This window comes from Paractinoplanes atraurantiacus (assembly GCF_900215205.1).
GTDB classification, from domain to species: Bacteria; Actinomycetota; Actinomycetes; order Mycobacteriales; family Micromonosporaceae; genus Actinoplanes; species Actinoplanes atraurantiacus.
Genome location: NZ_OBDY01000046.1, coordinates 1 through 51,314, shown reverse-complemented (window position 1 = coordinate 51,314; position 51,314 = coordinate 1). Strand labels below are relative to the sequence as shown.

Here is a 51,314-nt window from a genome sequence, read left to right as displayed (position 1 = left end):
CCCGCTCCTCCACCACCCTCTAAAAGCCTTCCCCCATAACGAAAAACGCCGGCCCGTGGGCCGGCGGTAGGCCCCTGCGCCCCTCGCACCGACGACGCCTGCCCCAGGCCGGCGCCGCGATGCCGCACGCCCTCCCCCGCCCGACCGCCCGCTTCAAACCCACCGCCCCAACCGCGCCACCGCCCCAACCGCGCCACCGCCCCAACCGCGCCACCGCTCCAAGCACCACCCGCCGCGCCGCCCCACCGCGCGCCGCCCCACCGCGCACCGCCCCACCGCGCACCGCCCCACCGCGCACCGCCCCACCGCGCACCGCCCCAAACGCCATCGCTTGATAACGGATAAAACGCGATTTATCGAGGAGATTCGTGATGCAGAGAAGGAAACTGTTCGCGGTCGCCCTGGCGAGCGCACTCGCCACGGGCGGGCTCGCCGCATGCGGCGACTCGCCGAACGCGAACAACGCCGACAGCGCGAACAAGTCGTCGGTCGACTTCCTCAAGATCGGCATGCCGAACGGCACGCAGACCGAGAACCACAACCCGTTCGCCGGCACCTCCTCGGCCAACGCCCTCGGCTACAAGTGGATGATCTACGAGCCGCTGACCCAGTGGAACCCGGTCAAGCCGGCCGACCCGGCCACTCCGTGGCTGGCCAGCTCCGTCAAGTGGGCCGACGACTACAAGTCGGTCGACATCACCGTCCGTGACGGCGCCACCTGGTCCGACGGGCAGAAGCTGACCGCCGACGACATCGTCTACACGTACACGCTGATCAAGGGCAACGACGCGCTCAACCAGTACGCCGTGCCGTACGACCAGATCACCGCGAACGGCAACGTCGTCAAGCTGACCTTCAAGTCGTCGCAGTTCGTCAACCAGAACAAGATCCTGGCCAACACCCCGATCGTGCCCAAGCACGTCTGGGAGAAGATCTCCGACCCGGCCACGGACGTCAACAAGAACCCGATCGGCTCCGGCCCGTACACCCTGAAGTCCTTCACCCAGGCCGGCGTCACGCTCAGCGTCCGCGACTCCGGTTACTGGCAGGACCTGCCCAAGGTCAAGGAGCTGCGGTACGTCTCGTACGCCGACAACAGCGCCCAGGCGACCGCGCTGGCCAACGGCGAGTCGGAGTGGAGCTTCGTCTTCATCCCCAACGCGCAGCAGACCTTCGTGGCCAAGGACCCGGCGCACCACAAGCTGTGGGCCCCGGGCGTGCTCGGCATCCACGGCCTGTACATCAACACCACGGTCAAGCCGTTCGACGACCCGAAGCTGCGCCAGGCCATGAACATGGTCATCAACCGGACGGACATCTTCAACCAGGCCGAGGCCGGCTACTTCCACCCGGAGATCAAGAGCGTGACCGGCCTGCCGCCGGGCGCCGGTGACGCGTACATCGCCCCGGAGTACAAGGGCAAGGAGTTCTCGGTCGACGTCGAGGGCGCCAAGACCCTGCTGCAGGGCGCGGGTTACAAGCTCAACGGCAAGACGCTGAGCGACCCGAGCGGCAAGCCCGTGAAGATCAAGCTCAGCGACCCGGCGCCGTGGTCGGACTACCAGACCACGTTGGAGATCATCAAGAGCAACTTCGCCGAGATCGGCATCGAGGCCACGGTCGAGAAGCCGAACCAGGACGTGTGGGACGCCAACGTGCAGAAGGGCGCCTTCGAGGCCTCGATGCGCTGGACCAACGGTGGCGCCACCCCGTACGACATCTACCAGACCGTCATGGACGGCGCGCTCAAGAAGCCGATCGGCACCGCCGCCCAGCAGGGCAACTTCGGCCGCTTCGAGAGCCCGGAGGCCACGGCCGCGCTGAAGGCGTACGCCAACGCGACCAGCGACGCCGAGCGCACCAAGCAGATGAACACGATTCAGAAGATCTTCGTGGAGCAGGCACCGATGCTGCCGGTCGGCGCCGACAACGTGGGCGCGGCCTACAGCGACAAGAACTGGACCGGCTGGCCGACCGACGCCGACCCGTACTCGGGCGCGCAGCCGACCCAGCCGTACGCCCTGCAGATCGTCCTCAAGCTCAAGCCCGCCAACTCCTGATGTGAACTTGCCGCTCCCCGCACCGTCCGCGGGGAGCGGCACCCACATGTCTACAAAGGAACTGCGATGACGTCGACCAAGGCGCCTTCCGGTGAGGTGGTGCTTGAGGCGGTAGGCCTGACCAAGCACTTTCCCGTCCGCCGGCGACTACGCCAGATCTTCCGCAAAGAGCACGAAGCGGTTCACGCCGTCGACGATGTGAACCTCACCCTCCGCCGCGGCCAGGTGGTCGCTCTCGTCGGCGAGTCCGGCTCGGGCAAATCCACGGTGGCCCGCCTGCTCGCCCAGCTCTACCCACGCACGGACGGCGACATCCGGCTCCACGGCGTGAGCACCCGGGTCAAGGGCGGCCGGCCCTTCCGCGAGTACGCGGCCCGCGTCCAGATGATCTTCCAGGACCCGTTCGCGTCACTGAACCCCGTACACACCATCAGGTATCACCTGACCCGGGCGCTGAAGATCCACGGAAACGCCGAGAACCTCGACGCCGCGCTGCACGATCTGTTGACCAGGGTCAGCCTGACCCCGCCCGAGCGCTATCTGGACAAGTTCCCGCACGAGCTCTCCGGCGGCCAGCGGCAGCGGGTGGCGATCGCCCGCGCGCTCGGCGCCCGCCCGGAGGCCCTGCTGGCCGACGAGCCGGTGTCCATGTTGGACGTCTCGATCCGCCTCGGTGTGCTGAACCTGTTGCGGGACCTCAAGGAACGCCTGAACCTGGCCATCCTTTACATCACGCATGACATCGCCTCGGCCCGCTACTTCGCCGACCAGACCCTCGTCATGTACGCGGGCCGGATGGTCGAGGGCGGGGACAGCGAGACCGTGACGCAGACGCCGGCCCACCCGTACACCAAGCTCCTGATCGACTCCGCTCCCGACCCGGACCGGCTGATCGCCGACATCGACCCGCTGGAGGAGGACCGGGGCAACGGCGAGCCGCCGAGCCTGATCCGGCCGCCGTCGGGGTGCCGCTTCCACCCACGCTGCCCGTCCGCGATGCCGCGCTGCTCGACCGACCTGCCGGTGCCTCTCCAGATCGGTGACACGCCCGGTCACTGGGCCGCGTGCTGGCTCTACGACTCGCCGGAGGTCGCGTCATGAGGTACTTCCTCCAGCGCATCGCGTTCTATCTGTTCACGGCCTGGGCCGCGATCACCCTGAACTTCTTCATCCCGCGCCTGGTGCCGGGTGACCCCGTACAGTCGCTGATCGCCAAATATCGCGGCCAGCTCAGCAGCGACGCCATCCAGTCGCTGTACGTGCTCTTCGGCCTCGACAAGCAGGAAAGCCTGTGGCAGCAGTACCTCGACTACTGGAAGCAGATCTTCCAGGGTGACCTGGGCCTGTCCTTCACCTTCTTCCCGGCGCCGGTCTCGCAGGTCATCTCGCAGGCCCTGCCGTGGACGGTGATGCTGGTCGGCATCACCACGATCATCAGCTTCATGCTCGGCACCGGCCTGGGCGTGCTGGCCGGCTGGCGGCGCGGCTCGTGGGCCGACGGCCTGCTGCCGGTCACCACCTTCTTCTCGTCGGTGCCGTACTTCTGGCTCGGCATCATCGCGATCTACCTGCTGGCCGGGCCGGACAGCTTCTTCCCGTCCTCCGGCGGCTTCGACTCGGGCCTGGTGCCGGCCTGGGACCAGTACTTCATCCCGAGCGCCATCCAGCACAGCCTGCTGCCCGCGCTGACCATCCTGATCTCGTCGGTCAGCGGCTGGATCCTGAGCATGCGCAACATGATGGTGACGGTGGCGTCGGAGGACTACATCACCGTCGCGCACGCCAAGGGCCTGTCCGAGCGCCGGGTCGCGGTCAGCTACGCCGCCCGCAACGCGTTGCTGCCCAACGTCTCCGGGTTCGCGCTGTCGCTCGGCTTCATCGTCGGCGGCACGCTCCTCGTGGAGATCGTGTTCTCGTACCCCGGCCTGGGTTTCACGCTCCTGCAGGCGCTGGGCGCCAAGGACTACCCGCTCATGCAGGGCATCTTCCTCGTCATCACCATCTCGGTGCTGGTCGCCAACCTGCTGGCCGACGTGGCCTATCTGCTCCTCGACCCGCGCACCCGCAAGGAGGGCTGAGCGATGACGATCCCCACCTCGAGCATCGAGCAGGTGATCCCTGGGCAGGGCTCGATGGCCCAGCCGGAGGAGGCGCACCCGAGCAAGCGCAAGCGGCAGCGGTTCACCTTCATCCGCAACAAGAAGGCGGCCGTCGGCCTGACCATCTTCGGCCTGTACGTCCTCTTCGCGATCATCGGGCCGTGGATCGCGCCGTACGACCCGAGCGCCCGCGGCAATGACCTGGTGCAGCCGCCCTCGGCCGACCACTGGCTCGGCACCACCCACCTGGGCCAGGACGTGTTCAGCCAGATCCTGGTCGGCACCCGCAGCGTCATGTACGTCGGCCTGCTGGCCGGCACGATCGCGACCGTCCTGTCGATCCTGATCGGAGTGACCGCCGGCTATCTGGGCGGCAAGACCGACGACGTGCTCTCCGCGTTCGCCAACGTGATCCTGGTGATCCCGGCCGTCCCGCTGATGATCATCATCACGTCGATCCTGAACAACGCCAGCGACACCCTGATCGCGCTGGTCATCGGCCTCACCTCGTGGTCGTGGAACGCCCGGGTGCTGCGCGCGCAGACCCTCTCGCTGGGCCGGCGCGACTACGTCGAGGCGTCGCGGGCCACCGGCGAGAAGACCTGGCGGATCATCGGCTTCGAGCTGCTGCCCAACCTGACCGCGGTGATCGCCTCCGGCTTCGTTGGCACCGTCATCTTCGCCGTGCTCTCGGAGATCACCCTGGCCTTCATCGGCATCGTGTCCAACAACGGCTGGAACTGGGGCACGATCCTGTTCTGGGCCCAGGGCCAGCAGGCGCTCGCGCAGAACGCCTGGTGGTGGTTCGTGCCGGCCGGTCTCGCGATCGCCTTCCTGGGCACCGCGCTCTCGCTGATCAACTTCGGTATCGACGAGTTCGTCAGCCCGCGCCTGCGCAGCGCGGGCAAGACCAAGGTCAAGACCGCTTCCGGCCGGACCGTACGGATGCGGATCGGTTTCACCCCTGTTCTTTCGTCGAAAGGCGGCGAGCCCTCGTGAGTCAGCCTGTGCTCGAGATTCGCAATCTGAACGTCGATTACGGCCTGGGTGACAAAGCAGTTCACGCCGTACGCGACGTCAGCCTCACCCTGCACCGCGGTGAGGTGCTCGGCCTGGCCGGCGAGAGCGGCTCCGGCAAGTCGACGCTGGCCTACGGCCTGACCCGGCTGCTGCCCCCGCCCGGCGTCATCACCGGTGGCCAGGTCATTTATCACCCCGAGGGCGGTCAGCCGTACGACGTCCTGGCGCTCACCGACCGCAAGCTGCGGCAGTTCCGGTGGGCCGAGACGGCGATCGTCTTCCAGGGCGCGATGAACTCGCTCAACCCCGTACACAAGATCTCGACCCAGCTCACCGACGTGCTCCGGGCCCACGAGCCCAAGATGAGCGAGCACACCCGCGGCGCCCGGGCCCGCGAGATGCTCAAGCTGGTCGGCATCTCGCCCGACCGGATGGACGCTTATCCGCATCAGCTCTCCGGCGGCATGCGCCAGCGCGTCATGATCGGCATGGCGCTGATCCTGCAACCGCAGGTGGTCATCATGGACGAGCCGACCACCGCGCTCGACGTGGTGATGCAGCGGCAGATCCTGGGCCAGCTGATCGAGCTGCGCGAGCGGCTCGGCTTCTCGGTCATCTTCATCACGCACGACCTGTCGCTGCTGGTGGAGTTCTCCAACCGGATCGCCATCATGTACGGCGGACGGATCGTCGAGGAGGCGCCGGCGGCGACCATCTACCGGGACGCTCTGCATCCGTACAGCGCCGGGCTTCTCGCCTCTTTCCCGGCCCTGCGCGGCCCGAAGCGTGAGCTGGCCGGCATCCCCGGCTCCCCACCGGATCTGGCCGGCATGCCGAGCGGATGTTCGTTCCACCCCCGCTGCCCCAAGGCGTTCGACCCGTGCCCGACGACCATCCCTGTGCTCGGGCCGCCCGCGGACCTGAACTCCGCCGGCCGTTCCGTCGCCTGCTGGCTCCACCCCGCTTTGGAGATCTCTTGAATCCCGTGACTCAACTGGCGCCTCTGATCACCGGCCTGCCGCCGTCCTTCACCTGGGGCGTGGCCACGGCCTCGTACCAGATCGAGGGCGCGGTGGCCGAGGACGGGCGCACGCCGTCCATCTGGGACACGTTCAGCCGGACGCCGGGCGCCGTGCACAACGGCGACACCGGCGACGTGGCCTGCGACCACTACCACCGGATGCCGCAGGACGTGGCGCTGATCAAGAGCCTGGGCATGGACAGCTACCGGTTCTCGGTGGCGTGGCCGCGGGTGCAGCCGGGCGGGCGCGGCCCGGTCAACCCGGCCGGTCTGGCCTTCTACGACCGGCTGGTCGACGAGCTGCTGGCCAACGGCATCGACCCGTGGGTGACGCTCTACCACTGGGACCTGCCGCAGGAGCTGGAGGACGCCGGCGGGTGGCCGAACCGGGACACCGCCTACCGGTTCGCCGACTACGCGGCGATCGTCTTCGACAAGCTGAAGGACCGGGTCGGCACGTTCACCACGCTGAACGAGCCGTGGTGCTCGGCCTGGCTCGGCTACAACGTGGGCGTGCACGCGCCGGGGCGCCGCGACTTCGACGCGTCCCTCGCCGCCACGCACCACCTGCTGCTCGGGCACGGGCTCGCGCTGAAGGCGATGCCGTCGGACTCTCACAAGTTCGGCATCACCCTCAACATGGGCACGGCCGATCCGCTGTCCTCCTCGGACCTCGACCACGAGGCGGCCCGGCGCGCCGACGGGATGGGACTGCGGCTCTACCTCGACCCGCTGCGGCACGGCACGTACCCGGCCGACGTCGTGGCCGATCTGGCCGCGCGCGGCTCGGCCCTGCCCGTCCAGGACGGCGACTTGGAGATCATCTCGCAGCCGTTCGACGTGCTCGGGGTCAATTTCTACTTCGGCCAGGACTTCGCCGGTACGGACGACAGCGGGAACGTGGTCGACGCGGCCGGCCAGCCGGTCGTCCGGGCGGTGTTCCCGGACACGCCCCGCACGGCCATGGGCTGGCCGATCACGCCCGAACGCTTCACCTCGCTGCTCACCCGGCTCGCCCGCGACTATCCTGGGCTGCCCATGGTGATCACCGAGAACGGCGCCGCCTTCGACGACGTCGCCGACAAGACCGGATTCGTCGCCGACGACGACCGTACGGCCTATCTGTCGTCACACATCGCGGCCGTGGCCGCAGCCCGCGACCAGGGCGCCGACATCCGCGGCTACTTCGCCTGGTCGCTGCTCGACAACTTCGAGTGGGCCGAGGGCTACGCGAAACGCTTCGGCATCGTCCGGGTCGACTACGAGACCCAGCAACGGATCCCGAAGCAGAGCGCCCTCTGGCTGCGCGACAGCATCAGCGCCTTGCGCGCTGCCTCGGCGTAAAGGCCAGGACCGGCTCGGCCGGTGGCTCGGGCAGGCCGCCGTCGGCGAGCAGCCGGGCCACCGGCAGGGTGGCCGCGCCCATCGCCACGGCATCGGGGCCCAGCTGGCACACGTCGATGCTGGTCGCCGCGTACGGGCGGCGCAGCGCGTGCCGGGCCGCGGCCCGCCGGATCTCGGGCAGGAAGCGGGCGGCGAACGCCGTGCCGGTCTCGCCGCCGACGACGATGCGCTCCGGGCTGAACAGGTTGATCAGGTCGGCGATGCCGGCTCCCAGATAGCCCGCGGTCTGCACGAACACCTCGATCGCGGCCGGGTCCTCCGCGGCCAGCATCCGGGGCAGCAGCTCCGGCGCCGGCTCGACTCCGAGGGCCGCGGCCAGCCGGGCGCCGATCCGGTCGGCTCCGATGTACGCCTCGAGGCAGCCCCGGGCGCCGCAGCGGCACTCGTCGCCGTCGTAGATCAGCGTGGTGTGCCCCCACTCGCCGGCGTTGCTGTTCGCGCCCCGGTAGGAGCGCCCGTCCATGACGACGGCCGCACCCACCCCCGTACCGATCATGATGATGACCGCGTGCCGCGCCCCCCGGCCGGCGCCGAACCACATCTCGGCCTGGCCGTGGGTCTTGGCGCCGTTCTCCACGAAGACCGGCACTCCGGTGCCGGCCCGCAGCATCGCGCCCAGCGGCACCGCGTCCCAGCCGGTCGACTGCGAGTCGACCACCCCGTCGTCCACCTCGACCACGCCGGGCACGCCCACCCCGAAGCCGAGCACGTCCTTCGCCTCGACACCGGCCTCCTCGACGACCCGGGCCAGGCCCTCGAGCAGCTTCGCGGCGACCTGCCCGGGGTCGTCGTCGTGCTCGAGGGTGGCCGCGGCCAGCCGCGACATCGACAGGTCGTAGAGCTCCACCAGCACCCGGGTCTCGGCCACGTCGGCGCCCACCACGTACCGGAAGCCGGGCCGCACCCGCAGCAGCACCCGGGGCCGGCCGCCGTCGGAGCCGACCAGGCCGGCCTCCTCGACCAGGCCTTCCTCGATCATCTCGCCGATCAGGTTGCTCACGCTGGCCTGGCTCAGCGCCGTGCTGGCGGCGAGCTGCTGGCGGCTCTGCATGCCGCCGCGGAACAGGTCGGTCAGCAGACTGGCCCGGTTCGCCCGGCGCACGTCCCGGACGGTCGTCCGCCTGGTCTCCATGAGATGACATTCAACGCCATCACCGCGCGAAAAGGTAAGGCGCGGGTCGCCGGTGACCGCATATCGTGCCCGAGTGACCGACTATCGCGACGTGAACCGGGCCAACTGGGACGATCGGGCCGCCGCCCACGCGGCCTCCCCCGGCTACTCCGTCTCCCACTTCGCCGGCGACCCGGCCTTCCTGAGCCACACCATCCGCTTCGACCGGCCGCTGCTCGGCGACGTGTCCGGGCTGCGCGGCGTCCATCTGCAATGCCACATCGGCACCGACACGGTCTCGCTCTCACGGCTGGGCGCCACGATGACCGGCGTCGACTTCTCGCCGAAGTCGCTGGCGGAGGCCCGGCGCATCGCGGAGCTCGCCGGCGCCGATGTTCGCTTTGTCGAGTCGGACGTGTACGAGGCGGTGTCCGCGGCCGGCGACGGTTACGACTTCGTCTACACCGGAGTGGGCGCGCTGTGCTGGCTGCCCGACATCCGCCGCTGGGCCCGCACGGTCGCCGCCCTGCTGCGCCCCGGCGGCCGCCTGTTCATCCGCGAGGGACATCCGGTGCTCTGGGCGCTCGACTACGAGCGCGACGACGACCTGCTCGTGCTGGCCGAGCCCTATTTCGAGACGGCCGAACCGCAGGTCTACGACGAGCCCGGGACGTACGTCGAGACGGACATCGCCTTCGCCAACAACGTCACCCACGAGTGGAACCACGGTCTGGGCGAGATCGTGACGGCCCTGCTCGAGGCCGGCATGACCATCACCGGCCTGGTCGAGCACACCAGCGTTCCGTGGCACGCCCTGGAGCGCACGATGGTGGACATCGGCGACGGTGAGTACCAGTTGCGTGACAAGCCGAACCGGCTGCCACACACGTACACCCTCCAAGCAGTCCGCACTGTCGTTTAGAGATCAAAGCCTTCGGGGTACGTCGCCGGTCATCCCCACGAACTCAGGAGGCTCCGATGCGCTTCGGAACGATAGGCGGGCTGATCGTCATCCTCTGGCTCGTTCTGGGCGGCGTCGCCGCCTACGAGCGCGGCTACTTCAAGGACACCGGCGACACGAGCTGCGCCGAGTTCGGCACGATCGTCGTCACCGTGGTGGCCGGGCCGCTCAACTGGATGGGCGTCAACCCGAAGATCAAGTGCGACGTCCCGGAACCTAGTAAGTAGGCCCCTTCGTCAATCCCCCGAGCCACGGATCGTCGAGCGCACCGGCGTCGAGCCCGACGCCGGTGATCGCTTCCAGGGCGAGCACCGCGCACTGGCTCGGCGTCCCCGACGTCTCGTCCAGCCCTTCGGTCCAGCGCTCGTCGAAGCTTCCCCACGAGCTCAGGCTGACCGCGCTCATCCCACCGATCACGTCGCCGTCCTCGGCCACCAGCAGCTCGATCTTGTTGGGGTCGCGGTAGATCGTGCAGGCCCGCCCGGCCTCGGACAGCTCGCCGAGCATCTCCGCGCCGGCCCCGATCCAGCCGATGGTGCCCTCGACCTCCAGAACCAGAGACCCCTCGCCCTTCTCCTTGGCCAGGAGCATCACCTCGGGCAGCCGTTGCGGGATGCGGCGGCTGGCCACGGTCAGGCCGTCCGGCACCTCGGACACCCGCGCCACGCCCATCATGTCGAGCGTCAGCGCCGGGGCCAGCACCGTCACCGTGACGCACCAGCCCTCACCGAGACGCTGGGTCAGGTCGAGGGGTACGGCCATGGAGGTCCTCCCACCGCTGTGCCGGCCGGGCTCGAAGGCCCGGCCGGCACACACCGGATCATTCGATGTTGACGTAGAACTCGTCGTTCGTGATGTCGGGCGCCGGCAGCTCCGCGTCCCACGCGAGGATACGGTCGTCGGTGTACCAGGCCCGCAGGATGCCACCGGCGACGCTGTTGTCCCGCTGGGGCACCGCCCGCACGGAGAAGTCCCAGTCCGGGTGGGCCGCGCCCTCCAGGGTAGAGCCGAACGGGTACTCGTCGCACTGCTCGACCGAGGTGTCCGGCGGTGTCGGCAGGCCGGTGTCGAGGTAGAGGTCCTTCTGCGTGCCGCGCTTGTAGCAGGCGCCTTCCTTGTGGTCCTCGTTGTCCTTGGTCTGTCCCGGGTGGAGCTCGGCGGTGATCCGGTGCAGGCCCGGCGCGTCGGCCACGCCCGGCTGGTACTTGCCCGGGATCCGCTTGTCACGCGGCGGTGGCACGTCCTCCGGCACCAGCTTGGGCCAGGTGTCGTTGGGCCGGTCCTGGGCCGTGGCGATGTGCAGCGCCACCGAGCCGTGATCGGTGCCGACCTGATAGTTCAGGTGCGGGATCACCTCGGCGAAGACGCACGCCTCGGGATATTGGGTGGTGCCGTGCGCCAGGTACGTCGCCGAGTCGCACCGCACGCGCCGGGACGCGCTGTGGCCGGGGTCGGAGACGCCGTACCCCAAGGCCTGGAATTCGAGATAGAACTGGTTGTACGAGATGACGTCGCGGCCCACACCGGAACGGGCGAAGTTGTAGACGTCCCAGTAGAACCAGTCGGTGTTGTTGTCCCAGGTGACGAACGGCAGGACGACCGGGCCGCGGGTGGCGTTGCAGACCTCGAAGTCCTCCACGCAGTTCATGATGAACGACAGCGGCAGGTACGGCGCGATGAAGACCTGCTCCCAGCCGATCCGCCAGTCGTAGTCGACCGAGTCCTCCTGGATCCGGGCGAACGTCCGGATCCGGCGGGCGTGGTCGTCGCCCTGCCCGACCAGCTCGTACGTGAACTCGGTCTCGCCCATCTTGATCCGGAAGCCCTGGACGACCCGGTAGAAGTTGACCTGCGTCTCGAACCGCTTGCAGTAGACGAAGCGGTTGAGGACGTGCCCGAACTCGTTCTCGGCGTCCGAGGTCATGCACTGGTCGAGCGCGCCCTGATCGGGCTGGTCCCCGATGGCCGGGGCGACATTGGTGACCGGCCCGGTGGCTCCGGTTCGGACGGGCGGCGCGGCTTTGACCGGGCTCGGGTGCTGAGCGCCCATCTGCCGCGACTGCCGGCTGGCGGTCTCCAGGCTGACCGGCTTGCGGTGTTCCGTCTCGGCCGCGATGCTCGCGGGCCGGACGGCCGCCTGCGCGGGCGCGCCGGGCGTCTTCAGCAGGCCGGCCTCGCGCTTCTTGCCCTCGGCGACGAGCGCCTGGTACTCCGCGTCGCTGATCGTGACGTCGATCGAGCCCGACTCCCCGTCCGCCGGCTGCTCGGCGGCTGGTACGGGCGTGGGCGCGGCGGCCGCCGGGCCACTCACGCCGACCGCCCCGGTGACGGCCAGCGCCCCGATCATCAGCCCCGCGGTCCAGCCGCGTGCTCTCCATCGTCTTGCCACTGTGCTCTCCCCCGCTCATCCGACATTGACGAATCGATCGCCGTGCGGGACAGGGGAAAGCCGACTCTGCACAACGCGGAGCAGGGCCGATGAACGAGATGCGCAGTCCCCCGTGACCGCACCATATCGATCGACGCCAATAGGCAACCATCGCGGGGAATCGAAGTCAATGAATGGGATGTGTCTATTCGTGAGGCAGCAGGTAACGCCAGGTCACGCTGACCACGCGGTCGTCGGGCAGCCGGTACGAGCGCCAGTCCCACACGTCCTTGCGGGGCAGCGCCCGCAGCACGGCCCGGGCCTGGCGCCCACGCACGTCCCGATTGCTCCACCAGGCGTCCTTGGGAAACAAGGGCGGCGTGACACCGGCCGGCCACGGCTTCGTCTCGGCCGCCGGACCGCCGCCGGCCAGCACCGCGACCAGCCGGACGGCATCCGGCTGATGGAGGGCACCGCGCCGGCGAACCCGGGCCCGGCAGGCCATGAGGTCGTCGTAGAGGCCGTAGGTCGCGGCGGCGTAGCCGTGGTGCTCGCGGTAGGCGGTGAACGCGTACGCGTCCAGCCGCAGCGTCCGCCCCCGCCACCGGGCCTCAAAGTGGCTGGTCGGCGCGTCCGCGATCTGCGGGTCGCCCGGCCCGAGAAGCAGCTTGCCGTTGGCCGGCTCACGCAGCACCCGCACCGAGTGCCGCAGCAGGGCATCGGTCTCACCGGACCGCAGCCGCAGCCGCCGCTCAGCGTCGACGATCGCCGTACCGCCGGAATAGACGACCAGCTGCGGCGGCCGGATCTGGTCGTAGCCGGCAGGCACGAAGCCGCCACCCTCGGAGTAGAGAACAACCGGTTCGTCGCCGTACGCGGCCTCGGCCACCCCACCCGGAACCAGCACACCAGCGGCGATCACGGCCGCCCCGGCCAGCAGTTGCCTGCGCTCCATTGCCTTCCCCCGTCAGCTAGCTACCTCCCCCGATAAACGCACATATCGGACAGCAGCAACGGCCCACTCCCCGGTTTCGAACCAAACGGCGCCCACCCCTGCCCATCCGGCCGACCGTTCAGAGCATGGTGAGGGACAGGCGGCGTATGGCCTCGTCCATCTGGTCGGCGGGGGCGGCGGCGTAGGTCAGGCGCAGATACGGGCCTGGGGGTTCCGCCGCGTACCACGGGCGGCCCGGGAAGACGGTCACTCCGGAGGCGGCAGCCGCTGTTGTCGTGGCGATGTCGTCGGCGCCGTCGGGGAGGGCCACCCACAAGTGCAGGCCGCCGCGCGGCACGGTCGACGGCACCATGCTGGGCAAGTGACGGTGGAGCGCGGTCAGCAACGCGGACCGTCGCGCGGCGAGAGCGGTTCGCAAGGCGCGCAGATGCCGGGCCCACGACGGCGCGGTGACGAGCTCCAAAGTGGCCTGTTGCAGCGGGCCGGCCACGAAGAAGTCGTCCAGCAGACGGGCCGCTCGTAGGCGAGCACCGGCCGGGCCGCGCGCGCCGATCGCGGCCACGCGCAGGCCGGGAGCGGCCGACTTGGTCAGCGAGCGCACGTAGACCACATGGCCGTCCGGGTCGTCGGCCGCCAGCGGACGCGGCGGCTCGCCGTCGATGGTCAGGTCGCGGGCGTAGTCGTCCTCGATCAGGAACGCTCCGGCGTCGCGGACGGCCGCGGTGACCGCCGCGCGGCGGTCGGCCGACAGGGTCGCGCCGGTCGGGTTCGCGTACAGCGGCTGGCAATAGAAAAGCCGCGCTCCGGTGCGGGCGAATGCGGCGGCGAGGTGCTCCGGTCGTACACCTGAAGGGTCGGCGGGAACCGGAACCACCCGCAGACCGCAAGCGCGGGCAGCGGCCAGAGCCCCGAGATAGGTCGGCGACTCGACCAGCACGGTGTCGCCGGGCGAGGCCAGCGCGCGGAAGGCGGTCGACAGCGCGGCCTGACCGCCCGGGCAGATCACCATGTCGGCCGCGCGCAGGCCGCCACCGGCCTGACGGGCGAACCAGTCGCGCAGGTCCTCGCGCCCCTCGGCCGGCCCACGCTGCCAGCTCGCGGGCTGCCGCGCCGCGCGGGCCAGCGCCGCACCGAGCGCCGCCGCCGGCTGCAGATCGGCGTCGAGATAACCACCGGTCAACGGAATCGCCCCCGTCGGCGGTAACGCCAGTAACGCCTGCATCTCGCTCTCGCCGGCCGGCCGTGGCCCGAGCGCCACGGTCTGCCAGGACAGATCGGGCGGTGTTTCCGTCGTGGGCCGCGGAGCCACGAACGTGCCCCGCCCCGATCGGGTCTCGACCAGGCCCTCCGCCACCAGGCGCCGAATCGCCTCGGCCACCGTTACCGGTGACGCCTGATGCCGGGCGGTCAGCTCACGCACCGACGGCAGCCGCGCACCCGCCTCCATGCTCCGCACCCGCCCACGCAGATCTTGGATAACACGATCGGCTGCGTTACCGTCATTCATGAAAGAGAAGAGTAGCGCTACTGCGCCCGGTTCGATAACGGCGGGCTTCGCGCTGGGCGCGCTGGGCGTGCTGGCCTTCAGCCTGTCACTGCCCATGACACGGGTCGCCGTGCAGCAGATCGATCCGTGGCTCGTCGCCTTCGGCCGCGCCGTGGGCGCCGCCGCCCTCGCCGGCGCCTACCTGCTCGCGACGCGGGCCCCGCGGCCGGCCCGCGACCAGTGGCGCCGGCTGTCGATCGTGGCGCTCGGCGTGGTCGTGGGCTTCCCGCTGTTCACCTCGCTGGCCCTGACGACACAGACCTCGGCTCACGGCGCCGTCGTCATCACCGTGCTGCCGGCGATGACGGCCGTCTTCGCCGTCCTGCGCGCCGGCGAGCGCCCGCCCTTGGCGTTCTGGGCCGCAAGCTCGGCCGGCCTGCTGGCCGTGGTCGCCTTCCTGGTCACCACGGGTGCCGTCAGCGGCGCCCTCAACCCCGCCGACCTGTTCCTGCTGGCCGCCGTCATCCTCTGCGGCCTGGGCTACGCCGAGGGCGGCGCGCTGGCCCGCAGCCTGGGCGGTGCCCGGACGATCTGCTGGGCGTTGCTGCTCTCCCTGCCGGTCACCGTCCCGGTCACGATCGTCGCCGCGGCCGCCGCTCCCCCACACGCCGACTTCGGCGCCTGGTCCGCGTTCGCCTATCTGACCGCCGTCTCGATGTTCCTGGGTTTCTTCGCCTGGTACGCGGGGCTGGCCCGAGGCGGCATAGCCCGGGTGGGCCAGATCCAGTTGGCCCAGCCGGTCCTCACCCTGGCCTGGTCCGCCCTGCTGCTGGGCGAATCGGTGAGCCCGGCTTCGATAGCCGCCGCCGCGATAGTCCTGGCCTGTGTCTTCTTGACCCAGCGAACCCGGACCCGCCCCACCACAACCCCGTCCCGGGAACCGGTCGGAGCCACCTCACACTCGTGACCCACCGGCTTTGACCACCGGGTGCGATCAGAACCGGCCCACGACCTCGTCCATCCGACACACCGGCCGCCCAGCGCACTGCTACATCCGCTCGGCCGCGGTAGTCAGGGCCGGCTCGCCACCGGGGCCACCGGCGAGCCGGCCAGTCGGAACGGTCAGCGCCGGATCCCTGCGGTGAGCCGGGGCGTCCGGCTCGGGCTCAGCGGATCGTTCAACAGCGCCGCGAAGCCGAGGTCGGCCGCGCCGATCAGGGTGGCGTCGCCGGCCAGCTCGGAGACTCGCAGCTTCGCGCGTTCCCGGGAGACCGGCATGGCGTGCCGCGCGATCCGGGCCGACACCTGGGGTGCCGCGGCCCCGTACACGTCACGCAGCATTCCCCCGAAGATGACCACGGCCGGGTTGAACAGGTTGATCAGGTTGGCGACCCCGATGCCCAGCCAGTCACCGATCTCGGCCACAGCGGCCGCCGCGTCCCGGTCACCGCCGGCCGCGTCCCGAACCACGGCCCGCACCGCCTCCCACCCGATCTCGGCGCCCGCCTGACCCACCGCGTCCCGGCCGAGGCCGGCGTTCCGCTCGGGGTCGGTGCCCGCGCGGCCGGCCGCGGCCAGTAACGCGTACTCACCGGTCTCGGCCTCCAAGCAACCTCGTGAACCGCACAGGCAAGGGCGGCCGTCGGTGGGGTTGACCAGCATGTGGCCCACTTCGCAGCCGTAACCGGCGTCGCCTCCCAGGAGCTTGCCGCCGACCAGGATGCCGCCGCCCACGCCGACGTCGCCGTGCAGGTAGACCAAGTCGGGTGAGCCCCGGCCGGCGCCGCGCTCGAACTCGGCCAGCGCGCCCAGATGCGCCTCGTTGCCGACGGCCACCGGCAGCCCGAGTCCCAGAGCCCGGGCCAGCTCGGCCCCGAACGCCTGGTCCACCCAGCCCATCTCCGGGCCGTAGCGGACCATGCCGTCGCCGGGCCGGATCATTCCGCAGTACGCCGCGCCCAGCCCCGCACACATCGAACCGGCCGGCACGGCGGCGATCAGCTCCCGGCCCATCCCGGCCAGCTGCCGGACCACCGTCTCCAGATCGGCGCCGGCCCGCGACCGGGCCGCCGAGCGCCGGTCCAGGATCTGCCCGCCCAGTCCGACCCGGGCCGCCGTCAGCCGGTCGACCGCGACGTCGAAGGCGATCACGAAGACTCGCTCCGACTCGGGCCGCACCACGAGCGACGGCCGCCCGGCCCGCGTCACGCCGGTCGGCGGCTCCTCACGAACCAGACCGGCCGCGACCAGCTCGGAGGTCAGCGCCAGCACCGTGCTGCGGTTGACGCCCATCCGCTCACCCAGCTCGGCACGCGACAGCGGCCCGCTCACATGCACGTGGTGCAGCAGGGTCCCGAGGCTCGACCGGTGACTATGCATTCCACCGGCCAACCTACCGCCCGGTCCGCATCGGTCGCCCGCCCATGCAGAGTCTGTGGTGGCATCGGTGGGAAGACCTCCGACCGGCAGATGTCTCACCCGCCCGCAGACCCGGAGCGCTGTCGATCGGAGGGCCGGCGTCGTGCGATTTCGATCTGGAAGTGGTGGGTGACGCGGCCGCCGTTCTGACGCTGGTGATCGACACGCTGGAGGCGGCCGGCGCTCCGAAGGGGTCGAAAGCGCGGCTCGACGATGCCGAGCCGGTGATCTTCGGGGTGACCGAGGGCCTCGGCGTCTATCTGAACGGCACCGATCTGCCCGCCGAGGTCTACGAGTCGAACGACATCAACGATCTCGTGGATGCCGTGATCGCGGTGACCGGCGGCGAGGGCGATCTCCAGTCCTATTGGGAGGGCCCGACGGAGACGGCCCTTTATCTGTACGGCGGTTCGGCCGCCCGCATGACCGACCTGCTGGCCGATCTGCCCGAGCGCTTCCCGCTGGCCCAGCGGTGGCGACTGGTCCCACTTCCACAACGTCTGCCGTGACAGCCACGCCGTCGAACGGGCCAGAGCGGCGCCGCGCGCACTGAGAAGCGGCGCGGCGGGCGCGGTGACGGAGCGGCCCGTGTCGATAAGACATGCTTGTCGCCATGGGCCTGTTCACCTTGGCCGAGGCGCGCGCGGAGCTTGACCGCCTGCGGCCCGTCCTCGACGAGATTGTCATTCTGCGCGCCGACGCCGCTGAGGTGGGCGCCGTCGTCAACGCCGGCGGGAAAGGCCTGCCGGAGTGGAAGGCGGCCACCGCCCGCCTCGACGACCTGATGACCGAGATTCAGCAGACCGGGGCCGTGCTCAAGAGCCTGGCCCCGCTGCTGGTCGATTTCCCGTCCGACCTCGACGGCGTGCCGGTCGACCTGTGCTGGCTGGAGGGCGAAACCGAGATCGCCTGGTACCACCGCGGTGATCTCGGTTTCGCCGCCCGGCGAAAAATCCCTTAGCCGCGCTCGATCAGGTGGCCGATGATCTGCGGCCCCATCAGGACCGCCTCGCCCGAGCCGTCGCGGCGCGCGTCGGGCTCCGGCAGCTCGATCGGGTCGCCGGTCTTGCTGGCGCCGACCGGCCGCGGGCCGACCCAGGCCACGGTCAGGCTCGTCTCGCCCTTGAGGAAACGCTGCACCCGCACGCCGCCGGTCGCGCGGCCCTTGCCCGGGTACGACGCGAACGGGCTGACCTTGACCTGTGTGCCGGTCGAGGTGACGACCATCGGCTCGCCGTGGGCGTCGTCGCTGGTCGACACCGCGTTGAAGCCGATCACCTCGGCCCCCGACGACAGCGAGATGCCGGCCATGCCGCCGCCCTTGAGGCCCTGCGGCCGTACGTTCTTGGCCTGGAATTTCAGCAGTGACGCGTCGGACGTGACGAACGTCAGCCACACGGCCGGGTCGGTGATCCAGGTGGCCTGGAGGATCTCGTCGCCCTCCTTGAGGGTCATCACCTCGAACTCGTCGGAGCGCACCGGCCACTCGGGGGCGGCCACCTTGACCACGCCCTGCCGGGTGCCCATCGCGATGCCGATGCCCTCGCCGAGCAGGGGCGCCATGCCGACGACCCGTTCGCCCTTCTCCAGCGGCACCAACTCGGACGCCGACACGCCGCCTCGCAGGGAGACCGTGCCGATCTGCTCGGGCAGCACCGGCAGCGGCAGCACGTCGGTCTTGAAGGCCCGGCCCTTACTGGTGATCAGCAGGATGCGCCCGCGTGCGGTCGAGTGCACCACCGCCCGTACGGCGTCGTGCTTGACCCGGCCCGAACGACGCCGCCCCTCGGTGGCCTCCTCGCTCTCGGCCGCGGTCCGCGCGATCAGCCCGGTGGCCGACAGGATCACCTGGCACGGGTCGTCGGCGACCTCGAGCGGACCGGCCGGCACCGACGCGGCCAGTACCTCTTTGAGGTCACCGCCGATCAGCGTGGTGCGCCGGGGCGCGCCGAACGCGCTCGTCACCTCGGCCAGCTCGTCGGAGACGACCTGCTTGAGCACGTCTTCGTTGTCGAGGATGCGGGACAGCTCGGCGATCTCGGCCCGCAGCTTCTCCTGCTCGGTCTCGAGCTCGATGCGGTCGAAGCGGGTGAGCCGCCGCAGCGGGGTGTCCAGGATGTACGTCGCCTGGATGTCGGAGAGCGAGAACTCGCTCATCAGCGACGCCTTGGCCGCGGCCGCGTCGTCGCTGCCCCGGATGATGGCGACCACCCGGTCGATGTCGATCAGGGCGATGAGCAGGCCGTCGACCAGGTGCAGCCGGTCCTGGCGCTTGGTGCGCCGATAGGTCGTGCGGCGGGTGACCACGTCGTAGCGGTGCTGCACGAAGACCTCGAGCAGCGCCTTGAGGCCCAGTGTCTGGGGCTGGCCGTCGACCAGCACCAGGTTGTTGATGCCGAACGACGTCTCCAGCGGCGTCAGCCGGTAGAGATCGGCCAGCAGGGCCTGCGGGTTGACGCCGACCTTGCACTCGATGACCAGCCGGGTGCCGTGCTCGCGGTCGGTGAGGTCCTTGACGTCGGCGATGCCCTGCAGCCTGGCCGCCTGGCGCTGGCCGCGCTTGGGACCGGAGGTGATCATCTTGCCCTTCACCTCGTCGGTGATGGCCTCGATGATCTTCTCGGTGCCGACGCCGTACGGCAGCTCGGTGACCGTGATGGCCTGCCGCCCCCGGCCGCCCTCGAGCAGGCCGGTCTGAGCCTTGGCCCGCATGCGCACCACGCCGCGGCCCGTCTCGTACGCCCGGCGCACCTCGTCGAGGCCGAGCAGCTGGCCGCCGGTGGGCAGGTCGGGCCCGGGCACGAAGCGCATCAGCTCGTCGAGGTCGGCGTCCGGATGGGTGATCAGGTGACGGGCGGCACCGACGACCTCGCCCAGGTTGTGCGGGATCATGTTGGTGGCCATGCCGACCGCGATGCCGGACGTGCCGTTGACCAGCAGGTTGGGGAACGCGGCGGGCAGCACCTTGGGCTCGACGTCGCTGCCGTCGTACGTCGGCTTGAAGTCGACAGTGCCCTCGCCGATCTCCCCGACCAGCAGCATGGCCTCGCGCGACATGCGGGCCTCGGTGTACCGCGAGGCCGCGGGGCCGTCGTCGGGCGAGCCGAAGTTGCCGTGCCCGTCGATCAGCGGCGCGTTGAGCGAGAAGTCCTGGGCCAGGCGGACCAGCGCGTCGTAGATCGCGACATCGCCGTGCGGGTGGTACTTACCCATGACGTCACCGACCACGCGGGCCGACTTGACGTACCCCCGGTCGGGCCGGTGGCCCTGCTCGGACATCGACCAGAGAATTCTGCGGTGTACGGGCTTGAGGCCGTCCCGCGCGTCCGGCAGCGCCCGCGAGTGGATGACCGAGTACGCGTACTCCAGGTAGGAGTCCTCGACCTCGGTCGTGAGCGGGTTGTCGATGACGCGGGCGCCGGCCTGGTCGAACGCGGACAGGTCGACGCGGTTATCGGTGTTCTTACGGCGTGCCATGAAACAGCGACCTCTCAGGCGTCAATCGTCTCTTGGTCGATGCGGCCCGCCGCCTCGATCAGCCAGTTCTTGCGGGGCTCGACCCGCTCACCCATCAGCAGCTCGAGGGTGGCCTCGGCCCGCTCGGCGTCGTCGAGCGTGATGCGCCGGACGGTGCGGGTGGCCGGGTTCATCGTGGTGTCCCACAGCTCGTCGGCGTCCATCTCGCCGAGGCCCTTGAACCGGCTGACCGGCTTGTGCACCGACCCGCCGCCGCGCTCGATGCGGGCCACCGTCGTGTCCATCTCCTGCTGCGTGTACGTGAAGATGGTCTCGGAGTTGCGCCCCTTGGTGACCACCTTGTGCAGCGGGGGCATCGCGGCGAAGAGCCGGCCCTGCTCGATCACCGGGCGCATGTATTTCGCGAACAGGGTGATCAGCAGCGTCCGGATGTGCGAGCCGTCGACGTCGGCGTCCGCCATGATCATGACCCGGCCGTACCGCATCGCGCTCATCTCGAAGGTGCGCCCCGAGCCGGCACCCAGCACCTGCACGATGGCCGAGCACTCGGCGTTGTCGAGCACCTGCTGCAGCGAGGCCTTCTGCACGTTCAGGATCTTGCCGCGGATGGGCAGCAGCGCCTGGTATTCCGAGCTGCGGGCCATCCGGGCCGTGCCGAGCGCGCTGTCACCCTCGACGATGTAGAGCTCGCTGCGGGCGATGCCGGTGGCCCGGCAGTCGACCAGCTTGGGCGGCATGGACGCGCCCTCGAGCGCGGTCTTGCGGCGGGCCGCGTCCTTCTGCTGCTTCTGCGTCAGCCGGACCCGGGCCGCGTCGACGATCTTCTGCAGGACCGTACGGGCCTCGGCCTTGGTCTTGCGGTCCTCGATCCAGCTCTTGAGGTGGGCCTCGACCAGGCCCTGGAGCACGCGGGTGACGCCGGCCGTGGACAGCTCGTCCTTGGTCTGCGAGGTGAACTGCGGCTCGGGCACTCGCACGTGGATGACCGCCGTCATGCCCTCGAGGATGTCGTCGAGGACCGGCACCTCCTCCTTGGGCTTGAGCAGCCCGCGGGTGTTGCGGATGGCCTCGCCCAGGGCCCGTACGAGAGCTCGCTCGAAGCCCTTGCGATGAGTGCCGCCGTGCACGTTGCGGATCGTGTTGGTGAAGCTCTCGACCGTACGGTCGTAGCCCGTGCCCCAGCGGAAGGCGATCTCCACCTCGGCCCGGCGGACGACGTTGGACTGCATGACGCCGTTGGCGTCGGCCGCGTTCTCCTTGTACGTGCCCTCGCCGTTGACCAGGAGCATGCCCGAGACCGGCTTGTCGCCCGCGTGGGTGAGGAACTCGACCATGTCGGTGAGCCCGCGCGGAAAGTGGAACGTCTCGGTCGTGGGCTCCTCGCCCGTCTCGTCGCGCAACGTGTACATCACGCCGGGAACGAGGAACGCCGTGTTGCGCAGCTTGGCCCGGACGACATCGGCGTCGAGCTTGGCCCCGGCCTCGAAGTAGCGGGCGTCGTACCAGTACCGGGTGGTCGTGCCGCTGGGCTCGCCGCGTTTCATCCGCCGGACGATGCGCAGGCCCGACTCGGGGTGGAACTTGGCCTGCGGGCCGGGGCCGTCGAACGAGCCGGGCACGCCGCGCTGGAACGAGATCTCGTGGACCTTGCCGTCGCGCTTGACCTGCACGTCGTAGCGCAGTGAGAGCGCGTTGACCGCGGACGCGCCGACGCCGTGCAGGCCGCCGGAGGTCTTGTAGCCGGCGCCGCCGAACTTGCCGCCGGCGTGCAGCCGGGTCAGCACCAGCTCGACGCCGTTGAGCCCGGACTTGGCGTTGACGTCGGTCGGGATGCCCCGGCCGTCGTCCTCGACCTGCACCGAGCCGTCGGCGTAGAGCGTGACGGCCACTTTGGTGGCATGGCCGGCCACGCCCTCGTCCGTGCAGTTGTCGATGATCTCGTTGGCGAGGTGGTTGACGCCCCGGCTGTCGGTGGAGCCGATGTACATGCCCGGTCGCTTCCGGACGGCGTCAAGCCCCTCCAGGTGCGTGAGGTCATCGGCCCCGTACAGGATCTCCGCGGTCACGAGGTGGCACTCCCGATCGGCCTTGGTGGGTGGTCAGGTCGCGGCGAGCCTACCGGGAGCCTCCGACACTTCCCGCCAACCGAGCCGGTACCGGCCCACCGAAGAACCGGACGATACCGACAAAGGTAACGCGGGGTGACCTACGCCACGCAGAGCACCCCCTGCGGCTCCAGCGCCCGGAACAGGTCCAGAGGGTACGGCTTGCCCGCCACCCGGACGGGCGGCAGCTCCTGATAGGCGATGAGTTCGTCGGACGCCTCCCGGGTCGACGAGCACACCACCACAGTGTCGTGCGGCGCGTACGCCTGCAACCGGGCGGCCGTGGCCACGACACTGCCGCTGATCATGCCGTGCCCGAACTCGCGGGTCGCCGCGACGTCCACGATCACGTCACCGGTGGCGATGCCCACCCGCGTCCGTACAGCGAACCTGCCGGCCAGGAGCTGCCCCCTCAACGCCTCCTGGACCGACAGGCCCACCCGTACCGCCGCGGCGGCCGCCTCCGGGCCGAACCCGGTCTCGTCGGTGCCGAACACCGCCATGACCGCGTCCCCCACGTATTTCTCCACCACTCCTCCGCCGGAGCGGACCACCTCGGAGACGATCCCGAAGTAGTCGCGCTGCAACGCACGGACCACCGCGCAGTCCAGGTCGTCGATCAACGAGGTGAAGCCCACGATGTCGATGAAGAGGACGGACACGGTCTGACGCCGCTCCTGCTCCGCCATAGCGATTGCGGTCATGTCTCACGCTCCCCCAGTTCCTTGCTGTGCCCCGGGAGAACGGTGCCAGCCGCCGTCCACTCGCGGATCTGCAGAACGACGTATCTCTGACACTTCAAGACCCCGTCACTTATGTGACGCAGAACAGACCGAACCGCCGACAACGTGCTAGGTCGATTCGCACTAGGCTGCCCTGCATGGCCAGCGAGGAGGACGGGCCGCTTGTCGGGCGTACCGGCACGCTGACCCAGATCCAGTCCGATCTGCGCAACGCGGGCCCGGGTGGCACCTCAGCGGTGTTCCTCACCGGGGAGAGCGGCGTCGGCAAGAGCCGGCTGCTGCGCGAGACCGCCGCGGCGATGCGCGACGCGGACTTCGCCGTGCTGTCCGGAACCTGTCTCGACATCGGTGACGCGTCCCCGTTGCACCCGGTTCTTCAGGCCTTGCGGCAGTTCGACCACAATGTGCAGCCCGCCGACGCCGGTGACCTGCTCGACCGGGTGTCCCAGGCGCTGCGCGAGGTGGCCGGCGGCCGCCGCCTGCTGCTGGTCCTCGACGATCTGCAGTGGGCCGACCGCAGCACCCGCCAGCTGCTGCTCTACCTGCTGGCGGGCCTCGGCGACGTGCCGCTGGCCGTGCTGGCCGCCGTGCGGGCCGAGGCGCTGCACGGCGCCCACCCGCTGCGCAAGGTCCTGGCCGAGCTGCGCCGCCTGCGGTCGGTGCGGGTGATCGACCTGGCCCCGCTCGACCGCGAGCAGACGGTCGAGCTGGTGGCCGCGATCGCCGGCGGCACGGTCGACCCCGAGGACGCCGAGCGCGTGTACAAGCGCTCCGGCGGCAACCCGTTCGTGGCCGAGGAACTGGCCCGTGACCTGCGCGACGGCCGGGTCGAGCTCTCCGACACGCTGCGCGAGATCTTCCTGTCCCGAGTCGACGAGCTGCCCACGGCGGCCTATGCGGTGGTCCGCGCCATCGCGGCCGGCGTCGAGCCGGTCGGGCACGAGGTGCTGGCCCGGATCGTCCCGCTTCCCGAGGACCAATTGATCGAGGCCGTACGGGCCGCGGTGGCTCACCGCTTCGTGATCAGCCAGCAGGACGGCTACCGGTTGCGCCACCGCCTGGTCTCCGAGATCCTGGCCGACGAGGTGCTGCCGGCCGAGGCGACGGCCCTGCACCGCCGGTACGCCGAGGCCCTGGAGTCCGGCGACACCGAGCCCGACCACGCCCGCCTGGCCCACCACTGGCAGCGCGCCGGCGAGCCGGCCCGGGCCCTGCCCTCGGTGGTGGCCGCGGCCCGCGACGCCGAGGCCCTCTACGGCTTCACCGAGGCCCACCGCTACTGGTCGACCGCGCTCGACCTGACCACCGGCGACGCCCCCGAGCGCACCGAGCTGCTGGCCCACGCGGCCGAGTCGGCCCACCGCTGCGGCGAGCACCAGCGGGCCCTGGCCCGGCTCGACGACCTGGCCTCCCGGTCCGACGCGCCCAGCGCCTGCGACCTGCATCTTCGCCGCGCCCGCTACCTGACCGCGGCCGGCCGCACGGCGCTGGCCGAGGCCGAGTACGTGCACGCGCTCGACGCGCCCGACTGCAGCCCGGCCCAGCGCGCGTCCGCCGCGGCCCAGCTGGCCGAGCTCCTGGTCCACCTGGGCCGCTACGCCGACGCCAACGAACGCGCCCGCGAGGCCCTCGAGATGACCGGCGCCACCAGCGCCGACCTGGTCCGGGCCAGCGCCGCCCTCGGCTACAGCGCCGCCTTCCGGGAGGACCCGGCGGCCGGCCTGGACGTGCTGCGGCAGGCCGTCGAGATCGCCGAGCGCAGCGGCCACCCCGACGAGATCGGCGTGGCCTACCTGCACCTGGCCGAGCTGCTGGCCGGCCCGCTCAACAGCATCGAGGAAGGCGTGCTGGTCGCCCGCCGCGGCGCCGAGAAGGCCAGCCGGACGTACGCGTCGCGGCTGCTCGCGATCGCGGCCAACGGCCTGTTCCGGGTCGGTCAGTGGGCCGAGGCCGACGCCGTGCTCGACACCGCGATGCGCCACCGCCCGTCCGGGGCCGAGGCGGTCGAGCTGCTGCTGTCCCGCTGCCGCCTCTGGGTCGGTTTCGGCGACGCCGAGCAGGCCCACCGCGACCTCGACGCGGTCGCCACCCTGCTCGCCGGCGGCGGCGCCCGGCACGTGCTGCCCATGCTGACCCTGCGCGCCGGCAACGCGATGTGGCTGGCCCGCTGGCCCGAGGCGCGCGCCGCCGTGCAGCGCGGACTGCTCGAGACCCGCTCCGACGACCTGGTGCTGATCGGCATCCTGGCCTGGCACGGCCTGCGGGCCGAGGCCGAGGCGCACGCGGCCGGCGACCAGGTCGACCCGCTGGCGCTGCGCCGGCTCAAGGCCTCCGTCGACCGCATGGCGGCCGGTGCCCACAACGCGGCCGTGCAGGTCAGGGCCGTCGTCGACGCGTACATCGACCTGTGCAACGCCGAGATCAGCCGGGTCGAGGGCCGCCCCGATCCCACCCCGTGGGCGCGCGCGGCCGGCGCCTGGGACAAGCGCCAGCAGCCGTACCCGGCCGCGTACGCCCGGCTGCGCCAAGCCGAGGCCATCCTCCAGCGCAAGGTCAAGCGGGCCACGGCGGTCACGCCGCTGCGCGAGGCGTACGCGACGGCGATCGCGATGGGCGCCCGCCCGTTCGCGGCCGAGATCGTCTCGGTGGCCCAGCGCTACCGGGTGGCCCTGGCCGACGACCTCGACACCGTGCCGATGCCCCCGCCCGAGCCCGACCCGGGCGACGAGCTGGGCGCCCTCACCCAGCGCGAGCGTGAGGTGCTGGCCGCGCTGGCCGAGGGTCTGACCAACCGCGAGATCGGTGAGCGGCTGTTCATCAGCGAGCGCACGGTCGGCGTGCACGTCGGGCACATCTTCGACAAGCTTCAGGTGCGTACGCGCGTACAGGCAAGCCGGGTTTATCTGACCGCAGCGTGACCTTCTCGTTATAAAGCTCGCGCGAATAGGTAGTTCTACAGATCCCTACGTAGGTAGCCGGTGAAAGGCTGTCCGCACGGGGGAGCACCATCCCGGTGGCCACCGCCACCGGGATGGTGCTGGGGGCCCTCCGCCGATTTCGCCGTGGAGGAACCGATGACACAGTCGGTCTGGGGACCCGTGCAACGGGAGATGACCGATCTCCTGCAGGGATACCCCGACGACGTGCCCGCCGTTGTCGACCAGCTGACGAAGCTGCAGGACATCTTGACGCGGGTGCCCCCGTTGCTGCTGGAGAACCCGCTCTGTGACTTCAACAAGCTGTATCTGACGATCACCGAGGGCGTTCTCGAGAAGCTCTACGACGGCGAGTTCAAGGATCCCGCTTTCCTGTCCCGGCTGGACGTCGAGTTCGCCGCGCGCTACTTCGACGCGCTGCGCGCCTGGGCCGGCACGGACATGAGCCCGCGCTGTCCGCAGGTGTGGTCCAGCCTGTTCGCGCGCATCCCCGGCCCCGACTGCCGCCCGCTGCCGTCGGCCTGCGCCGGAGTGAACGCGCACATCAACTACGACCTGCCGTTCGCGCTGGTCACGACGTTCGACCACCTGGGAACCGAGCCGGTCGACGACAGCGACCAGCACCACGACTACCTTGTCATCAACGAGATCTTCGCCGACTCGATCCCCGGCCTGCGCCGCGGCTACCTCGAGAAATGGCAGCTGCTGATCGACATGATGAACGGCTGCCTGGACGACTGGTGGCAGGGCGAGGCGGTGGAATACACCCGGAATGTCGCTTGGCGCAACGCCCAGAAGCTCTGGTGCCTGCGCAACGACATGGGCGCCCTCGACAAGGAGCGGGCGGGCCTCGACCGCGTCGCCACCGACCTCAACCGGCTGCTGCTCTCACCCTTGGGCGCCTTTCTCCAATAGACCCATTTCGCCGTACGCCCGGAGCTCGCCCACCACCGCCCGAATCCGGCTCCGCCGGAGCTCGTCATCCCAGATGTCCCGGGTCGCGTCGTGCTCGCCGGCGAGTCTCTCGAGCAGCGGGATAGCGTCGGCTCGCCGCAGCTCGAGGACGACCGCGAGCCGGTCCGGGACCAGCGCCTCCTCGACGGGCTCGCCCATCCGGGCGAGGGCCCCGGCCGCTTCCGCCGCGCACCAGAGGTCGGTCAGCAGGGCGCGCAGCTCGTCGCGGAGATCCAGCCGGAAGTCACCGGCGACCAGGGCGGCATGCTTGCCGGGGGCCTCGCCGGCGCGCAGAACCGCCCGCAGCGTGTCCACGATGGCGGCCGGGTCACCGAGCACGGCGACGATCCGGGCGGCGAGCACCTGGGCGTTCCGCTCCGGGACGCTCGCCGCAGCCCGGCCGGTCAGATGCTCACGGGCGGTCGCCTCCAGCGGAACCAGCGCGATGCCGAGCCGGTCGATCACGTCGAGTCCAGATCGCGGCACCTCGCGGGCCCGGCGCAGGAAAGCGCGCAGCAGCTCGTGCGCGGGCTGCGCGTCGCCGGTCATCCGCCAGATCGCGACCGCCGCGCACAGGTCGTAGCGCCGCGCGACCCGCTCGATCAGAGAGGGCAGCCCGGCGGGATCGTCGTGCCCGATCGCCAGCAGCGCCGCGGCCACCGCTTCCGGATCGTGCCGCCGCGCCGCGATCAACTCCGGGACCGCCGAGGCGACGTCCGCACCCCATCGGCGTTCCAGCGCCCACTCCTCGCCGGCCCACCGCTCCAGCCGCCAGGCCAGCCGGCCCACCCGCTCGGGCTCGGCGCCGAGCCGCCCGCGCACCGCCGCCAGCACTTCCGGAGTCAGCCGCGCTTCGACGCCGATCCCCGGCGGTTCCCGCCCCGCCGCGGCGGCGTCACACAGGACGTGAACCCAGGCCGGATCCCCGAGCCGCTGCAGAGCGCCCATCGCCCGGTCCGCCATGCTCGGCCCACCGAAGCCCGCCGGCGCCACCCCCGCCGCCCCATCCTCGCCCGCCGACCCGACCCTCGCGCCCGGGTCACCGTCCTCCGGCTCAACCGCTGCGCCCTCGCCCACGCGGCGGACAACCGGCCCTGCCTCCGCGCCCTCGCCCACGCGGCGGAGGACCGCGCCAAGTTCCGCGCCCCCGGCCACGCGGCGGAAGACGGGTGTGAACTGCCGGGACGCCTCGCCGAGATTGGTCAGCGCCTCGAGCGCCGCCTCGCGCACACCTCGATCGCCGTCGTCGAGGGCGTCGCCGATCAGCGGCGCGAGCCATACCGCAGCCGATCGGTCCGAGTCGCAACGCTCGCCCGCCGCCCGCAGAGCGGCCGCCCGGGTCGCCGCTTTCGGGGAGTCCAGCCGCTTCAACAGCCGATTCCAGGAAGTCACGGCCGGCAGCATACTGGCCGACACGACCGGAAAGCGCTCTCCAAGACGGGCTACAGCGGGTCCGGAACCGACGCGAACTATTGACACGCGTGAAACCCCGGCGCAAGACTTCGGGCACTGTCGGAGAGCGCTTTCCCATCCCCAGGAGTCCCCTTGCGCACTCACAAAGCCATCCCCCTCGTCCTCTTATCCCTGGTCGCGGCGTTTCTGACCGTGGCTCAGGGTCCGGCCCGAGCGGCCGACACCCTCCTCTCCCAAGGCCGCCCCACCACCGCCTCCACCCAGGAGAGCGGCGGCACCGCGGCCGCCAACGCCACCGACGGCAACGCCGGCACGCGCTGGTCGAGCCAGTTCGCCGATCCGCAGTGGCTACGGGTCGATCTCGGATCCACCGCCACCATCACCTCGGTGACCCTTCAGTGGGAGGCGGCGTACGGCCGGGCGTACGAAATCCAGACCTCGGCCGACGGCACCACCTGGACCAAGATCTACGGAACCACCCAGGGCGCCGGCGGCACCGAGAACCTCACCGTCAGTGGCACCGGTCGCTACGTCCGCCTCTACGGCACCGCCCGTAGCGGCGGCTACGGCTACTCGCTGTGGGAGTTCAAGGTGTACGGCACCACCGCGCCGCCCACCGACGCCTTCACCACAGTCTGGTCCGACTCTTTCGACGGCACGACCCTCAACACCGGCAACTGGCTCGTCCGCACCGGCACCTCCTACCCCGGCGGCGCCGCCAACTGGGGCACCGGCTCGGTCGAGACCGCCGCCACCTCGAACGTCACGCTCGACGGCGCCGGCAAGCTCAACATCCGGGCGGTCCGCGACGGCGCCGGCACCTGGACGTCCGGGCGCATCGAGACCCAGCGCACCGACTTCGAGCCGCTCGCCGGGCAGCTGACCCGCTTCTCCGCGGTGATCAAGCAGCCGGACGTCGCCAACGCTCTCGGTTACTGGCCGGGTTTCCGGGCCACCGGCGCGGCGTACCGCGGCAACTACACCAACTGGCCGCAGGTCGGCGAGACCGACATCATGACCGACGTCAACGGCCGCAGCCAGCTCGCGCAGACGCTGCACTGCGGGACGGCCCCGGACGGGCCCTGCGGCGAGTACAACGGCCGCTCCTCCGGGCTTGCCTCCTGCACCGGCTGCCAGACCGGATTCCACGAGTATTCGCAGGTCGTCGACCGGACGAAGACCGACGAGGAGATCCGGTTCTATGTGGACGGCCGCCAGACCTGGGTGGTGCGCGAGTCGCAGGTCGGCGTCGCGGCGTGGCAGGCCGCCGTACACCATGGCTTCTTCCTGCGTCTCGATCTGGCGATCGGCGGCTCCCTGCCGAACGCGATCGCCGGCCGCACCACCCCGACCGCCGACACGACCTCCGGCGGCGTGCTCAGCGTCGATTCCGTCTCGGTCGCCCGCTCGACCGGCACCACGCCCACCCCGATGACCGACCCCGCGCTGCCCGCCGGCCCGTCCGTCGTCAAGGTCACCGGCACCCAGGGCAACTGGCGTCTCCAGGTCAACGGCGCGAACTTCCAGGTCAAGGGTCTGACGTACGGGCCACCGCAGGCGGCCGCTGACGGCTACATGCGCGACCTGAGGAACATGGGGGTCAACACGATCCGTACGTGGGGAGTCGATGACGCCAGCACGCCCACCTTGCTCGACCGGGCCGCGCGGCAGGGCATCAAGGTCATCGTCGGGCACTGGCTGAACCAGGGCGCCGACTACGTCAACGACACCGCGTACATGAACTCCGTCAAGACCGAGATCGTCAACCGCGTCAACACCTTGAAGAACCACCCGGGCGTCCTGATGTGGGACGTCGGCAACGAGGTCATCCTCACCATGCAGGACCACGGCCTGTCGGCGGCCGAGGTCGAGGCCCGCCGCGCCGGATACGCCAAGTTCGTCAACCAGGTCGCCCAGGCCATCCACGCCGCCGACCCGAACCACCCGGTCACCTCGACCGACGCGTACACCGGCGCCTGGCCGTACTACAAGCAGTACGCCCCCGACCTCGACCTGCTCGCGGTCAACTCGTACGGCGCGATCGGCAACGTCTACAACGACTGGCTCGCCGGCGGCTACACCAAGCCGTACGTCGTCACCGAGGCCGGCCCGGCCGGCGAGTGGGAGGTGCCGAACGACGTCAACGGCGTCCCGGCCGAGCCCACCGACCTGCAGAAACGTGACGGCTACACGAACAGCTGGAACGCGATCAACGCGCACCCGACGGTCGCGCTCGGCGCCACCGAGTTCCACTACGGTCTCGAGAACGACTTCGGCGGCGTCTGGCTCAACACGTTCACCGGCGGCTGGCGCCGGCACGGCTACTACTCGCTGCAGCGCGCCTACACCGGCCAGGCCCCGGCCAACACCCCGCCCGAGATCACCTCGATGACCGTACCCACCTCGGTCCCGGCCGGCGGCAACCTCGCGGTCTCCGTCAACACGACCGACCCGCAGGGCGACCTGATCCGCTACAACCTCATGTACTCCGAGAAGCACATCACCGGCGCCACCGGCCTGGCCAACGTCGTCTTCACCGAGACCGGGCCCGGCACCTTCACCGCCAAGGCCCCCGACAAGCTGGGCGTCTGGAAGATTTATGTGTACGCCTTCGACGGGCACGGCAACGTCGGCATCGAACAGAAGTCGGTCCGCGTGGTCCCCCCGGTGATCTCCGGCACCAATCTGGCCCGGGGCAAGCCGGCCACGGCTTCCAGCTATCAGCCCACCGGGACCAATGGACCGCAATTGCCCTCGTACGCCGTCGACGGTGACTACGCAACGCGGTGGGCCAGCGAGTGGGTCGGCTCCGCGTGGCTCCAGGTGGACCTGGGCTCGGTCCAGCCGATCCGCCACGTCCAGCTGGCCTGGGAGGCCGCCTACGCCACCGGCTATCGCCTGGAAACCTCCACTGACGGCAACACCTGGACCCAGATGTACGCCACGGCGAGTGGCGACGGCGGCTTCGACGACCTGGACGTGACCGGTTCGGGCCGTTACGTCCGGGTCACCGGAACCGCCCGGGCCACCGGCTACGGCTATTCACTGTGGGAGTTCGGCGTCTACTGAACCGTAACGTAAGCGACAGGCCCCACCCGTCTTCGTCTTTCGGCGGGTGGGGCCTCGATCGTTCCATTTCGTTAATATCGAATCATTGACATATGGCCCCATAAAACGACAGACTCGCGAACGTGAAAGCGATTCCCCGTCTCCTTCTGGCCACCACCCTCGCCCTGGCCGGCTGTTCCGCGACGGGAGACGCCGCTGAGACCCCCGCACCCAGCGCGCAGCCCCAGGCCTCGTTCGGCGGCACCGACCTGGCCTGGATCGAGATCAACATAGCGATGGACGAGCAGCTGCTCCCCCTGCTCGAGCTCCCGCCCCGGCGCACCACCGACCCCGACACGCTGGCGCTGACGACGCAGGTCAAGGCGTTCACGCAGGCCGAGCTGGGCACCCTGCGCCAGCTGCACACGCGGGCCGGGCTGCCGACCGAGAACCCCCACGAGGGCATGCCGATGCCGGGCATGGTCACCCCGGAACAGGTCACGGAGGCGTCCAAGCTCGCCGGGCCGGCCTTCGACGAGACCGTCACCAAGCACATCAAGGAACATCTGGTGCAAAGCCAGAACCTGGCCCGCAGCGAGAGCAAATCCGGGATCGAAGGTCAGACCCGGCAATTGGCCCTGCAGATTCTGCGTACCAGGGAAGTGTCGTTGTCCACAATCAACACCACAAACTGAGAAAGGGCGCCGATTTTTGTTATCGGCGCCCTTCCGGACGTACGTCAGGGAAGTACGTAGTTTTCGTTGAGGGCGGCGCCGCGGTCGGGCTTGTAGAGGTCGAAGCCGCGCGGGTCGCATTGCAGGCCGCCGTTGATGCAATGGGTGGTGAGGGCGGCGAGGGTCGGCGCGTCCCAGGCGTTGAAGACGTCATAGTGGAACGAATAGCCGCGGCCGCTGGAGAAGCGGACGTTGCGCATGTCGCCGCTGACCGGCCAGGCCATCTTGAACTCGATCATCGGGACGGCGACCGGGTGGTCGGCCGGGCAGACCCCGAGGACCGGGTACGCCATGTGGCTCTTGTGATCCGGTGTGTCCAGGTGCAGGCCGTCCCAGCAGCTCGGGGCCTGCATGCGGGCGTTGAGCTGGGTGCCGGCCGGGCAGGTGGCGGGGATGTCCCAGTTGAAGGAGCTGTCGCCGCACTCGAAGCCCTCGACGGCGCCCGGGCTGTTCCGGAAGTCCTCGAGGGTGGCCTGCGGGCTGCCGACGACATAGCGCAGACCGGCCGGGAACGGCCGCACGCTGCGGTAATCGATCACACCGGACTTGTAATAGATGACCTGACGACCGATTGGCTGTACGGCTGTGTCGCCGTTCAGCAGGGTCGGCATCCAATAACCGGTCTTGTCACCCGGGGTGATGCACGAAGTACCACCTGCCTTGAGGGTGGCGAGCGTCGTTCCCGCGTACGTGGTCGTGTTGCCCATGAAGGTGTGCGAGTGCGAGGCGCCCGGCAGGTTGGGGAAGACGATCGGGTCGTCGTTGAGGTTGGAGCGGCTGACCGAGCAGTTGGCCTGGAACTCGTGGTGCGTGGTGGGCGGGTTCGTGTTCGGCGGCACCGCGGTCGACGGGATCACGCCGGTGACCGGCGGGTCGGCCATGACGTAGCCCGGGCCGCCGGTCGGCGGCGGGGTGGTGTACTGGCCGTACACCTGGAACTCGTACAGCGAGTAGCCGTAGCCGGTGCCGCGTTGCGTTCCGTAGACGCGGACGTAGCGACCCTGCCCGCTCACCGGAAGGGTCTGGGTGCCACCGGCGGCGTTCGTGGTGCTGTAGATCGTGGTCCAGGCGGCGCCGTCGGCCGAGGTCTGCAGCTGGAAGGCCTTGGCGTACGCGGCCTCCCACGTGATCTTGACCGACGTGACGGTGGCCGTGGAGCCGAGGTCGACGCGCAGCCACTGCGGGTCGGACCAGGCACTGCCCCAGCGGGTGGCCGGGTTGCCGTCGACCGCGGCGGCGGCCGGGGCGCCGCCGTTCTCGGTGGACGAGGCCACGGTGGGGCGGTTCTGGGAGAGCAGGGGGTCGGCGGCTTCGGCTCGGGGAGCCGCGATGAACAGGAGGGCCGCGGCCAATAGGGCGGCGGGGATGGCTCTGTGCGGGGTCACAGACTTTCTCCTCTCTTGGAGAGCGCTTTCCGAGTCTGCGCTCCACGGGCATGGCCGTCAATGTCCTGCTGGTTCCGGAACCTCGCTTTTGACGGTCTCAGGAGAGCGCTCTCCATGTGCTATAAAGACGGTCATGCGTAGCGGACGGGCCCCGACCCTGGAGGACGTGGCCCGGGTCGCGGGGGTGTCACGGGCGACCGTGTCCCGCGTGATCAACGGGATTCGCAACGTCGACCCGCAGCTGCACGAGGTGGTGTGGGACGCGGTCGGCCAGACCGGCTACGTGCCGAACAGGCTGGCGCGGTCGCTGGTGACCCGGCGGACGGGGACGGTGGCGCTTGTCGTCTCCGACTCCGAGACCCACGACGACGATCCGTTCATGGGCCGTTTCTTCGCCGATCCGTTCTTCGGGCGGGTGGTCGGCGGGCTGATGAGTGTGTTGCGCCGTGAGGGCGTACAACTGGCCTTGCAGATCGTGGGAACCGACGAGGGGAAGAAGCGGCTGGTCGGCGACCTGCGCAGCGGCCAGGCGGACGGCGCGATCGTGCTGTCGCTGCCGGCGGTCGACCCGCTCCCCGACATGCTGGCGCAGGCCGACGTCCCCGCCGTCATGATCGGCCGCCCGGCCGAGCCGGTCCCGATCGACTACGTCGACCTGGCCAACGACACCGGCGCCGCAATGGCGGCCGAACACCTGCTGGCAAGGGGTTGCCGCCGCATCGGCATGATCTCCGGCCCGGCCGACGTCCCCGCGAGCAGCGACCGCATCTCCGGTTTCCGCCGCGCCATGGCCCGCCACGGCCACGGCTGGGTGCCGACGGTCTCGGGCAACTTCACCCAGGACAGCGGCGAGACAGCGATGCGTACGTTGCTGGCCGAGCAGCCGGCCCTGGACGGCGTCTTCGTGGCGAACGACCTGATGGCGCTGGGCGCGCTGCTAGCTCTCCGAGAGTCGGCCCGCGCGGTACCGGCCGACATAGCGGTGATCGGCTTCGACGACAGCAGCGCCGCCACAGCCGCCGCCCCACCCTTGACCACGATCCGCCACCCGCTGGAGGACATGGCCGCCGAGGCCGCCCGCCTGCTGCTGGCCCGCATAGAGGAGCCCACCCTCCGCGTAGCCTCAGTAATCTACGAGCCGTCCCTCATCCACCGCGCCTCCGCCTGACCCGCTGCGCCTTCCGCCCCGCTGCTCCCTTCCGCGCCGCGGCCCAATTCGCTGGACCGCGGAGGCGGCGTCGCGTATCTCCTCTGCATGGACCGCTACATCATGTCGGCCGACGACGCCGTCCGGCTGCTGGACAGCTTGACCGCCGCCGAGGTGGAGTTCTCCCTCTCCGGCGGCTGGGCAGTGGACGCCCTGCTGCACGAACAGACCCGAGAGCACACCGACCTGGACCTGTTCCTGCCCGCAGCAGACTTAGCCAAGCTGGTGACCGCCTTGGCCCGTCACGGAATCGACCGGATCGCACCCCGCCCCGACACGAGACCGTGGAACTTCGTCCTGCACGACGGCTCCCACCTACAGGTGGACCTGCACCTCTACGAGCCACTGCCGAACGGCGCACTGCATTACGGCCCCGCCACCGAGAACTTCTCCTTCCCGGCCGAGGCCCTGACAGGCCAGGGCGAGATCTCCGGCCGCCAGTTCCGCTGCGAGACCCCTACCTGGTCGGTCCGCTGGCACACCGGCTATCCACCACGCCCAGCCGACCACCACGACGTGCCCTTACTGTGCGACCGCTTCAACATCGCCCGGCCAGAGGCCTTCCGCTAACGCCTGACCCCGCCCCACCAGCGGCCTCACAGGCTCGCGGCCTCACGGGCTCGCGGCCAGGAAGAGGAAGGCGGCCAGCAAGGCCAGGTGGACGCCGCCCTGGAGGACGTTGGCCCGGCCGGGGACGATCGTCAGGGTGCCGACGACCACGGTGAGGGCCAGCAGGACCATCTGGGTGCCGCCGAGGCCGAGCAGGAGCGGGCCGGGCAGCCAGATCATCGCAAGGGCGATGGCCGGGATGGTCAGGCCGATGCTCGCCATGGCGGAGCCGATCGCCAGGTTGAGGCTGGTCTGTATGCGGTCGCGGGCCGCGGCCCGGACGGCCGCGATCGTCTCGGGAAGCAGGACCAGCAGGGCGATCACGACGCCGACGACGCCGTTGGGCAGGCCGACGTTCTGCACCGCCGACTCGATCGACGGGGACACGCCCTTGGCCAGGCCGACGACCGCGACCAGGGCGACCAGCAGCAGTCCGACGCTGATGAGCGCGTCCCGCTTGGTCGGCGGCTCGAGGTGATCCTCGGCGTCGATCACCTTGCCGGACGTGGTGATCGGGAGGAAGTAGTCACGGTGACGGCGCGTCTGCACGGTGACGAACAGTCCCCACAGGGCGATCGACGCGACCGCGGCGAACGCCAGCTGGGCGGGCGAGAACTGGGGGCCGGGCCGGCTGGTCGTGAAGCTCGGCAGGACGAGGCTGAGGGTGGCGATCGTGGCCACCGTGGCGAACGCACCGCCCGTGCCCTCGGCGTTGAACACGGCGACGTGCCGCCGGAGCGCGCCGACGAGCAGCGAGATGCCGAGCAGACCATTACAGGTGATCATCACCGCCGCGAACACGGTGTCCCGGGCGAGTGACTGCGTTTTCTCCCCACCACTGATCATCAGCGTGACGATGAGGGCGACCTCGATGATGGTGACCGCGACGGCGAGGACGAGCGACCCGAAGGGCTCGCCGACCTTGTGCGCCACCACCTCGGCGTGGTGAACGGCGGCCAGCACGGCGCCGCCGAGCAACAGGGCGACCACCACGACCACGGGCGACGGCAGGTCCCGCCCCCATGTGAGAACGAGGGCGGCGATCGCCACGATCGGGACGGCGACGGTCCAGTGAGCGAGATAGCTACGAATCTTGGCCTCCACCCGGCCACCTTGCCAGAACGGAACCGTCGGCGCCGCCCACGCCGGGTTTTCGGCCTTCTGCCCCCGCGCTGACCGCATTCGGCGGCTCGCCCTGCGCGCCGGGCGCCGTCGTCGCAGGATGGGGGCATGGCTTACGTGAACCCGTCCGGCGAGTTCAACCGGGACCAGCGGTACATCCCGACCCGGATCACCGAGGACGGCCGCGACGGATATCCGGTGGAGCCCGGCCGCTATCGCCTGATCGTCAGCCGCGCCTGCCCGTGGGCGAATCGGGCCATCATCGTGCGAAGGCTGCTCGGCCTCGAGGACGTGCTCTCGATGGGCATCGCCGGCCCGACCCACGACGAGCGCAGCTGGACCTTCGACCTGGACCCGGGCGGACGGGACCCGGTGCTCGGCATCGAGCGCCTGCAGGAGGCCTATTTCGCCCGTTTCCCGGATTACGACAAGGGCATCACCGTCCCGGCGATCGTCGACGTGCCGACCGGGCAGGTCGTCACCAACGACTTCGCGCAGATCACCATCGACCTCTCGCTGGAGTGGGCCCGTCACCACCGTACGGGCGCGCCCCAGCTCTACCCGCCGGACCTGCGGGAGCACATCGACAAGATCAACCGGTACGTCTTCGCGGACGTGAACAACGGCGTCTACCGGGCGGGCTTCGCCGGCACGCAGGAGGCCTACGAGAAGGCGTACGCCCGGCTGTTCGCCCGTCTCGACAAGCTGTCCGACCTGCTGGCCGGCCAGCGGTACCTGGTCGGCGACACGATCACCGAGGCGGACGTGCGGCTCTTCACGACACTGGCCCGCTTCGACGCGGCCTACCACGGCCACTTCAAGTGCAACCGGAGCAAGCTGACCGAGATGCCGGTGCTGTGGGCCTACGCCAGGGATCTCTTTCAGACGCCCGGCTTCGGCGACACGATCGACTTCATCGACATCAAGAAGCACTACTACGTGGTCCACAAGGACATCAACCCCACCAGAATCGTTCCGGCCGGACCGGACCTCACCAACTGGCTGACCGAACACGGCCGCGAAAAGCTAGGCGGCCGTCCCTTCGGCGACGGCACTCCCCCACCACCACCGAAGCCCGGCGAACGCGTCCCCGCAGGACACGGCCCCGACGCCGCCGGCCTGACCCCCGCTTCCACCACCGACTGAGCGACAGCCCGATCGCCCGCTCAGCCGGCAGCCAGACCGGCCCCCCCCACCCAGCCGGCAGCCACCCGGCGCCCGCTCAGCCGGCAGCCAACCCGGCGCCTGACCAGGCTGCTGCTGCTCCCGATGCCGACCGGGCGGCTGCCGACCGGGTAGCCACCGCACCGGCTGCTGCCCGGTGGCAGCCACCCGGTCGAACGTCGGGGGCGCGGCGGCCGTGACATACCGGGCCGCGCCGGCCGGTCAGGACCGGCCCCGCCCGCGGCCCCGGCCGTCGCGGTTGCCGGCCGACCCGGCGTCGCGGGCCGGGCCCAACCACCGCAGATCGCCGGTGACGCGGACGCCGCCTGACGCGCGCAACGCCTCTCGCAGCAGGTCGTCGAGCTGCCGGAGCTTCTCGGAGGGCAGGTCCTCGAGCAGGCGCTGCTGCTCGGCGAGACCGGCCCCGACGGCCCGCTCGACCACCTCGTATCCCGCCTCGGTCAGACGGACCAGGACGCTGCGCCGATCGCTCGGCGACGGCAGCCGCCGGACCAGCCCGCCTTTCTCCAGCCGGTCGAGCCGGGCCGTGGTGCCGCCGGTGCTCAGCATCATCGAGGCGGCGAGCTCGCCCGGCGAGAGCTGGAAGGGATCGCCGGCGCGCCGCAGGGTGGCGAGCACGTCGAACTCGGGCCGGCCTATCCCGAATTCGGCGTAGGCGCGCTCCACCCGGTCGCCGGCGATGCGGGAGAGGTTGGCGATTCGGTCGAAGACGGCCATGGCCGTCGTGTCGAGGTCGGGACGCTCATGTGCCCACTGGCCGACGATCTGGTCGACGCCGTCGTGGGCCGTCGCGTCGTCGGCGTCATGCAGCCCACGCTCGCGAGTGAGGTCGCGCTCCGCGGCCACGTCGTCAGCCAGGTGTTCATCTGTCTCCACCTCATCATTGTCTCGATGCCGAGCTTCTTGACAACGAGAGACTAGCGAGCTTTTATCTCGATGTCGAGATACTTTCCATCGAGGGAGTGGGCGATGACAGCGTCAGCGCAGGTCGGCGTTCTCCACGACGTGGTTCGGGAATCCGATGCGGGCCGCCCGCAGCATCGCCTGCCCGACCCGGTCGGTGGTCGTGACATAGCGTGGAGCGACGCGCTGCAGGAGTGGGATGAGCGGCCCCATGATCGTGTATGCGGTGTTGTACCAGCCGGTCTTCGACTTGACGCCCCGCGTCGGCTGGATGAGGCCGGGCCGGAAGGCATAGCCGTTGGGCAGCAGGTCGATGATCTCCCGCTCGGTGCGGCCCTTGACGCGCGCCCACATCTGCCGTCCGCTCGGGTTGGTGCCCGCCCCCGAGACGTAGACAAAGGTGGTCCGCGGGTCGAGTTCGCCGAAAGTCCGCGCCGCCGCCATCGGATAGTCGTAAGAGATCCGGGCGAAAGTCGCCTCGTCCAAGCCCACCGACGACACGCCGAGGCAGTAGAAACAGGCATCGGATCCGCGGAGCTCGTCGCGGATGGGGCTCAGATCGGCGAAATCGTCAAGCTGGACCTCGCGCAGGCGGGGATGCGAGACCCCCGTGGGCGTACGGATCACCGCGAGCACCTGCTCGACGTCCGGCGCGAGCAGGCTCTCCCGCAGGACACCCTGACCGACCATGCCGGTCGCCCCGAAGATCACGACCTTCATCACTTCTCCTTCTCGGTCCGCTCGATCATGGCACTCACCAGGGCGATCCGGTGCCGGGAAAACTGTCGTACCCGCGGCCTAGGGTCTTCTCGTGTCCGTTGAACGATGGTCCACCGCCCAGGTCGAGGCGCTCGCCCCCGACGCCGCGTCACTCAAGGCCGGCCGCGGCCTCTCCGCGCCGTTGTCCTGGTCGGCGACCGGGCGGCTCGACGACATCCTCTGGGGACAGTGCCGCGGCTATCAGGTGTGTGCCGACCTGACCGGCCCGGCGTACCGGTGCTCCTGTCCCAGCCGCAAGATTCCCTGCAAGCATGCCCTCGGCCTGCTCATGCTCTGGGCCGACACCGGCGTGGCGACCGCCCCGGCGCCCGATTTCGCCCGCGAGTGGCAGGCCGCCCGGGCCGCGAGGGCCACCGCCAAGCCCCGGGCCGCCGCGACTCCCGACCCGGCCGCCGCGGCCAAGCGGGCCGAGCAGCGCGCCGAGCGGGTGGCCGGCGGCATGACCGAGCTTCGCCGCTGGCTCGACGACCAGATCCGCCAGGGCCTGGCCGGGGCGCAGCGGGCGGGCCATCAGCCGTTCGAGGCCATGGCCGCCCGCCTGGTCGACGCGCAGGCGCCCACCGCCGCGAGCGCCGTGCGGCGCCTGGGCACCGTCGCCGGCATCGGCCCGCACTGGGCCGACCGCCTGCTCGGCGAGCTGGCCCTGCTCCGTCTGCTGGTCACCGGATACGACCGGCTGGCCGAGCTGCCGCCCGAGCTGGCCGCCACGGTGCGCACCCGCATCGGCTTCCCGATCGCCACCGAGGATGTTCTGGCCGGCCCCCGCGTCGCCGACCGCTGGCAGGTGCTCGGCCAGGTCGAGGTCGACGACGGCGCGCTGACCACCCGGCGCACGTGGCTGCGCGGGTCGCGGGGCCGATTCGCGCTGGTCCTCTCGTTCGCCGCGCCCGGTCAGCCGCTCACCTCCGACCTGGTGCCGGGCACGGAGTTCCGGGGCGAGCTGGCGTTCTACCCGGGGGCCGCCCCGCTGCGGGCGCTCGTCGCGAGCCGGGACAGCGCGGCCGAGCCGTTCGGCGTTGCCGAGGGTGCGACGACGATCGCCGACGCGCTCCTGGGCTACAGCACCACGGTCGCCGCCGAGCCCTGGCGGTTCGACGCTCCCGTCCTGCTCGACGGCGTCATACCCACTGACGACGGCTGGCTGGTCGACGCGACCGGCGCCGCGCTGCCGCTGGCCCCGGGCCACAGCGAGCCGTGGTGGCTGCTCGCGGCGGCCGGCGGCCGGCCCGCGACAGTGGCCGGCGAGTGGTCTCCCGCCGGTCTGCGCCCGCTCGCCGCCTGGGCCGAGGGCGCCTTCGTGGCCGCCGGCTCACCCCTGCCCACCGCCGGCGCTCCCCGGCGGCCCGAGCTGCCGCCCGAGTTGCTCGCGGCCGCGCTGGTGGGGACGAACAGGCGCCCATGGTCCGGTGACTCCTCGCTGCTCGACGCCGCCGCCGTCGCCCTCACCCGGCGGCGGGCCGGCGTCCAGCCCGCCACCGGCCACGCGGGCGTGCCCGCGGCGCCGGCCGAGACCACGGCCCCGTTGCCCGGCCCCGCCGGCACCAGGCTGATGCGCATCCTCGGCGAGGGGGTGCCCGGCGGCGCCCAGCTCGCGCAGGAGCTGCTGAGCCAATGGCTCGCGGCCGCGCGCGAGCTCGGCGCGCACGTCCCGCCGGTCGCGCTGCCGGCGCTGCTCGACGCCGGGCGCCGCAACTCGATCATCCGGCCCGCGCTGGCCCGGGTCGCCGGCGCGCGGGGCGTGTGGCTGGCCGGCATGCGCGACGAGTGGCGATGGCTGCGCGACGAGGCGCAGGCGCCGTCGTCCACCGCGGCCTTCGACTGGCAGACGGGCAGCTCCGGCGAGCGGCTCGGCCACCTGGCCACACTGCGGCGAACCGATCCCGCGCGCGCCCGCGAGCTCGTGGAGAGCACGTGGTCGCAGGATTCTTCCGACGACCGCGCGCGCTTCGTCGCCGCGCTCGTCACCAACCTGTCCGCGGCCGACGACCCGTTCCTCGAGCGGGCCCTCGACGATCGCCGCAAGGAGGTGCGCGAGGCCGCCCTCGAGCTGTTGCGCCGCCTTCCCGGCTCCGCCCTGCGCGACCGGATGGCCGAGCGGGCCCGGGCCGCCGTGCGGCGGGAACGCCGCGTGATCGGGGCCGACCGGCTGATCGTTAACCCGCCCGAGGAGCTCGACCCGGGCCTGCGGCGCGACGGTGTGGCGTCCACTCCGGCGCGTGGCATCGGCGTGAGCGCCTGGCTGCTCGAGGAGATCGTCGCCGGGGCGCCGCTCGACACGTGGTCCGATCCCGCCACGATGCTGAGGCTCGTGCGGGGCAACGACTGGGAGTCACCGCTGCTGCATGGCTGGGCCAAGGCCGCCGTGGCGCAGGAGGAGGTCGGCTGGGCGATCGTCCTGCTCAACGAGGTGGGCGGGACGCTGCGCGAGTCGGTGCGGTGGGATCTTCATCTGGTGCTGCCGGCCGTCGAGCTGGGCCGGCTCGCGGCCGACGCGCTGCGCCGCGAGGACCCGATGGCCAACCGGCTGCTCGCGATCCATCCGGGCCGGTGGCCCGACGAGCTGTCGGTCGCGGTCCTCGAGACGATCGCCCATCGCGCCCGCAACGACCGGCACAGCTGGCAGCTGGGCGAGCTGTGCCGGGCGGCCGCGCTGGCCATGCCACCGGCGTACGCCGATCTGGTGGGCCGTCTCGCCCTTCAGCTCGACCAGGAGCCGGCCGACGCGTCCCGTGTCCGGCCGGTCGCCGACCTGGCCCGCACGCTGACCTTCCGCCAGGAGATGTTCGACGAGTTGAAGTCCTGAAACCGAGATCCACAACGGAATTTTTGTCAGAGGCGAGCAGTAGCGTTCGGTTCTGGCCGTCAGACAGAGGAGTTCGAGTGACCGCACTGCGCCCCCATGCCGAGGACCAGTACGCCGAGGAGCTGGCCCTGCTCGCCTCCACCGACGACCGTCCGCGGCCGCCCGGCTGGCGTCTTTCGCCGCAGGCCGTGGTGACCTACCTGCTCGGCGACGGCGCGAAGATCACCCCCAAATACGTGGGCCCGCGCCGGCTCATGGAGGTGGCGGTGTCCACGCTGGTCACCGATCGGGCGCTGCTGCTGCTCGGCGTGCCCGGCACGGCCAAGACGTGGGTCTCCGAGCACCTGGCCGCCGCCATCTCGGGCGACTCGACGCTGCTGGTGCAGGGCACCGCCGGCACGGCCGAGGAGGCGATCCGCTACGGGTGGAACTACGCGCGGCTGCTGGCCGAGGGCCCGACCGACGCCGCGCTGGTGCCGAGCCCGGTGATGCGGGCGATGCGGACCGGCTCGATCGCCCGGCTCGAGGAGCTGACCCGCGTGCCGTCCGACGTGCAGGACGCGCTGATCACCATCCTCTCCGAGAAGACGCTGCCGGTGCCCGAGCTCAACACCGAGGTGCAGGCCGAGCGCGGCTTCAACCTGATCGCCACGGCCAACGACCGCGACCGCGGGGTCAACGAGCTCTCCAGCGCCCTGCGCCGCCGCTTCAACACCGTGGTGCTGCCGGTCCCCGCGTCGGCCGACGACGAGGTCGAGATCGTGGCCCGCCGGGTGGAGCAGCTCGGCCGCTCGCTCGACCTGCCCGAGGTCCCGGCCGCGATCGAGGAGATCCGCCGGGTCGTGACCGTCTTCCGCGAGCTGCGCGGCGGCCTCACCGAGGACGGCCGCACCAAGCTGAAATCACCCACCGGCACGCTCTCCACGGCCGAGGCCATCTCGGTCATCACGAACGGGATGGCGCTGGCCGCCCACTTCGGCGACGGGCGCCTGCACCCGGGTGACGTGGCCGCCGGCATCGTCGGCGCTGTCGTCAAAGACCCGGTCTCCGACGGCGTCGTCTGGCGTGAATACCTCGAGACGGTCGTGCGCGAGCGGGCCGACTGGCGCGACTTCTACCGGGCCGCCCGCGATGCCTGAGCGGCTCTACGGCATCCGTCACCACGGCCCCGGATCGGCGCGGGCCGTGGTGCTGGAGCTCGCCCGGCAGCGCCCCGACGTGCTGCTGGTCGAGGGCCCGCCGGAGGCCGACGGGCTGGTGCGATGGGTGGCCGGCAACGGACTCGAGCCGCCGGTCGCCCTGCTCGGCTACGCGGCCGACGATCCGCGCCGGGCGGCGTTCTGGCCGTTCGCTGTCTTCTCCCCGGAGTGGCAGGCGATCCGCTGGGCCGTCGAGCACGACGTGCCCGTCCGGTTCTTCGACCTCCCTTTCGCCTACCGGTTGACCGGTGACAGCCAGGCAGCGCCGCCGCCCGGATCCAACGGTGACGGGGAGCCGGCCTCCGACGAGCCCGAGGCGGATCCGGGCGGACATCCCGTCGAGGCCGGGCCGGGCGGGGACGCGGGTTCGCGGCGGCCCGTCGATCCGATCGGGGAGCTGGCCGCGGCGGCCGGATACGACGATCCGGAGCGCTGGTGGGAAGACGTCGTCGAGCATCGGGGCATGCCGGCGTTCGAGGCGATCGCCGAGGCGATGACCGCGATCCGCGACAGCTCTCCCGAGGATCCCGACGATCTGGTGCGCGAGGCGTACATGCGCACGGTCCTGCGGGAGACCCGTAAGAAGTACGACGAGATCGCCGTCGTGTGCGGGGCCTGGCACGTGCCGGCGCTGGCCCGCAAGGTCGCGCTCAAGGACGACGCCGCGCTGCTCAAGGGGCGCCGGAAGGCCAAGGTCGATTTCACCTGGGTGCCTTGGACGTACGGGCGGCTGGCCTCGTGGTCCGGTTACGGCGCCGGAGTGCGGTCGCCGGGGTGGTACCACCACTTGTTCACCTCGGCCGACGAGGTGGTGCCGCGGTGGCTGGTCGACGCGGCCGGTGTGCTGCGCGCCGAGGGCGTCCCGACGTCGTCCGCGCACGTCATCGAGGCGGCGCGGCTGGCCGAGGCGCTCGCGACCATGCGCGGGCGACCGCTGGCGGGGCTGGCCGAGGTCACTGAGGCGGCCGAGGCGGTGATGTGCGACGGCGAGCCGCTGCGGGTGGAGCTGATCAACCGCAAGCTCGTGGTCGGTGAGCGCCTCGGCGCGGTGCCCGACGACATGCCGTCCGTTCCGCTGGCCAAAGATCTCGCCGCGCAGCAGCGGGCGGCCCGGCTCAAGCCGGAGGCGCTCGAGCGCGCCCTCGACCTCGACCTGCGCAAGGAGACCGATCTGCGGCGCAGCCGCCTGCTGCACAGGCTACGCACCTTCGACGTGCCGTGGGGCGAGCCCACCGCCACCCGGCGGGGCACCGGCACGTTCCGCGAGGAGTGGCGGCTGCGGTGGCAGCCGGAGTTCGCCATCCGCCTGGTCGAGGGCAGCATGTACGGCACCACAGTGGCCGCCGCGGCCACGGCCAAGGTGGTGCGGGCGGCCGACCGGGCGGAGACTTTGGCCGACGTGACGGCGCTGGTCGAGACGTGCCTGCTGGCCGACCTCACCGAGGCGTACCCGCAGGTGCTGGCCGCTCTCGACGTGCGCGCCGCCCTCGACGCCGACATCAACCATCTGATGGCGGCGATCCCGGCGCTGGCCCGCACGCTCCGGTACGGCGACGTGCGCCGCACCGACGTGGCCGGGCTCGCGACCGTCACGGCGAGCCTGCTCGGCCGGGTCTGCGCCGGGCTGCCGTCGGCGGTCGGCTCGCTCTCCGACGAGGCGGCCAAGCTGCTGCGCGACCGGATCGACGGGGTGCACGCGGCGGTGGGCCTGCTCGAGGACGACGAGTTGCGGGAGCGCTGGGTGTCCACGCTCGAGTCCGTGGCCGGGCGGGCCGACCTGCACGGGCTGCTCGCCGGGCGGCTCACCCGGCTGCTGCTCGACGCCGGCCGGCTCGACGGGGCCGAGGTGCGCCGCCGCCTGCGTCTGCCGCTGACCGTCGGCACGCCGCCGGCGCACGGGGCGGCCTGGGTGGAGGGCTTCCTGTCCGGCGGTGGGCTGCTGCTCGTCCACGACGAGGCGCTGCTGCGCCTGCTCGACGACTGGCTCGCCGACATTCCGGCCGACGCCTTCGACGACGTGCTGCCGTTGCTGCGCCGCACCTTCGGCGCGTTCGACGCGGGCGAGCGGCGCGCCATCGGCGAACGGGTGGCCGGTCCCCGAGCCGCGCCGGAGACCGAGGCCGGCGGCCTCGGCTTCGATCCGGAGCGAGCCGATCTCGCCCTGCCCACGCTGGCGGCCCTGCTGGGCCATGAGATCAGCCCCCACGAAGGCCAGGCAGACCACGCCGTCACAGGCCACGCAGGCACGAGCAGCGCGAACGCGACCAGCGCAGCCGCGACCGGAGCAGCCGCGACTAGCGCAGACACGAGCAGCGCAGACACGAGCAGCGCAGACGCGACCAGAGCAGCCGGCGCACACGCAGGCGGGGAGGTGCGATGAGCGAGAGCGAGGACACGACCGACGCGGGGTCGGCGGATCCGGCGAAGCGGGAACGGCTGCGGCGCTGGCGGATGGTGCTCGGCGGGTCGTCCGAGGAGGCGCTGGGCAAGGCCGAAGGTCGTGACGGCGCGATGGACTCGGCGCTGGCCGCGCTCTACGACGCGGGCGGGGCCGACGGGGAGGGCGAGCGGAGCAGCAAGCGGTCGGCCGGGCTGGGCAGTTCGGCGCCGAAGGTGGCCCGGTGGCTCGGCGACATCCGGGAGTACTTCCCGAGCACGGTCGTGCAGGTCATGCAGTCCGACGCGATCGACCGGCTCGATCTCACCCGGCTACTGCTCGAGCCCGAGATGCTCGCCGCCGTCGAGCCGGACGTTCATCTGGTCGGCACGCTGCTCTCCCTCAACCGGGTCATGCCCGACAAGACCAAGGACGCTGCGCGCCAGGTCGTCCGTACGGTGGTCGAGCAGCTGGAGAAACGCATCGCACAGCAGACCCGGGCGGCGGTCAGCGGAGCCCTCAACCGGGCCGCCCGGATCAACCGGCCGAAGCACGCCGACATCGACTGGGACCGGACCATCCGGGCCAACCTCAAGCACTACCAGGCCGAGCACCGCACAGTGATTCCCGAGCGGCTGATCGGCTACGGCCGGCGGACCACGGCGGTACAGCGGGATGTGGTGCTCTGCGTCGACCAGTCGGGCTCGATGGCGGCGTCCGTGGTCTTCTCGGGCGTGTTCGCGGCGGTGCTCGCTTCGATGCAGTCCCTGCGCACCTCGCTCGTCGTCTTCGACACCGCGGTCGTCGATCTCACCGACCAGCTCGACGATCCGGTCGAGGTCCTCTTCGGCACCCAGCTCGGCGGCGGCACCGACATCAACCGGGCCATCGCCTACAGCCAGCAGCTGATCACGCGGCCGCGGGACAGCATCTTCGTGCTGATCAGCGACCTGTACGAGGGTGGCGTGCGCGAGCAGATGCTGCGCCGGGTCGCGGAGATGACCGCGGCCGGTGTGCAGGTGGTCGTTCTGCTCGCGCTCTCCGACGAGGGGGCGCCGGCCTACGACCACGAGAACGCGGCGGCTTTGGCCGCGCTGGGAGTGCCGGCCTTCGCCTGTACGCCGGACGCGTTCCCGGAGCTGATGGCCACCGCCATCGAGCGGCGCGACCTGAAGGCGTTCGCCGAGCGCCTCACCGACGAACGGAAGGCAGGTGGTCGATGACGCCGGAAGGGACCGGCGAAGGCCGGGAACGCGTCGATGACGGCGCAACGGGATGACCGCGGAACGGGACGACGGCGGAACGGGTTGTGTGTGCCGATCGCGGTAACTAGCGTAAGTGGCATGAGTGCTTACTTGAGCAACCCGCTGGTGTGGCAGGAAAGCTGGGACCGTCAGCAGGAAGCGTTCATGCCCGACCGGGAGGAGCGGTTCCGGGCGATGCTCGACGCGGTCGCGGCGGTCGCCGGCGGGAAGCCGCCGCGGGTGCTCGATCTGGCCGGCGGCACCGGCACGATCTCGTTGCGGGCGCTGGCGCGGTTCCCGGGTGCTGAGGTGACGGTGCTCGACCAGGATCCGGTGCTGCTGGCCATCGCCGGGGCGACGCTGCGGGAGCGGGCGACCATCGTCGACGCCGACCTCGGCGACGCGGGCTGGCGGGCGAAGCTGCCGGGCGGGGGCGAGGAAGGGTTCGACGCGGTGCTGACCGCTACGGCCCTGCACTGGTTGCCGGCCGAGCGGGTGGCCACGCTGTACGGCGAGGTCCGGGAGGTGCTGCGGCCGGGCGGGATCTTCGTGAACGCCGACCACATGCCGGAGGACTCGCTGCCGACGCTGTCGGAGCGGCTGCGCGATCACGCCCGGGAGCTGCGCGAGGCGCGCTACGCGACGGGGGCGGCCACGTCCTGGAGTGACTGGTGGGCGGCCGCGGCGGCCGACGAGTTCCTCGCGCCCAAGGCGGTCGAGCGCGAGCGGATCTACCCGGCGACGCGCCACAGCCAGGAGTGGACCCCGCCCGCACTGTGGCACGTCGACGCCCTGCGCGTGGCCGGCTACACCGAGGCCGGCGTCCTCTGGCGCGGCGGCACCGACGCGGCCGTCGTCGGCCTCCGCTGACCGCGGGCCGACAAGCTGCAGGCCCGGCCCACCCGACGCACGGGTGAAGGCCGGGCACGAGGAAGGCCGGGCACGAGGAAGCCCGCCGGCGCCGGGGTGCGGGTGGTTTACAGGTACATGCCCGTGGCCGGCTCTGTCTTGGGGACTGTTACGGGCTCGGTGCCGGTTTTGAGGGCGTACAGCTCGGCCAATGTGGCGCCGGAAGGGCCGATGCCTTGGGAAGTGCCCAGCCAGGCTGCGGCCTCGGTGTGCGGGAGGCGGCCCACCTCGATGCTGGCCAGGCAGCGGCCCGGGCGGACCACCGCGGGGTGCAGGGAGGCCAGGTCCTCGTTCGTGGTGATGGCGATCAAGGCGTTGCGGCCCTGGCCCAGCAGGCCGTCGGTCAGGTTCAGCAGGCGGGACAGGGACTGGCCGGCGCTGGCCTTGGCCTCGCCGCTGATCAGCTCGTCGCAGTCCTCCAGCATGAGCAGGCGCCAGCGCGGCTCGTCCTCGTCGTCGCTGCCCAAGGCCACGCTCATCAGGTAGGCCGGGTCGCTGAACAGGCGCTCGGGGTCGAGGACGCAATCGACCTGGCACCAGCTGCGCCACTGCTGGGCGAGGGCGCGCAGGGCCGTCGTCTTGCCGGTGCCCGGCTCGCCGTGCAGCAGCAGGAGGCGGCCGTTGACCGCCGTACCGTCCAAGGCCATCAGCTTCTCGAGAGTCCGCGTCACCGGGCCGGCGTAGTTCGCGGAGATCTTGGCCCAGGGGGCGGCGTCGATCTCGCGCTGGACGCGGCGGGGACCGTGCGGGCCGAAGTGCCAGAAACCGATCGGCACGCTGTCGCTCGCCGGGGCCGGCTCCTCGACCGCGTCCTTCGTCGCCGCCTCCAGGACCGACTCGGCCAGCTCGGCCGTGATCGCGGTGACCGTGACGCGGGCCCGGCGGCTCTGCTTCCAGCGGGTGACGTGCAGCGTCCAGCCCTCGCCGACCGACAGGCGGCCCTGGCCGTCCTCGTCGACCGCGTCGCGCACCACCCGGGCGTCCTCGGTGGTGAGCGCGGCGTCGGCCTTCACGTTCTCCAGGTAGCGGCTGCGCCCGAACGGCTCGCGGCCGGTGACGAAGCCGTCCAGCGCGAGCAGATCCACCACATCGACGAGGCGGTCGCCGTCGTCCACCGCCCCGGCCAGGGGCAGCGGCGCGGCGACGGCCGGCAGCGCGGCCGCCTCGTGCCGGGTGCCGAGCCGGTCAACGGCCTGGTGGGGAGTGCGCATCACTCCATGATCGAGCTTCGATGCCCGAATGGCACCCTGTTTTTCGCCAGTTGGCCCGATCGGGGCGCACCGAACGGCGTCCCTACGAAGCGCGCTCCAAGAGGAACACGGGGATGAGGCGTGACGTCTTGGTCTGGTAGACGGCGTAGTTGGGGAACGCCGCCACCGCCCGCTCCCACCACACGTCGCGCTCGGCGCCGGAGAGCTCGCGGGCCTCGTAGTCGTGCCGGGACGGGCCGTCCTGCAGCTGGACCCGAGGGTTCTTACGCAGGTTGTAGACCCACACCGGGTTCTTGGGGGCGCCGCCCAGCGAACCCACCGCCACGTACGCGCCCTCGTGCTCGACCCTCATCAGCGGTGTCTTGCGCAGCTTGCCGCTCTTCGCGCCGATCGATGTCACCAGGACGATCGGCTTTCCCTGGATCTCGTTGGCGAGGGCGCCGTCCGACGCCTCGTAGCTCTCGGCCTGCTTGCGGGCCCACCCGGACGTGCTCGGCTCGTACTCTCCCGTGAGTGGCATGCCGCCAGGCTATTCGGGACTGTTCCCCGCGTCACCGCCGACCCGGTAGGCGGTGCCCACCCCCACGTAGGCCAGGTGCGCCAGCAGCCCGTCGGCGGCGTGGTCCAGATTGTGGCAGTGGTCGGCCCAGATGCCCGGGTTGTCGGCGACGAAGGCGATCTCGTACGTCTCGCCGTCGCCCACGTTCAGCGAGTCGAACCACCACGGGCTGCCGCTGGCGGCCACCCCGTCGCGGCTGAGCACGACCGCGTGATGGCCGTGCAGGTGCATCGGATGCACGTCCCCGCTCGTGTTGGAGATCGTCATGCGGACGATGTCGCCACGGTGGACCATGTACATCGGCACGTCCGGGAACAGCTTGCCGTTCACCGACCACCAGAAGCCGGGCACGCCGTCGAGGAAGCCGATCCGCCGCCCGATCCGGTAGTCGAAGTGCCGCGCCGCCTTCAAAGGATCCAGTCCGAGCGACGCCGGAACCCCGCACGACAAAAGGTCTAGACGAGTAATTCCTAACGCCTTCTAGTCGCGTGTACATGCACAGGTGCACTGCACACATGTCGTGTGCAGGTGACATGCATACGTGCAGATGTAGTCAGGCGTAAAGGTGAAGGGTGTTGATGATCCGTTTGTGACGACAGACCTCAACACCCTTCTGACCGCACTGTACGTGAAGATCGACGACTGGCTCGGGCGGCCACCTCGGGTCGGGCGCCCACCCAGGCTTTCCGACGCTGAACTGCTGACCGTGGCGGTGGCTCAGGCCCTGCTCGGGATCCGCTCGGAGGCCCGGTGGCTACGGTTCCTGCCACGGCATCTACCCGGCGCGTTCCCCTATCTGCCCGGGCAATCGGGCTACAACAAGCGTTTGCGAGCGGCGCTGCCGTTGCTGAAACGAGCGATCCGGCTGATCGCCGCCGACACCGATCTGTGGCACGACGATGTGTGGGTCACCGACTCCACGCCGGTGGAATGCGGACGGTCCCGGCCGACCGTCAAACGCTCCGAGCTGGCCGGCTGGGCCGGCTACGGCTACTGCTCGTCACACTCGCGGTTCTTCTGGGGACTGCGCCTGCATCTGATCTGCACCCCGGCCGGGCTGCCGATCGCCTGGTCCCTGGCCACCGCCAAGACCGATGAGCGGCACGTCCTGGCCGCCGCTCTGGAGGAAGATCCACAGCTACTGACGTCGCGGGCCGGGCAGATCATCATCGCTGACAAGGGCTACGTGTCCGCCGAACTCGACCGGTGGCTGACCGAGCGTGGAATCCGGTTGCTGCGACCGTCTTACCGCAACCGCACCCCACACCCCGGTGAGCACCTGCTCAAACCCGTTCGTCAGCTGATCGAGTCAGTCAATGACACGCTCAAAGGCCAACTCGATCTGGAACTGCACGGCGGCCGCAGCATCGAAGGCGTCGGCGCCCGCGTCGCCCAACGCCTGCTCGCCATGACCGCCGCGATCTGGCACAACCGCACCACCGGACAACCCCTGACCAGGTCACTGATCGCCTACGACCACTAATCCGAATAAGGACTTACTCGTCTAG

At 70.9% G+C, this 51,314-nt stretch carries 41 protein-coding genes; 24 read left to right on the top strand and 17 right to left on the bottom strand.

What is annotated here, in order from left to right; translation table 11 throughout:
• Nucleotides 1–371 precede the first annotated feature (371 nt).
• The 6 genes from CRP55_RS48925 (at nt 372) to CRP55_RS48900 (ending at nt 7,544) form a co-directional block, all read left to right on the top strand.
• A complete protein-coding gene (locus tag CRP55_RS48925) occupies nt 372–2,060 on the top strand; it encodes an ABC transporter substrate-binding protein (protein WP_097328966.1) in 1,689 nt (562 codons plus the stop codon).
• Nucleotides 2,061–2,126: 66 nt separating this feature from the next.
• Nucleotides 2,127–3,161, top strand: coding sequence for an ABC transporter ATP-binding protein (locus CRP55_RS48920; protein ID WP_097328965.1), 1,035 nt, complete (start codon nt 2,127–2,129; stop codon nt 3,159–3,161).
• Complete coding sequence (locus tag CRP55_RS48915) at nt 3,158–4,138, top strand: ABC transporter permease (protein ID WP_097328964.1); 981 nt, start codon at nt 3,158–3,160, stop codon at nt 4,136–4,138. Before CRP55_RS48920 ends, CRP55_RS48915 begins: the two co-directional genes overlap by 4 nt.
• Before the next feature lie 3 nt (nt 4,139–4,141).
• On the top strand, nt 4,142–5,158 hold the full coding sequence (locus tag CRP55_RS48910; protein ID WP_097328963.1) for an ABC transporter permease: 1,017 nt from the start codon (nt 4,142–4,144) through the stop codon (nt 5,156–5,158).
• Nucleotides 5,155–6,159, top strand: coding sequence for an ABC transporter ATP-binding protein (locus CRP55_RS48905; RefSeq protein ID WP_097328962.1), 1,005 nt, complete (start codon nt 5,155–5,157; stop codon nt 6,157–6,159). Before CRP55_RS48910 ends, CRP55_RS48905 begins: the two co-directional genes overlap by 4 nt.
• Entirely contained in the window at nt 6,156–7,544 is a 1,389-nt protein-coding gene (locus CRP55_RS48900) for a GH1 family beta-glucosidase (protein ID WP_097328961.1), read from the top strand. The genes CRP55_RS48905 and CRP55_RS48900 overlap by 4 nt, the downstream gene beginning before the upstream one ends.
• Here the strand turns inward: CRP55_RS48900 and CRP55_RS48895 are convergent.
• Nucleotides 7,516–8,736: an ROK family protein gene (locus tag CRP55_RS48895; RefSeq protein ID WP_097328960.1), complete on the bottom strand. Its 1,221-nt coding sequence runs from the start codon at nt 8,734–8,736 to the stop codon at nt 7,516–7,518. The two genes, CRP55_RS48900 and CRP55_RS48895, sit on opposite strands and share 29 nt — an antisense overlap.
• Nucleotides 8,737–8,809: 73 nt before the next feature.
• Here CRP55_RS48895 and CRP55_RS48890 point away from each other — a divergent pair, with 73 nt between their 5' ends.
• Together CRP55_RS48890 and CRP55_RS48885 are read left to right on the top strand one after the other, a co-directional pair.
• Entirely contained in the window at nt 8,810–9,637 is an 828-nt protein-coding gene (locus CRP55_RS48890; protein WP_097328959.1) for a class I SAM-dependent methyltransferase, read from the top strand.
• Between the two features lie 56 nt (nt 9,638–9,693).
• On the top strand, nt 9,694–9,903 hold the full coding sequence (locus CRP55_RS48885) for a hypothetical protein (protein ID WP_097328958.1): 210 nt from the start codon (nt 9,694–9,696) through the stop codon (nt 9,901–9,903).
• Here the strand turns inward: CRP55_RS48885 and CRP55_RS48880 are convergent.
• From CRP55_RS48880 to CRP55_RS48865, 4 genes are all read right to left on the bottom strand, one after another.
• Nucleotides 9,893–10,438, bottom strand: a complete 546-nt coding sequence (locus tag CRP55_RS48880) for a hypothetical protein (RefSeq protein ID WP_097328957.1) — start codon at nt 10,436–10,438, stop codon at nt 9,893–9,895. The two genes, CRP55_RS48885 and CRP55_RS48880, sit on opposite strands and share 11 nt — an antisense overlap.
• Nucleotides 10,439–10,496: 58 nt before the next feature.
• Nucleotides 10,497–12,065: a NucA/NucB deoxyribonuclease domain-containing protein gene (locus CRP55_RS54220; protein ID WP_218855168.1), complete on the bottom strand. Its 1,569-nt coding sequence runs from the start codon at nt 12,063–12,065 to the stop codon at nt 10,497–10,499.
• Nucleotides 12,066–12,249: 184 nt separating this feature from the next.
• Nucleotides 12,250–12,999 (bottom strand): hypothetical protein, encoded by a 750-nt coding sequence (locus tag CRP55_RS48870; RefSeq protein ID WP_097328955.1) that lies wholly within the window; start codon nt 12,997–12,999, stop codon nt 12,250–12,252.
• A 118-nt stretch (nt 13,000–13,117) separates the two neighbouring features.
• Nucleotides 13,118–14,506 carry an aminotransferase-like domain-containing protein gene (locus tag CRP55_RS48865; RefSeq protein WP_097328954.1) on the bottom strand — a complete coding sequence of 463 codons (1,389 nt, stop codon included), beginning with the start codon at nt 14,504–14,506 and terminating at the stop codon, nt 13,118–13,120.
• On the opposite strand from CRP55_RS48865, the gene CRP55_RS48860 reads away from it, so the two are divergent.
• Complete coding sequence (locus CRP55_RS48860; RefSeq protein WP_097328953.1) at nt 14,505–15,452, top strand: DMT family transporter; 948 nt, start codon at nt 14,505–14,507, stop codon at nt 15,450–15,452. The genes CRP55_RS48865 and CRP55_RS48860 overlap by 2 nt on opposite strands.
• A 155-nt stretch (nt 15,453–15,607) precedes the next feature.
• On the opposite strand, the gene CRP55_RS48855 is transcribed toward CRP55_RS48860, so the two are convergent.
• Nucleotides 15,608–16,864 (bottom strand): ROK family transcriptional regulator, encoded by a 1,257-nt coding sequence (locus tag CRP55_RS48855; RefSeq protein ID WP_097328952.1) that lies wholly within the window; start codon nt 16,862–16,864, stop codon nt 15,608–15,610.
• 161 nt (nt 16,865–17,025) lie between these two features.
• Between CRP55_RS48855 and CRP55_RS48850 the strand changes: the two genes are divergently transcribed.
• Nucleotides 17,026–17,412, top strand: coding sequence for a hypothetical protein (locus CRP55_RS48850; RefSeq protein WP_097328951.1), 387 nt, complete (start codon nt 17,026–17,028; stop codon nt 17,410–17,412).
• Nucleotides 17,413–17,516: 104 nt separating this feature from the next.
• Complete coding sequence (locus CRP55_RS48845) at nt 17,517–17,864, top strand: DUF2203 domain-containing protein (RefSeq protein WP_097328971.1); 348 nt, start codon at nt 17,517–17,519, stop codon at nt 17,862–17,864.
• Here CRP55_RS48845 and CRP55_RS48840 read toward each other — a convergent pair.
• From CRP55_RS48840 to CRP55_RS48830, 3 genes are all read right to left on the bottom strand, one after another.
• Nucleotides 17,861–20,380, bottom strand: a complete 2,520-nt coding sequence (locus CRP55_RS48840; protein ID WP_097328950.1) for a DNA topoisomerase IV subunit A — start codon at nt 20,378–20,380, stop codon at nt 17,861–17,863. The genes CRP55_RS48845 and CRP55_RS48840 overlap by 4 nt on opposite strands.
• 14 nt (nt 20,381–20,394) lie before the next feature.
• Nucleotides 20,395–22,446: a DNA gyrase/topoisomerase IV subunit B gene (locus CRP55_RS48835; RefSeq protein ID WP_097328949.1), complete on the bottom strand. Its 2,052-nt coding sequence runs from the start codon at nt 22,444–22,446 to the stop codon at nt 20,395–20,397.
• A gap of 140 nt (nt 22,447–22,586) precedes the next feature.
• On the bottom strand, nt 22,587–23,189 hold the full coding sequence (locus CRP55_RS48830) for an adenylate/guanylate cyclase domain-containing protein (protein ID WP_179855684.1): 603 nt from the start codon (nt 23,187–23,189) through the stop codon (nt 22,587–22,589).
• Nucleotides 23,190–23,365: 176 nt separating this feature from the next.
• Here CRP55_RS48830 and CRP55_RS48825 point away from each other — a divergent pair, with 176 nt between their 5' ends.
• Both CRP55_RS48825 and CRP55_RS48820 read left to right on the top strand, forming a co-directional pair.
• Nucleotides 23,366–26,146 (top strand): helix-turn-helix transcriptional regulator, encoded by a 2,781-nt coding sequence (locus CRP55_RS48825; RefSeq protein ID WP_097328947.1) that lies wholly within the window; start codon nt 23,366–23,368, stop codon nt 26,144–26,146.
• Nucleotides 26,147–26,302: 156 nt separating this feature from the next.
• On the top strand, nt 26,303–27,079 hold the full coding sequence (locus CRP55_RS48820; protein WP_097328946.1) for a DUF5995 family protein: 777 nt from the start codon (nt 26,303–26,305) through the stop codon (nt 27,077–27,079).
• On the opposite strand, the gene CRP55_RS48815 is transcribed toward CRP55_RS48820, so the two are convergent.
• Nucleotides 27,053–28,510 carry a hypothetical protein gene (locus CRP55_RS48815; RefSeq protein ID WP_143235497.1) on the bottom strand — a complete coding sequence of 486 codons (1,458 nt, stop codon included), beginning with the start codon at nt 28,508–28,510 and terminating at the stop codon, nt 27,053–27,055. The genes CRP55_RS48820 and CRP55_RS48815 overlap by 27 nt on opposite strands.
• Nucleotides 28,511–28,663: 153 nt before the next feature.
• Here CRP55_RS48815 and CRP55_RS48810 point away from each other — a divergent pair, with 153 nt between their 5' ends.
• Complete coding sequence (locus CRP55_RS48810; RefSeq protein ID WP_245923954.1) at nt 28,664–31,600, top strand: discoidin domain-containing protein; 2,937 nt, start codon at nt 28,664–28,666, stop codon at nt 31,598–31,600.
• A 122-nt stretch (nt 31,601–31,722) separates the two neighbouring features.
• Nucleotides 31,723–32,274 carry a DUF305 domain-containing protein gene (locus tag CRP55_RS48805; RefSeq protein ID WP_097328944.1) on the top strand — a complete coding sequence of 184 codons (552 nt, stop codon included), beginning with the start codon at nt 31,723–31,725 and terminating at the stop codon, nt 32,272–32,274.
• A 44-nt stretch (nt 32,275–32,318) separates the two neighbouring features.
• Here CRP55_RS48805 and CRP55_RS48800 read toward each other — a convergent pair whose 3' ends face one another.
• Nucleotides 32,319–33,698: a DUF1996 domain-containing protein gene (locus CRP55_RS48800; RefSeq protein ID WP_097328943.1), complete on the bottom strand. Its 1,380-nt coding sequence runs from the start codon at nt 33,696–33,698 to the stop codon at nt 32,319–32,321.
• A 133-nt stretch (nt 33,699–33,831) separates the two neighbouring features.
• On the opposite strand from CRP55_RS48800, the gene CRP55_RS48795 reads away from it, so the two are divergent.
• A complete protein-coding gene (locus CRP55_RS48795; RefSeq protein ID WP_097328942.1) occupies nt 33,832–34,866 on the top strand; it encodes a LacI family DNA-binding transcriptional regulator in 1,035 nt (344 codons plus the stop codon).
• A gap of 87 nt (nt 34,867–34,953) precedes the next feature.
• Nucleotides 34,954–35,475 (top strand): nucleotidyltransferase domain-containing protein, encoded by a 522-nt coding sequence (locus CRP55_RS48790; RefSeq protein WP_218855165.1) that lies wholly within the window; start codon nt 34,954–34,956, stop codon nt 35,473–35,475.
• Nucleotides 35,476–35,517: 42 nt separating this feature from the next.
• On the opposite strand, the gene CRP55_RS48785 is transcribed toward CRP55_RS48790, so the two are convergent.
• Nucleotides 35,518–36,618: a calcium:cation antiporter gene (locus tag CRP55_RS48785; RefSeq protein WP_179855683.1), complete on the bottom strand. Its 1,101-nt coding sequence runs from the start codon at nt 36,616–36,618 to the stop codon at nt 35,518–35,520.
• Between the two features lie 126 nt (nt 36,619–36,744).
• Here CRP55_RS48785 and CRP55_RS48780 point away from each other — a divergent pair, with 126 nt between their 5' ends.
• Entirely contained in the window at nt 36,745–37,782 is a 1,038-nt protein-coding gene (locus CRP55_RS48780) for a glutathione S-transferase family protein (RefSeq protein ID WP_097328940.1), read from the top strand.
• A 240-nt stretch (nt 37,783–38,022) separates the two neighbouring features.
• Here CRP55_RS48780 and CRP55_RS48775 read toward each other — a convergent pair whose 3' ends face one another.
• Together CRP55_RS48775 and CRP55_RS48770 are read right to left on the bottom strand one after the other, a co-directional pair.
• Nucleotides 38,023–38,697: a MarR family winged helix-turn-helix transcriptional regulator gene (locus CRP55_RS48775; RefSeq protein WP_245923952.1), complete on the bottom strand. Its 675-nt coding sequence runs from the start codon at nt 38,695–38,697 to the stop codon at nt 38,023–38,025.
• A gap of 102 nt (nt 38,698–38,799) precedes the next feature.
• Nucleotides 38,800–39,444: a Rossmann-fold NAD(P)-binding domain-containing protein gene (locus tag CRP55_RS48770; RefSeq protein WP_097328939.1), complete on the bottom strand. Its 645-nt coding sequence runs from the start codon at nt 39,442–39,444 to the stop codon at nt 38,800–38,802.
• Between the two features lie 91 nt (nt 39,445–39,535).
• Between CRP55_RS48770 and CRP55_RS48765 the strand changes: the two genes are divergently transcribed.
• From CRP55_RS48765 to CRP55_RS48745, 5 genes are all read left to right on the top strand, one after another.
• The gene (locus tag CRP55_RS48765) at nt 39,536–42,307 is read left to right on the top strand and encodes an SWIM zinc finger family protein (RefSeq protein WP_097328938.1); all 2,772 of its coding nucleotides are present in this window, start codon (nt 39,536–39,538) and stop codon (nt 42,305–42,307) included.
• 77 nt (nt 42,308–42,384) lie between these two features.
• A complete protein-coding gene (locus tag CRP55_RS48760) occupies nt 42,385–43,446 on the top strand; it encodes an ATP-binding protein (protein WP_097328937.1) in 1,062 nt (353 codons plus the stop codon).
• Nucleotides 43,439–45,886, top strand: coding sequence for a DUF5682 family protein (locus CRP55_RS48755; RefSeq protein WP_097328936.1), 2,448 nt, complete (start codon nt 43,439–43,441; stop codon nt 45,884–45,886). The genes CRP55_RS48760 and CRP55_RS48755 overlap by 8 nt, the downstream gene beginning before the upstream one ends.
• Entirely contained in the window at nt 45,883–47,106 is a 1,224-nt protein-coding gene (locus CRP55_RS48750) for a VWA domain-containing protein (RefSeq protein WP_245923951.1), read from the top strand. The genes CRP55_RS48755 and CRP55_RS48750 overlap by 4 nt, the downstream gene beginning before the upstream one ends.
• 120 nt (nt 47,107–47,226) lie before the next feature.
• Nucleotides 47,227–47,997, top strand: coding sequence for a class I SAM-dependent methyltransferase (locus CRP55_RS48745; RefSeq protein ID WP_097328935.1), 771 nt, complete (start codon nt 47,227–47,229; stop codon nt 47,995–47,997).
• Between the two features lie 107 nt (nt 47,998–48,104).
• Here CRP55_RS48745 and CRP55_RS48740 read toward each other — a convergent pair whose 3' ends face one another.
• The 3 genes from CRP55_RS48740 to CRP55_RS48730 all read right to left on the bottom strand — a co-directional run bounded on the left by CRP55_RS48740 (nt 48,105) and on the right by CRP55_RS48730 (nt 50,217).
• Nucleotides 48,105–49,247 carry a DUF5925 domain-containing protein gene (locus CRP55_RS48740; RefSeq protein ID WP_097328934.1) on the bottom strand — a complete coding sequence of 381 codons (1,143 nt, stop codon included), beginning with the start codon at nt 49,245–49,247 and terminating at the stop codon, nt 48,105–48,107.
• An 82-nt stretch (nt 49,248–49,329) separates the two neighbouring features.
• Nucleotides 49,330–49,767 (bottom strand): nitroreductase family deazaflavin-dependent oxidoreductase, encoded by a 438-nt coding sequence (locus CRP55_RS48735; RefSeq protein WP_097328933.1) that lies wholly within the window; start codon nt 49,765–49,767, stop codon nt 49,330–49,332.
• Nucleotides 49,768–49,776: 9 nt separating this feature from the next.
• Nucleotides 49,777–50,217: a multicopper oxidase domain-containing protein gene (locus CRP55_RS48730; protein WP_245923949.1), complete on the bottom strand. Its 441-nt coding sequence runs from the start codon at nt 50,215–50,217 to the stop codon at nt 49,777–49,779.
• Nucleotides 50,218–50,395: 178 nt separating this feature from the next.
• On the opposite strand from CRP55_RS48730, the gene CRP55_RS48725 reads away from it, so the two are divergent.
• Nucleotides 50,396–51,289, top strand: a complete 894-nt coding sequence (locus CRP55_RS48725; RefSeq protein ID WP_097327380.1) for an IS982 family transposase — start codon at nt 50,396–50,398, stop codon at nt 51,287–51,289.
• Nucleotides 51,290–51,314 lie beyond the last annotated feature (25 nt).

Excerpts from the sequence above, each read along its gene's own strand:
- CRP55_RS48910 (WP_097328963.1), top strand. The coding sequence starts at position 4,142 with ATGACGATCCCCACCTCGAGCATCGAGCAGGTGATCCCTGGGCAGGGC.
- CRP55_RS48870 (WP_097328955.1), bottom strand. The coding sequence starts at position 12,999 with ATGGAGCGCAGGCAACTGCTGGCCGGGGCGGCCGTGATCGCCGCTGGT.
- CRP55_RS48770 (WP_097328939.1), bottom strand. The coding sequence starts at position 39,444 with ATGAAGGTCGTGATCTTCGGGGCGACCGGCATGGTCGGTCAGGGTGTC.
- CRP55_RS48735 (WP_097328933.1), bottom strand. The coding sequence starts at position 49,767 with ATGCCACTCACGGGAGAGTACGAGCCGAGCACGTCCGGGTGGGCCCGC.
- CRP55_RS48845 (WP_097328971.1), top strand. The coding sequence starts at position 17,517 with ATGGGCCTGTTCACCTTGGCCGAGGCGCGCGCGGAGCTTGACCGCCTG.
- CRP55_RS48885 (WP_097328958.1), top strand. The coding sequence starts at position 9,694 with ATGCGCTTCGGAACGATAGGCGGGCTGATCGTCATCCTCTGGCTCGTT.
- CRP55_RS48790 (WP_218855165.1), top strand. The coding sequence starts at position 34,954 with ATGGACCGCTACATCATGTCGGCCGACGACGCCGTCCGGCTGCTGGAC.
- CRP55_RS48855 (WP_097328952.1), bottom strand. The coding sequence starts at position 16,864 with ATGCATAGTCACCGGTCGAGCCTCGGGACCCTGCTGCACCACGTGCAT.
- CRP55_RS48755 (WP_097328936.1), top strand. The coding sequence starts at position 43,439 with ATGCCTGAGCGGCTCTACGGCATCCGTCACCACGGCCCCGGATCGGCG.
- CRP55_RS48795 (WP_097328942.1), top strand. The coding sequence starts at position 33,832 with ATGCGTAGCGGACGGGCCCCGACCCTGGAGGACGTGGCCCGGGTCGCG.
- CRP55_RS48745 (WP_097328935.1), top strand. The coding sequence starts at position 47,227 with ATGAGTGCTTACTTGAGCAACCCGCTGGTGTGGCAGGAAAGCTGGGAC.
- CRP55_RS48840 (WP_097328950.1), bottom strand. The coding sequence starts at position 20,380 with ATGGCACGCCGTAAGAACACCGATAACCGCGTCGACCTGTCCGCGTTC.
- CRP55_RS48920 (WP_097328965.1), top strand. The coding sequence starts at position 2,127 with ATGACGTCGACCAAGGCGCCTTCCGGTGAGGTGGTGCTTGAGGCGGTA.
- CRP55_RS48740 (WP_097328934.1), bottom strand. The coding sequence starts at position 49,247 with ATGCGCACTCCCCACCAGGCCGTTGACCGGCTCGGCACCCGGCACGAG.
- CRP55_RS48880 (WP_097328957.1), bottom strand. The coding sequence starts at position 10,438 with ATGGCCGTACCCCTCGACCTGACCCAGCGTCTCGGTGAGGGCTGGTGC.
- CRP55_RS48830 (WP_179855684.1), bottom strand. The coding sequence starts at position 23,189 with ATGACCGCAATCGCTATGGCGGAGCAGGAGCGGCGTCAGACCGTGTCC.
- CRP55_RS48825 (WP_097328947.1), top strand. The coding sequence starts at position 23,366 with ATGGCCAGCGAGGAGGACGGGCCGCTTGTCGGGCGTACCGGCACGCTG.
- CRP55_RS48750 (WP_245923951.1), top strand. The coding sequence starts at position 45,883 with ATGAGCGAGAGCGAGGACACGACCGACGCGGGGTCGGCGGATCCGGCG.
- CRP55_RS48865 (WP_097328954.1), bottom strand. The coding sequence starts at position 14,506 with ATGAATGACGGTAACGCAGCCGATCGTGTTATCCAAGATCTGCGTGGG.
- CRP55_RS48860 (WP_097328953.1), top strand. The coding sequence starts at position 14,505 with ATGAAAGAGAAGAGTAGCGCTACTGCGCCCGGTTCGATAACGGCGGGC.
- CRP55_RS48915 (WP_097328964.1), top strand. The coding sequence starts at position 3,158 with ATGAGGTACTTCCTCCAGCGCATCGCGTTCTATCTGTTCACGGCCTGG.
- CRP55_RS48820 (WP_097328946.1), top strand. The coding sequence starts at position 26,303 with ATGACACAGTCGGTCTGGGGACCCGTGCAACGGGAGATGACCGATCTC.
- CRP55_RS48895 (WP_097328960.1), bottom strand. The coding sequence starts at position 8,736 with ATGGAGACCAGGCGGACGACCGTCCGGGACGTGCGCCGGGCGAACCGG.
- CRP55_RS48925 (WP_097328966.1), top strand. The coding sequence starts at position 372 with ATGCAGAGAAGGAAACTGTTCGCGGTCGCCCTGGCGAGCGCACTCGCC.
- CRP55_RS48780 (WP_097328940.1), top strand. The coding sequence starts at position 36,745 with ATGGCTTACGTGAACCCGTCCGGCGAGTTCAACCGGGACCAGCGGTAC.